We start from the raw sequence: 40,764 nt of genomic DNA, 5'->3' as shown, positions 1-40,764 counted from the left end.
GCTTCGCGTTTCCGCCGGTTGCTCCCACCGCGCCACTTGGCGTATTCAGAACCGCGGGGACTTTAGTCGCAGCTGGATGAAAGTTCAGTGGCAGGTCACTTAAAGCCGCTTGATCGGCAACGCTCGAATGACAATCTCTTGCTGGCCAAACGCGCACTCCAATTCATGGCGATAAACCCGCCACCATAGCTGGTCGAGGTTTTCTGTCATTACTTCCGCCACAACGATCTGATCACGCTCCATTTCAGCTCCGGATACCCAATTTCCTTCCGCGGGAGCATTCCTGTAAAACGTTATGCCGCCGAAGGCCTCCGCAAGTTGTTGCCGAACGGTATCGAACATTTGGGAACCGAACGGTTGCCCATCCCGTCGTTTGAGAGGCAGTAAGATCTGGATAAGATGCATGTTCGGTTCCTTGATTTCGAGCAGTCCCATCCTCTAATTGCCAGGTGGTTTCTTCCAGCGAGATAAAAAGCCACAGTCATCGTCAATGACCTGCCCCTCGTAGGATCAGAAATGCTTGCGGACCACTGCTCTCACTCTTCGCGTAAAGTCATTGCCGTGTTTCGTTGGACGCCGCCAACCCACCCTGCAAAGCACCGCGTTCAACCACCAGGACCGAGAAAGGCGCCTGCGGAAACAGTATCGGCTGCAACTCCCGCGGCTTCAATCGCCTCCTGCTTGGCCGCAGCGATGCTTGTGGTGGTAAGTCTTTTCATACCGCTCGACATGCGTCCGTGCTTGCAGGCTTCCACATTGAACAGGTGAGGGTGAGCCAACAAGGGATTTGCACGATCCCGCCCGTATCGCGACACCTCATGCCTTAGGGTCTTGTTTCTCTCCCGCGCTTTTGCCGTCGGAGCTTCGCGAACGCTCCTCGAAACGTTCCTCCCCTTTTGCCAGGGGGCTTCCTTTTTGGAGTTCAATCCGGCGCTCCTCTCGTTGGGCACTCTCTTGAAGCCCTCGCGCAGACTCGTTGCCCTCGGGTTGTTCATCCCTCGGCCCTTGAGCCGAGAGCGCCTCGGAGGACGACTTTTGTTCGGCGTCAGGCATTGCTGAACTCGCGCTCGCGGCCTCATCGGCCGAGCGAAATCTCTTCAAAGCTGCGCGAACCTCATCTTCTTCCCATCCAGCCTCGACGGCCGCGGCGACCAATTCGGTTTCAAAGTCTCGCCAACTGTCCCGCCCTTCATGAGCTGAAAGAATGGACGAGAAGCACTGGTAACAGTCGGCCGACCTCTCCAACGTGCCCTTCGCAGTCCTTGGGGATGCAATGTATGTCATGATCTCGGACCTCGTATCTGACGGAGCGACCAGGCAGCGAAGTGCAAGGACCTGCATTCGCTATCACTGGCGCGCAAACCTTCGGCCTTTCAAAATGTTCCTGGGAATTTCATACGGAGGGTACGTCGTCGGCCAGGCAAAAAGGCGTGACATGGAGCCGTTGCCGCAGGATCGGAAACTCCTGAAGATCCGTGCAGCCGACGTCGTTGCGCGCGCTTCACCCAGGTTACGTAACAATCCTCTCGCGGGGGGCCCTCTAACCACAGGCTCATCGCCTATGAACTGCCTTGCCCAGGCTTGCAAGCAATTCGCCACCTGAACTCCTCCCGGCGTCTGGCGCGATGAACTCTATCAACCCTTGAACGAGCGCAGGTGTCTTTTCACATTTGGACGGAACCACCGTCTCTCGTGCGGGTTTCACTGATGGCCGGCCGCCAAGTTCGTTCCGATGGAGAAGTTGCAATGGTAAATATCAAAGCAAAGGGGTTTGAAAACCTCGCGCAGTTGCAAGAACATCTGGCTGAGCTCGAGGAAGAAAGCCCTGCAGACGAGCAGGTGCCGGAAGCCTCCCCTTCCCCACAGGAGCAGATCGCAGAATTGCGCCGAGAGCTCGCTCAATTGCAGGCGCGGCTGGTGCCAATTCACGCGAAAACAGAGGGGTTGGACGTTCCATCGCGCCGGGACGTCCATCTGTGGTTGAGGATCGTCATAGCGGCGGCGACAACGCTCGTACTCGCCCGCGTGGTTCAACACTTTCGTCCCGGAGCACCGGGTGCAGCGATCCTACCGTTGCTTACGGCTCGACGTGACGGCAGAATCTGATCCCTACAGGCAAAAGGCCACGGTGAATACATCGGGAGGATCCTATGTCGAACGACAATGGAACGGATGACAGAAATAGCCAGCCAACAGCACCTGGAACCACGTTCGGACGCTCGCTCGAAAGCCAGGCGCAAATGGCGGACGCGCGAGTTGTTGCGACTGGTGAAGCGGTCGAAACCCTCAACGTCTACCGGCTTGTTCCCATTGCGGAGGCAAATGATCCCCGCTGGGCAAACGCTCCATCGCACGGCGTGGTTGTGGTGGCTGCGCGCACTGCCGGGGATGCCCGGGTTGTGGCGGCCGGCGGCGAGCTGGATTTCATGGAGGTCGACGCGGCTCCTGCGGAGGACGTAACGACGCTGCAGGCAAGTGCGTTTCGATCCGAAAAACTTTACAGCGTGGTCGAGATTGAAAGAGGAAGATCGGATCTCAGGAGGGGCGTACTTTCCGGTGCGATCTCGGTCGGCAACATCCGGCCGACTCAGGAGTAGAATCATGTAATCCGTTACCGTCGCCAACATCTTACGACCAACCTTGGGTCGGGGGAGACAATTTCCACCGCCTTGTACTGTCTGCATTCCACCCATTGATGTTGAGAAGGGGGCCGAGACAAGTGGCCCGGCATTGACCGGGATGTCCCCCGCCTCTTCTGCTTTGTGCAACTTGGCTTTTCTTCGTCGAAGGCATCGCGTCCCATTGGACCAGAGCGTTCCAACAAGCCGCGCGGTGCCCATGGCAATTTGTGGGTCGAGCGCTAGATCTATCTTGCCTCAACGGAGAACACCAAGGTGGGAAGACAAAGTGGCGATGTCCGGCGTGACAATATGGGCTCAGTCGATCCTCTGGACCCGGCAATCATGGCGGGCGAAGACGCACGCGCCTTGTTCGAAGCACTGCTCGCGATGAAGCGAGGAGACTTCTCGGTCAGGATGAGGCTTGACCTGGATGGTATCACAGGAAAGATAGCCGATACCTTCAACGACCTGGTCGCCGCCAACCAGAAGATGGCTCAGCAGCTAGCGCACGTTGGTCAAGTGGTGGGGCGCGACGGACGCACAAGCACCCGAGTCCGCTTCGGGCTTTCCGACGGGTCCTGGTCCGATATGGAAGACTCCATCAATACGCTGATCGATGATCTCGTATGGCCCACGGCTGCCGTAACCCGTACGATTGCCGCAGTCGCCAAAGGCGATCTTTTGCAGACCGTTCCGCTCGACGTCGATGGTCGCCTCCTCAAGGGGGAGTTTTTAAGATCCGCGAATATCGTCAATACGATGATCAAACAGCTCAGCGTATTCACCTCGGAAGTCACGCGCGTCGCCCGTGAAGTCGGCACTGATGGCAAGCTCGGCGGCCAGGCGCAGGTCCCTGAAGTCACCGGCGTCTGGAAGGACCTCACCGAAAGCGTCAACTCGATGGCGTCAAACCTGACGGCACAGGTGCGCAATATCGCCGAGGTTACGATCGCGGTTGCCAACGGCGATCTGTCGAAAAAGATCACCGTCGATGTCCGCGGCGAAATCTTGCAGTTGAAAGAGGCCATAAACACGATGGTGGATCAGCTTCGCTCTTTCGCCTCGGAGGTAACGCGTGTTGCACGCGAAGTGGGAACGGAAGGAAAGCTCGGCGGCCAAGCGCTCGTGCCAGGCGTTGCCGGGACCTGGAAGGACTTGACGGACTCCGTCAACGCCATGTGCGGCAATCTAACGGCCCAGGTTCGAAACATTGCACAGGTCACGACCGCGGTTGCCCGAGGAGATCTCTCGCGCAAGATCACTGTCGACGTGTCGGGAGAAATCCTTGAGCTCAAGGAAACCATCAATACGATGGTCGACCAGCTGAATGGCTTTGCAGGGGAGGTAACGCGCGTCGCCCGTGAGGTTGGTACCGAGGGGCGTCTGGGCGGGCAAGCACAAGTCCCAGGCGTTGCCGGCACGTGGAAGGACTTGACCGACAGTGTGAATTCCATGGCTGGTAACCTCACGGCTCAGGTTCGAAACATCGCCGAGGTGTCGACCGCCATCGCCAACGGCGACCTTTCACGCAAGATTACCGTCGACGTGAAAGGCGAGATCCTTCAACTGAAAGAAACGCTCAACACCATGGTGGACCAGTTGAACCGTTTCGCTTCCGAAGTTACTCGCGTCGCCCGCGAAGTCGGTACCGAGGGCAAGCTTGGCGGTCAAGCACAGGTTCCAGGCGTTGCTGGCACCTGGAAGGATCTCACTGAAAATGTGAACTTCATGGCATCGAACCTGACGGGCCAGGTGCGAAACATTGCCGAAGTCACGACGGCCGTGGCAAGGGGCGATCTTTCGCGCAAGATCACCGTCGACGTCAAAGGCGAAATCCTAGAGCTCAAGAATACCATCAATACGATGGTCGATCAGCTCAATGCCTTTGCCGGCGAGGTTACACGCGTGGCGCGCGAGGTCGGGACGGAGGGCAAGCTTGGGGGGCAGGCGCAGGTCTCCGGTGTCGCGGGCACCTGGAAGGACTTGACCGATAGCGTCAACTCGATGGCCGGCAACCTGACGGACCAGGTCCGCAACATCGCCGAGGTCGCGACCGCGATTGCCAACGGCGATTTGTCGCGCAAGATCACCGTCGATGTCCGCGGCGAAATCTTGCTCCTGAAGGACACGCTCAACACGATGGTCGATCAGCTGCGCTCGTTCGCGGGGGAGGTGACCCGTGTGGCGCGCGAGGTCGGTACCGATGGCCGACTGGGTGGCCAGGCTGTTGTTCCCGGTGTCGCCGGCACATGGAAAGATCTGACCGACAACGTCAATCTGCTTGCGGCCAACCTGACGACCCAGGTGCGCAACATCGCCGAAGTCACCACGGCTGTCGCGCGCGGTGATCTCTCCCGAAAGATCACGGTCGACGTCAAAGGGGAAATCCTCGAACTCAAAAACACCATCAACACGATGGTCGATCAGCTCAACGCCTTTGCAGGCGAAGTGACGCGTGTGGCCCGCGAAGTGGGTACCGAGGGAAAGCTCGGCGGACAGGCGCAGGTGCCGGGTGTCGCTGGAACCTGGAAGGACTTGACCGACACGGTAAACGTCATGGCTGCCAATCTGACTGAGCAAGTTCGTGGTATCGTGAAGGTGGTGACTGCTGTTGCAAACGGGGACCTCAAGCAGAACCTGACGGTTGCCTCCAAAGGCGAAGTTGCCGCTCTTGCCGAGACGATCAACAACATGACGGGTACGCTTGCAACCTTCGCCGACCAGGTCACGAGCGTGGCGCGCGAAGTGGGTGTCGAGGGCCGGCTCGGCGGGCAGGCAAACGTTCCTGGCGCCGCCGGGACCTGGAAAGACCTCACAGGCAACGTCAACTTGCTCGCGGCAAACCTGACGACGCAGGTCAGAGCGATCGCTGAGGTGGCGACGGCTGTGACGAAAGGTGACCTGACGCGTTCAATCCAAGTCGAGGCCCGCGGCGAGGTGGCCGAGTTGAAAGACAACATCAACACGATGATCGGCAACCTAAGGCTCACGACGGAGCGCAACACCGAGCAAGACTGGCTTAAGACTAACCTGGCCCGGTTTACCAATATGTTGCAGGGGCAGCGCGACCTGACATTGGTCGGGCGGATGCTGCTGTCCGAGCTCGCAGCGCTGGTCGGCGCACACCAGGGCGTCATCTATAAGGTTGATAGCGACGAGCGCCGGTCGACACTTTCGCTTTTGTCGACTTATGCCCACGGGATCGATGCTACCCACCCGGCGCGTCTGGATTTTGGTCAGGGGTTAATCGGACAATGCGCGAGCGATGCACGCCGTATTCTCATTACCAATCTGCCGGACAACGTCGTTCCGATCAGTTCAGGCGTGTTTTCCGCACTTCCCAAGAGCGCGATTGTGCTGCCCGTTCAATTCGAGGGTCAGGTCAAGGCAGTCATCGAATTAGCCTCGGCTGGCGATTTTACAGACCTGCAGTTGTCGTTCCTGGACCAGCTGACGACATCGATCGGGATTGTGCTCAACTCGATTGAAGCGAACATGCAGACAGAGGGACTGTTGAAGCAATCGCAGCAGCTGGCAACGGAACTTCAAACCCAACAGAGAGAGTTGCAGCAGACCAACGAGCAACTTGAACAAAAAGCACAGCAGCTCGAAGAGCGAAACGTCGAGGTCGAAGGCAAGAACCAGGAAATCGAGCAAGCCCGCCGGGCTCTGGAAGAAAAAGCGACCGAACTTGCACTGACATCGAAATACAAATCCGAGTTCCTTGCCAACATGTCCCACGAGCTGCGGACGCCGCTAAACTCGATCCTCATTCTGGGTCAGCAACTAAGCGACAATCCCGACGGAAATCTGTCGGGTAAGCAGGTGGAGTTCGCCAAGACAATTCACGGAGCCGGCACCGATCTCCTCAACCTCATCAGCGATATCTTGGACCTTTCGAAGATCGAGTCCGGGACGGTTTCGGTCGATGCTGAGGAGATATTCATCAACAACCTGCTGGAGATGATGTCGAGGCCATTCCGCCACGAGGCCGAAAACCGCAACCTCAGCTATTTGGTGGAGATCGGCGACGACGTTCCCAGAAGCGTCATCACAGACTCCAAGCGATTGCAGCAGATCCTCAAGAACCTGCTGTCGAACGCGTTCAAGTTCACCGCAGAGGGCGGCGTGACGCTACGGGTGACCGCGGCAACGGAGGGCTGGTCTTCGGATCACCCCTCGCTCCAACACGCTCCCTCAGTGATCGCGTTCGAAGTGTCTGACACCGGGATCGGCATTTTGCCGGAGAAGCAACGCATTATCTTCGAGGCATTTCAGCAGGCTGATGCTTCGACCAGCCGCAAATACGGCGGCACCGGGCTCGGTCTCGCCATTAGTCGAGAACTAGCAAACCTCCTTGGCGGAGAAATTCAGTTGCGCAGCACCCCCGGGATCGGCAGCACCTTCACGCTCTTTCTACCGCTGACATATGTCGGTGCGTCGACGGCGCTCAAATCTGTTCCCGCTCCAACCAATGTGGTGCAACTGGCGGAGGCTGCAGCCGCATGGCGCGGCGAGAAAGTGGCTGAACAGATGGATGACGATCGCGACGTGATTGAACCCGGCGACGTTGTTCTTCTGATCATCGAAGACGACGCTCACTATGCGCGGGTTCTTGTCGACCTTGCCCGTGACAACGGCTTCAAGGTCCTGGTCGCCAGCCGCGGTAGCGACGCATTGGATCTCGCCCATGAGTTCAAACCCGCCGCGATATCGCTCGACATCTTCTTGCCGGACATGCTCGGATGGACCGTACTGAGCCATTTGAAGCAGAGCGCGGCAACACGACACATCCCGGTCCAGATCATCAGTCTCGATGAAGACCGGCAGCACGGCCTCGCGCGAGGTGCCTTCGCGTTCATGACCAAGCCCACCACCGCACATAGCGTGGGCAAGGCTTTTTCGCGATTAAGAAACTACGCCGAGCCCCGTCGCAAACGCCTCCTTCTCGTCGAAGACAACGAGGCCGAGCGCCTGAGCGTCACCGCACTCCTTGGTGACCATGACATCGACATTGCGAGCGTGGGGTCCGGTGCGGAGGCTCTGGTCGCCCTCCGTAACGATCCCATCGACTGTGTGGTTCTAGACCTGACGCTCCCCGACATGACCGGCTTTGAGGTTCTGGAGAAGATTCGGGACGACGATGACATCGTTGAAGTGCCGGTTGTCGTATTCACGGGGCGAGAACTCTCTCCGGAGGAAGACGCACGACTACACTCCATGGCGCGCAGCGTCGTCGTGAAGGGGGTGGAATCGCCGGAAAGACTCCTCGACGAAACCGCGTTGTTCCTCCATCGGGTGGTAGCTGACATGCCCGCGGCGAAGCAAACCATGCTCGAAGAGCTGCACAGTTCGGATGAGGATCTGCTCGGGGAGGCCGTGTTGCTCGTCGATGACGATGCGCGTAATATTTTTGCGCTAAGCAGCGTGCTGGAACGGCGGGGTATGCGGGTGCTGACAGCGACGACCGGCAGCGAAGCCATCGAGGTCCTTCAAAACGAACCAGGCGTTGCCATCGTTCTCATGGATATCATGATGCCCGGGATGGACGGCTATGAAACCATGCAGGTCATTCGATCGGATTCGAAATTCCGCAGGCTGCCCATCCTTGCGCTCACGGCCAAGGCGATGAAGGGAGATCGCGAGAAATGCCTGGAGGCAGGCGCTTCGGATTACCTTGCAAAGCCGGTCAATACGGAGCAACTGCTGGCAGCTCTTCGTATGTGGCTTCATCGTTGAGGGTTTGGGCATGAATCCTGTCAACATTCTTCTTGTCGATGATCAACCGACGAAATTGCTGAGTTACGAAGTGGTCCTCCAGGATCTGGGTGAAAATCTCCTGAAGGCGCAATCCGGACGGGAAGCTCTGGAGCATCTTCTTCGAAGCGACATCGCGGTAATCCTGGTCGATGTGTGCATGCCGGAACAGGACGGGTTCGAACTCGTCAGCATGATCCGCGAGCATCCGCGATACCAAAACACGGCGATCATCTTCGTGTCGGCCGTCATGATGGCGGAACCCGACCGATTGCGCGGTTACGCCGCTGGCGCCGTCGATTATGTCTCGGTCCCGATCGTACCGGATGTCCTACGTGCCAAGGTTAGGGTCTTTGCGGATCTCTACCGCAAGACCCGCGAGCTCGAACGTCTCAATGCGGAACTCGAGAACCGAGTCCGCGAGCGCACAGCCGAGCTGGAGGCGTCTGCGACCGAACTCCGGCAGCTCAATGAGGAACTCGAACAGCGCATCGAACAGAGGACGCGCGAACGAGAGGCAGCGCTTGCGCAACTGTTCGAAGCGCAAAAGCTCGACACCGTGGGTCAATTGACTGGCGGTGTTGCTCATGACTTCAACAACCTGCTGATGGCGATCCTCGGCAGTTTGAAGCTTTTGAAGAAGCAGCTCCCTCAGGGAGGTAAGAGCGAGCGGCTGGTCGAAAACTCGATCCAGGCGGCCGAGCGTGGTGCCGCATTGACCCAACGCTTGCTGGCGTTCGCCCGTCGTCAGGAACTGAAACCTCAACCGATCGATTTCCTCGATCTTTTTCAAAACATTGAAGACATACTCGTCCGCGCTCTTGGCCCCGGCATCGACGTGCGAAAACACATTCCCGCATCTCTTCCGCCGTTGCTCGTCGATCGCAACCAGCTCGAGCTTGCCTTGCTCAACCTGTTCGTGAACGCTCGCGATGCGATGGTAGGTGGCGGCACGCTTGTCGTGTCGGCTGAGGAGGATTTAACATCGATGCCCGTTAACCTCAAGCCGGGTCGCTACGTGCGAATAACGGTTTCGGACAGCGGTGAAGGCATGGACGAGGCCACTGTGGCGCGCGCGACCGAGCCATTTTTTACCACCAAGGGGCAGGGAAAAGGGACGGGGCTCGGCTTGTCGATGGTCCACGGCCTTGCAGCTCAATCCGGCGGTGCGTTGAGCCTTTCGAGTAGAAAGGACGAAGGCACTACCGTCGCGCTTTGGTTGCCCGTCGCCGAAGATTCCGTGCCGGCGAGCACGCCCTTGGAAACCACCGCGCTCGAGGTTTCCCAAGTCCAAAGTCCTTTGAGGGTACTTGTAGTCGACGACGATGTTCTCGTCAGTATGGGGACAGCCGCTATGCTGGAGGATCTCGGCCATACCGTTGTGGAGGCATCTTCGGCAGCCACCGCACTCGAGATCCTTGGATCGGGACATACGTTCGATCTCGTTATCAGCGACCAGGCGATGCCAGGCATGACGGGTGCGGAGCTGGCACGTTTGATTTTCTCGTCCTATCCGGGTCTCCCAGTGATCCTTGCTTCGGGATATTCTGAGTTGCCCGACGACGAGGGACTTCAGGCGCTCTTGAGAATGACAAAGCCGTTTACGCAGGAAGAACTACAAACAACGATCGGACGCGCGGTGGCCCACCGGGCCACAGCCGCTTGAGAACTTCGTCACGTGCTGAACATCGCAGCAATGATGAAGCGTTCGGAATTCTCGCGGCTGTTGAAGTAGTAGACGGCCAAAAGGGAAGGACACAGCCGATGTCTGGTCCGCCGCGTCGGCTTGGATGACCGTTTCCGAACGCCGCTAGGCGACAGCCTCTATCCATAGCTCGCGCGTGCAAAGCCACTTCAACATTTCCAGCTGACGATAATCAAAGAAGCTGCGGGTGGCGTGGGGGGGAGACGATCGCTGCGAAATCTTTCACGCGGAACCTGCCGGCGGCAGACTGAGCTCAGGCGTCACCTCAGAGAGCGGCTTTCTGCAAGCTCACATCTCGATCACGACGATGTGTACTTTGACAAAGGAACGGGAGTTTGGCTCGATGGTTCGTCCGACATCTACTGGATCAAGAGGAGATTCACGATGCTAAAAGCAATGTTAACGGCAGCTGCGCTGTTTGTTGCAGCGACGCCTCCCGCATTTGCCCTATCGGATATCGTGTGTGACCAATCGAACATGTCAAAGCTCGAGAAGGACGTAAAGAGCATCAAAGACGAGATGAAGAAGGACTACGCCAACAAAGAACTCGCCATGGCAAAGGACGCGCTTGCATCAAACGACAGCGACAAATGCAAAACGCACATGTCGAATGCGATGAAAGGCAATGACCCGATGTGATGGGTGAGCGGATTCGGAGGCTCCCTTTTCAAACCGGCCCTGTTGCATGCCCAGACGGAGTGTTGATGCAATATATCGGAGCATTGGAGTGGTTGCCCTTCCTTTTCGCTCGACTCCAGCGGCGCGAGCGCTGCAGCCACCTCAAAAAAACTTGAGGCCCTCGAGGGAGTCGGAGGGTCTCAAAATGCCCACGTCGCCTTCGTGCCACGCGGTCTTTTAAGCTGCCCCCTCAACCTCTGATCTGGTGCCGGACGCGGAAAGCTTCGCTCCAAATGGTTCCCGCCGCTCCTAAATCAAAATAGTCCGCCCCGCCAAGGCGGGCAGACAACGTCACCAGGTTTGCCGGCCATACCAGTCGTCGATGTTCTTGCCGGACGCGATCCTTCTCGAGGCCGTAAGGCTTCCTGAATCTTCACTTCTAGCTGATCTTGTTTTTCCCCTTACTTGATCAAGATCGTCGTCGGTGAGTTTGCCCTACTTTCCTTGATTTTTCCCTTGAATTGCTTGCAGTTACCTTCATGCGATCCGGCGGCGAAACGCCTGGCGGCTCCTTTGTTCACCGGTTCGTCCAGATTGGGGTTTGAGGAGGGTGATCGACATAACGGCCGCTTCGCTTCGCGGGATGGCTGGCGGGTGTGAGGCTGCAGAAGAGGACTAGATTTCGATTTGGCTTAGGAAGCGAGCAAGTGCCTTCGACAATTCCTCGGGTGCTTCCTCAGCCATATGATGGCCTGAACTGATGGAGTGGCCCTCGAGGTTCGTTGCCCAGGGGGTCCACACCGCCAGAACATCATCGTAGAGATCCGCGAGGTCGTCCAACCTGGACCATAGACACAACATCGGGCACTCGATCAACCGGCCGGCCCGCCGATCGGCGAGGTCGTGTTGCCTATCGACACCCAGCCCAGCCCGGTAGTCTTCAAGCATACCGTGAACAACGGAAGGATTGCGGGTGGCGGCTCGGAAGTCCTCATAGGCAGCCTGACCCATTGGTTCCATTTCGCCGCCGTACCACGCATCCGGATCGGCAAGGATTGCGCGTTCCGGCTTATCAGGGACGGCAAAGAAAAACCAATGCCACCATTTTCTCGCAAACTGCTCACCAGTTCGTTCGAGAGCTTCCAGGATTGGAACAGCGTCGAGTACGACCAGGTGCGTGACGCTGTCGGGATGATCCATTGCGAGCCGAAACGCGGTGTAGGCGCCACGATCATGCCCGACAACGGCAAATTGAGTATGTCCAAGCGCCCCCATCAGCTCGACGCATGCGGCAGCCTTGGCCCGTTTCGACGAGCCGGAGTGGTCAGGCGTATCCTGCGGAACATAGGATTGACCAAATCCCGGCAGATCTGGACAGATAACCCGAAAGGTGTCTGCCAGCCGCTCCGCCACCTTCCACCAGGTGACGTGGGTCCGGGGGTGGCCGTGAAGCAATAGAACAGGCGGACCGCTTCCGCCATGTCGCACCCGCAGCTGGCCAGCTGTTACAGGTATCGTTTCAAGTTTGAAGCCCTCGAACATGGTAGTGCCACGAGTGCCATGGGGCCGTTTTGCATTATATCCGGGCCGCAGATCGGTTAGTAACCGAAGAAACTCTAGCAAAGTCCGATAGTTCCAACCGAGTGTCTGCCTCCCCCAACAAATCGTGGGCCCCACGGGTTAGCATTCGGAACACGTCCGACGCCCTGTCACGCCGCCCATTCTGGCCATCATCACGTCCGCAGGACTTCGTCCATTTGTGTCTCCCGTCGGCGCAACGTGGGAATTTTACTTCGGCGCTTTTGGCGAATTCTCGCCCGTCAATGGTCGAAGAAAGCCACACGGAGGGATAGCGGCGGCATGAGACCCTTCCAGCAGTTACGCTCGACAAGCGCGGAAGCGTCCGCTTGGGGGCGAAAGCGACGAGCGCCCTGCGGAACGTTCAAGCTTCTCGCCGGTTTTGGCCTGAGAGAGGAGCCAATTATGGGAATCAACGAATCAAAAAGCGGCGCGCGAGGACTCCATCACATAGGCTTGGGATACTTGTCCGGGGCCGATTGGAACTTTCCGTCTTTTAGCGCGCTTATCGGATTTGCGGCCAATGCCAGTCGAGCGATGATGCCCGCCTGCCCAGATCAAGGAAAAAGACGATGCGGAATTCAGTTGCCGCGGTCATTGTCAGCGTTTCGCTCGGCGGATGCACCGCCGGCGTCGCGACTTACGGCTTCTCGCCAAACTTAGAACCGATACCCGGTAGCATCACCTATCGCGGCCAGCCTCGCACCAAGCTGACGAAAGCACCTGTGGGCAGCATCGTGCCACACGAGTTTCGAGACCAATTCGGTCGGCGCGTTTCTGAGATCTATGTCATTCAGCCGGATCGCTCTCTTCGTCTTGTCTCCCGACGCAGGCAGACATTTGATTTTTTCGATGACGATTAAGGGGGCTTGGCATCCGTAGATTGACGGATGAAGAAATCGCAGAGGCGATAACTTTTAAGCGGCAAGAGGTCGATGTGACGAAGTCAAGGGAAGCCGTGGAACCGGGCAGGGGGCGAAATGCTTCAACGCCTGAAGAGATACCGCCGAAAGGCATTCGCGATGTCTTTTGGCGTGTTGTTTCAGAAATGTTCGAGGAGCGTGTTTTCCTGATCGCGGCGGGGGTGAGTTTCTATCTTCTGTTGGCACTCTTTCCCGCTCTTGCTGCCCTCGTGTCCTTTTACGGCTTCATCGCCGATCCCATCGACATCGGAACCCATATGAGCGTGCTGGACGATCTGTTGCCACCCGGGTCTTACGCTTTGATTTCGGACCAGTTGAAATCTTTGACATCCCAGAAGACGACAACGCTTAGTTTCGGTTTCGTCAGCGGCCTGTTCATCTCGCTCTGGAGTTCTGCCAATGGCATTTCGGCGCTTTTTGATGCCATGAACGTCGCCTATGGCGAAACTGAGAAGAGGACATTCGTCACCCGGACGCTGCTTTGTCTCGCATTCACGTTCGCCGGGTTGCTTTTTGCGGTGGTCCTGATCGTGGCAATCGGCGTCATTCCCGCCTTGCTGGCGTATCTGTGGCTCGATCGGTGGACTGAAATCCTGACGAGGACGGTGCGGTGGCCGATGATCCTCTTCCTCGTCGCTATCGGCACGGCCTCGATCTACCGGTACGGGCCGAGCCGCGAGCGGGCGAAGCTACGGTGGCTCAATTGGGGTGTCCTATTCAGCACGTTTATGTGGCTCGCCGCCTCATGGCTCTTTTCCTTCTATTTGCAGAATTTCGCGAACTACAACGCGACTTACGGCGCTCTCGGCGCGCTAGTGGGTTTCATGATGTGGGTATGGATTTCGACGGTTATCCTCATCATAGGTGCTCTGATTAACGCGGAGCTCGAACACCAGACAGTCGTCGACTCCACCACCGGTATACCCCTCCCGATGGGTGAACGCGGCGCCTACGTTGCTGACACACTCGGCAAAGCTGCCGACTAGGCGCGTAAAGCCACGTCGGTTCGCGCACCGCTCTCCGAGGCGGGGATCTGCAGACCCGAATGAGCCGATCACTCTGAAGGTCGGGTGTGCGCACCGTCAGCAAGAAACGCTCCAACGACCGACGTTGTGGCGCGTGCTCAGCTCCGTTATAGTGACACCGACACCAGTGCGCTCGGCGTTCGCACTTCGACGAAACCTCAAGCCGCGGCACATCGCGTTCGCTCATCGCTATGAATGCGCGATCTCCCAGGTCATCCGCCCTCCGGGAAGCGCGTGCACAAGTCCAGGGTGAACCGTGGTTAGGGATCCTGCCGTTGCTCCGACACGAAGCCGAATGGCCGGTTCCGCCCAACGTCGGGTTAGCTGTGCCCTTCGATTTCCGCGGCCGGTCTGCGAGCAAGTCCGAGAGTTCGCAAACTCCTGCTTCGTGAGGCCGATGCACTAGCGCATACCCGGCAAACGCAAGCCGCCGCGGCGCGCCTCTCAGTAGATCCTGGCGCATCTGCGAACCTCGCTCTTTTGTGGGCCTTCTCCGTCGTGCCACTTTGATCAAGCTCCTTCCCGGCGCCGATCTCAGGCGCTGAGTGAATGCCCGCAGGGGCGGTCAACTGCCTCATTGCTACGAACGGCAATTGTCGGAGGCCGCGGGCGGGAGGTCCTGGTGGAGCTCACCGCTCGACCCCAAAATACAGGCCATATAGTCCCAGATCGTGAAGGGGGGTCGCACAGCGGCCCTCCAATGTTTCCGATAGAGATGGCAAGCCAGATAGGGCTATAGGCAAAATCTGATCAAAGGGGGTCTACTCGAGCAGCAGCTCCGACAGGCGCTTGGCATTCTTGATCGCATGACCATCACGATCATTGTTGAAGTAAGCCCAGACCGTTTTCGCTCCGCTTCGGCGGATGCGTTCCGCCCATATCCTCAGTTCGGCGTCACTGTAATCGTGCCTATACCATTGATATGGCCCGTGAAACCGCACATAGATGTCATCGCAAGTCTTCACGAGGGCGTCGGGCAGCCGAGGGCCACTGCAGGAGCAGAAAATAGTTCCATTTTTCTCAAAAGCGTCGAAGACGTCGTCATTCCACCAACTCTTGTGGCGGAACTCCACAACGTTTCGACGGGAAGGGTCAAGCTGAGCCAGTATGGTGTGCAACATCTCGGCGGAGTAACGGACGCTTGGAGGCAATTGAAACAGAAAGCAGCCCATCTGGGGGCCGAGAACGTCGGCTATGTAGCCAAAGTCCTTGACCAAGGTGCTGGTGTCGTCGAAGCGCCTGACGTGGGTAATGAGCTCACAGACTTTGACCGTGTAAACAAAATTCGGTCCTGCTTGTCGCAGCCAATTCCTCACCGCGGCGATCGTCGGCCATGAATAAAAGGGCGCATTGAGCTCCACCGTTTGGAACTGCTGGGCATAGATGGAAAACCACTTGTTCGAAGGAATATCTGCCGGATAGAGCTGTCCTTTCCAGTGCCAATAGTACCAACCCGAGCAGCCGATATGGAGGCCGTGTAACAGGCCCCGCGGAATGGTGAGCGCGCCTCCATTCGTCCCGAGCGCCAATCTCAACGCATGCATCTTTTCGGCCCGGCCTATATTCGCAAGCCGCTGCCTCTGTCGGCGCTGCGCGCGACGGGCGCGACGTTCTGCAAGTTCTTCCGAAGAGCGCTCCACCATCTGACGATCCGCCGTTTTCCCTGGTCAGAAAGTCTCGAGACGGGATTTGGTCCCTGCTTTCCAAACACCTATCCACCTTCGCGCCATTACATCCGTGAAGCACGCGAACTCCGGGGCGGAGCATCATGTTTGTTTGCAATTTCTTGAAGAAATGCCTCGATCGTTTTGACCTGATGGAACAACTGATCCGCCAACGGCCTGTAAACATTGCGAAGAGGTGGCGTTGGTTCAGCTGACAAAAGGCCATTGTCGCAAGGGCGACCGTCATCCCAGCCCGCATGATTGGCAATAGGATAAAGACATACTGCCTCTATAGGCACTCCCCACATCATAGCAGCCCTGACTTCTTCGCCGACATATGCCAGCCAATCGGACCGGCGATCGCCTTCAGTACCCGTCTCTGCGATCAGCATTGGCCTGCCATATCGAGCGTAGGTTTCGACAAGAATTTTGCGCAATGGTTTGTAGAGAGGGTGTTCGACGTCGATCGTCGGGCCGCCGTGGATCCACTGGTTGTTGTGGTAGTAGTTGACGCCGATGATATCGAGATACTTTTCCGCGCCTCCCAACTGGGGCCACAAGCGTCCCGAAATCATGTCCCAGGCTTGGTATTGTGCCAATCGATGGCCTTCAGCAGCAAGTCGATCGCCTGGTCGCTCGGGATCGGCCAAAACATTGATGGCCGGCTCGCAGTGGACAAATCGGGCCCGAGGCTCGACCTCAAGAATAGCATCCATCGCCGCGATCGAGGCGCGCGCAAGCTGCACCTTGAGCTCAAAGCCCCTGCGCCCTGCCCAAGGGTTGAGGTAAGCAGCATCTCCACCCGCCCATGAAAAGAAAGAGATTTCGTTGACAGGCACGAAGAACGGCGGGGCGGCGATTTCGCTTCGCAGGAGTTTTGCGGCAGCCCCCGCAAAACGCGCAAACCGTCTCACAAATTCAGGCGACCATATATCGATATCATCGGGCCAGCCGTAGTGCATAAGATCCCAGATGACCTGCGTTCCGGTGGTGCGCGCTGCGCGCATTAACGGTAAAACACTGCTCCAGTCATATGTTCCGGGCAGTTGCTCGACCAGATGCCAGCGAAAACCATCCCGTACGCTGCGGATATGATGGCTCGCCAGCTGACGGTAATCATTTTCCGCATATTGTTCGTGTTTTATCGAGGCTATCATATCCAGGCGCCGACCCCGGCCCACCCCATCCCTTGGTCGGACGCGGTGGGTAGAACATTCAAAGCCTCCTTGGAAGAAAGACTGGAACAGTCCGGTCGGAGCGCACGGCGTCCTTTCCTCAAGGACTTCGTCAAAAAGCGCCTGCCACTGCGGAACCACCGCTTCGACGCTGTAAGTCTTCTCTACATGCAAACGCAACTGTAGACCGAAGCTGGCGCGCAACTCCGGCGATCCGGCAAGCATTGTGACGGCCTCTGCCACTGCTAGTGGATCGTTATGTCCGACAAAATAACCAGAAAGGCCGTGTTTGATCTGTTGTCGTGAACCGTTGTCGGCCGTTGCAATGACCGGAAGGCAGGCGGCCCCAGCCTCAGAAATGACATGGGGCATGCCCTCATCCCGCGAAAGCCAGACGAACACGTCGAACGCTGCAAGCAGGTCCGCGACGTCGACCCGGTCACCCAGGAAGCTCAAGACGGCATCCAATCCAAGCTTGCTACACAGAGCCTTCAGATGCTGCGCATATTCGGGCATGAATGCATCTGGTCCTCCCACGATCACAAAGCGCATGGTGTGATCTTGTGCGTGAATAATCGCGGCCGCCTCGATGAAGGTCTCGACATTCTTTTTTGCATCAAGACGCCCTACCCAGCCGACCAGGATCGTGTCGTCGTAGATGCCGAGTTGCCGGCGCGTTGCAGACCGCCGGCTCGGCTCGAACTCCTTGAGATCGACCATCGATGGGATCTCTCGGGCATCACATTCCCGCCCAGGCATTCGAGACGCGGCGGCGTCGCGAATGGAGCGACAGACACCCACATAGCGACTGGTCAAATGTTTCGGTCCGCTCAAAGCTTCCAGGACCAGGCCACCATGCTCGATCAACGGCGGGCGAATGTGCAGCCGTTCAAGTGCCGGGTAAATGTCTGCAACATTCTGACATGAAACCACCACGTCATAAGAAGGAATTTTGTCGGCGAGATAGGCAACGGTCTCTTCGAGCGACATAGAATAGGGCGCAGTGTCCACTTCGATGCCCAAAGCCCGCAGCTGCTGATGCGTCTGCGCGGGCATGCCGTCCTTGTGCAAACATGCGACCACATCGATTTTGTAGCGCGAACGGTCGATATTGGCCGCAAGAAGACGAACCTCGGTTTCCTCTCCTCCCACCACCAACCAGCCGAAGACGAAGAGGACGGTCTTGGGGCGGCATGATCCCGTCATGGTCCCACCTTGAAGACGATCTGCAAGAACTCAAACCTCCGCTGCAGCAGATCCGAAAGAAACTCCGGAGCATCCTCGAAGGGGATCACATGGGTGATCATGTGCTGTTTGATCAGTTCGCCCTCACGGGCCAACAGGTCGATTGTTTCGCCCGCAAGCCGGCGTTGGCTCCAATGCGATGAAAGACCGCGTGGAACACGATTGATCTGCGCGCAGCGTATGTTAAGGCCATTGTGGTGGAACTCCTCACCCAATCTCAGCCTGTCAGCTCCACCCTGATAAAATGCCAGGTCAATCACGCTCCCCTGGGGTCGTACGGCCTTGAGTGCGACGTTAAGGCTTTCCGAATGGGCCCGGGTCTGAAACACGATATCGGCTCCGCGGCTTGCAGCGCCGTCGTGCCAGTGCGTCTTCGCGTGTTGCCAGGCGTGTTCCTCTGACATTGCCTGAATGCCCATCGCCTCTGCCTTTTCTCGGCGGAACTGTGACGGATCCGCGACGACGACCTGGCAAGCGCCAAGGGTCTTGGCAAAGAGCGCTGTGAGCAAGCCCACGGTCCCAGCTCCGATAACCAATACGCGTCGACCGACGACACCGCACCCCAGGAAGGGCAGTGCCGTTCCGAACGCATCGGCATCGGCATGGAGAATGCCATTGGCAGCTATCGGGCCCATTTGTGCGACGAAGATGCCAAGCAGCGGATCGATCGTGGTGGGAAGTGGGACGAGAAGGTCGCAAAACGGGTCGGCTACATGGCCGGTCTTGTGGGCGTAGGTTGCAGCGACGATATCGTTTGTTGCGTAGCCGGCGGCGTTTGTGTCTGCGACCCGCGCCACCTCCATGTAGCCTAGAAAGGGAACGGGATATGACAGGTCAGGTTCGTTCGCTATGAAAACCCCCCGCTCGCGGTCGAAGCGCGAATGAAAGTAGGGATTAGTGTTTTTGAGGAACGTTAACTCGGTCCCGGCCGAAAACCCGGTAAAGAGTGTGTCGAGCTGTACGTGACCGTCGGCTGGCGCCTCTTCCTCATATTCCAGGAAGTACATTTTGCCAGGGCGCTCGACGCCGAGGGATCTTATGGTGCGGCTGAACATCGGCACAATTCCTAAAAGTTGTGGAGGTCGATCGGCTGACCGGTTTCGGCAGACTTGCTCAGAGCTAAAGCAATGCGGTGGGTCGCGAGCGCCTCATGGTAAGGGCAACGAATGCGATTTTCGCGGCCCCGCACCGCATCGACGAAGTCGCGATCCTCCAGCCGCACCGGGTCTCCGTCGGCCCGGCGCACCGGCCTCCCCGCCCCGACATCCACCATGATGTCATGGTCTGTCAGTTCAATCGCCAAGCCATCGGCAAAGAGGTTCAATCCCATGTGATGCCCCCACTTCAAGGCACACGTGGACGCAATGTTTCCGATCGCACCTGTTGCGAATAAAAAGCTGGCCGTGCTCGAAGTGGCAACATCGAGATCAGGAAAGTCATCCCTTTTTCTATGCGTCGTCTGGCCGAATACCCGGACGATATCGCCGACAAGATAACGGGCGAGATCGACGATATGGGTCGTCTGTTCGACGGTTTGCCCGCCTGATGTCTCCTTTTTCCACCACCACTTCGGGGGTGGAGTCTGATCGAGCCAGTAGCCCGAAACAAGTTGTGCAGGGTTCTCAGCCAGGCATCGGCGCGCTTCCTCGACGGTGTCGAGGTATCGCCAGTGATAGCCCACCGCGGTAATCAGGCCGGCCGCAGCAATGCTCGCGGCGAGCTCTCTGGCAAGATCGAGATGCAGGCTGATTGGCTTCTCGACAAAAAATGGAATCCGAGCCGAAATGAGCTCTCGCTCGACATCGCCATGCGCAAATGGGGGGACACAGATATAGGCGGCATCCAGTTCCAGTTCGCCCAGCATCTGGGCAGAGGAAGTAAAGGCTCTGGCGCCAAATCGGCCTGCCGCATGCTGGGCCCGTTCGATGCCGGGATCGGCAAAGCCTACGAGTTGCACGTCGTCGAATTCCGCCAAAATATCGAGATGGCGGGACGCGATCCCGCCCACTCCAATAAAACCGATGCGCGTGCGTTTCATGGTTCGATGCTCTCTTTCGTTGGCGATCGCTGAATGGAGAACGGATCGGTAGATTTCTGCGGTCTCCTCGACCATCCGGGCTGCGGTGAATTGTTGCTTGAACCTTCGTCGCTGCGCCTCTCCCGTGCGAGCTGCCCCTGCCGGATCGGCTAGGACGGAGATAATCCCCTCAGCAAGCCCTTCCGGATTGCTGGGCTCCACAAGGAAGGGATGCTCGTCTCCAAGAGCGTCAATCGTGCCTCCGATCGCAGTCGCAACGACAGGGACCCCCACCGACATCGCCTCAAGAACCGCCAGCGGCAGCCCTTCGAACAGCGATGAGAGAACGAAAACGTCCGCCGATGCCAGCAGCGAGGCTATGTCGTTGCGCTGCCCTGCAAACAACACAGCGCGTTCAAGTCCGAGCTCTGCGACCAAATCCTTCACATTGCCGACTTCAGGACCCGTACCCACCAGTAGCAGCACAGCATTGGGGAATTGTTGCAGGACGCGAGGCATCGCCCTGACCAAGGTCAGGTGGTCCTTCTGCCGTGTGAAGCGCGCGATCGATATAAGGGTGTTTGATCGTTGGGAACCCCACTCAGACCGCGCCTCGATGCCATCGCGAAGCGGTGGAATTCCGTTTCGGACAACCTTGATCTTGTTTGGATCGACGCTCTCATTGGGGAAAGTCGACCGCGCCGCGGGGGAGACGACAACCAGTCGCTCGACGAAGCCAAGGCCCTCGAAGAACGCCGCCTTCTGTTCTCCTTCGGTGAGGAGAAACGGCAAATGCTCCGTTCTGATAACCGGAACACCTGCGACTTTTCCGGCGTGTGCGAGCCCATGGCCTTCCCAGCCGATGCCTGCGTGAACATGAATAAGATCGGCATCGACCGATTTCAGCCACAAGCCGCACTCGGCGATGTCGTCGAACTCTTTGACCGCCAAGCCGAGTGCGAAGGCTTTCGAAGCAAGGTTGCCCTCGCATCCTCGCGGCAACACCATCGTAACTTCAAAGTGTTCGCTCAACCCCTCGCCGAGAATAAGCATGTGGGCACCCATGCCCGATGCATCGCAGCTATCGGTCGCAATGACGAGCTTTTGTTTTGGCTTCATGAGAGGGCTCATCGAACACCCAAGCTATGGTCCGCCGTGTCCCTGGCCGCAAATCGCTTGAAAGTCGAAAGTGCCTGACCCACAACCTGGTCCATGTTGTAGTAGCGGTAGCTCGCCAGTCGTCCGACGAAGGTCACATCGCTGCGCGAGCGTGCAAGAAGCGCGTACTGGTTGTAGAGCTCCTGATTTTCGGGCCTTGGGATCGGATAGTAAGGGTCTCCGGCTGAACACGCGTACTCGTGACACACACTCGTCTTGGGATGGACTTGCCCGGTGATGTGCTTGAATTCGGTCACTCTCGTGTAAGGAATCTCTTCAGAGGGAAAATTCACGACCCCGACGGGCAAAATTCGCCGCCGGTCGTAGGTCGTGTGTTCGAACCGCAGGCACCGGTAAGGAAGCCGACCATACTGATAGTTGAAGAACTCGTCGATCGGTCCGGTGAAGATGATATGCGTGCCGGGGAACTCATCCCGGACATCTCTAAAGTCGGTGTTGAGCCGAATATCGATGCGATCGCTATCCAGCATATTCTCAAACATCTTCGTGTAGCCCTCCTTTGGCATCGCCTGGAAGGTGTCCTGGAAGTAGCGATCGTCGGTGTTCGTGCGAGTAGGAATGCGGGCGGTAACTGCCTTGTCGAGTTGAGAAGGATCCAGTCCCCATTGCTTGCGCGTATAGCCCTCGAAAAATGTCCGGTACAAATCCAATCCGACCTGCGCGATAACGACGTCCTTCGAAGTGCGCACCCGGTCCATCGGCTCCGCCTTGGAGGCGAGGTACTGGGCAGCCGCGTCGTCGTCCTTCAAATCAAGTCCGTACAGCCCATTGAGGGTTGTGCGATTGATCGGTATCGGCAAGAGCTTGCCCTCTACATCAGCAAGCACGCGATGTTCGTATGGCCTCCACGCGGTAAAGCGCGAAAGATAGTCGAAGATCATTTCGCTGTTGGTGTGGAAGATGTGCGGGCCATATTTGTGAACAAGAACGCCATGTTCGTTGTAGAAATCGTACGCATTGCCTGCGATGTGGGATCGCCGATCGCAGACGAGCACATTGTGCTTGCCTTTGTTTGCCAGCCTCTCGGCAAGAACTGCCCCAGCAAAACCGGCGCCGACAATCAAAAAATCATAAGCACGGCGCCTAGATCTCATTTTTGCCGGTTTTCGCGAAATGGGCGATATCGAGCGCAGGTTTGTTTCAGCCGCTTCCTGCACCAATCCGTCCATTTTCCGGTGAGTCTCATCCCATGAGACCGTCGATAGAAATTCATCGACGCCTTTCAGCCATTTTCCTGACCGGGGCTTTAATTTCATTGCGGCTTCGCATGCCTCAACGAATTCGCTCGCATCGGATGCAAAGAAGACCCCGCTGATGTCTTTGTATTGACGCACGACGTCGACAACCGGCGTAGTGACCACGGCAAGCCCGGCTGCCAGGTATTCCGGGGTCTTTGTCGGGCTGATAAACCGGGTGGCCTCATTCATGGCAAACGGCATTAGAGCCACGTTCCACCCAGAGAAATAGGCAGGCAGGACCTTGTAGTCCTTCTGGCCGAGGTAGTGGATGTTGGGTGCGCGAGGAAGATCCTCCTCCCTGATCTTGGCCACCGGACCAATGAGAACGATTGACCAGGACGGCCGTCGTGCCGCCAAGACGCTTATCAGTTCCAGATCAAGACGCTCATCGATGACTCCGCAAAAACCGAGGACAGGGCCAGCAAGATCCGCTTGGTCCGGTGGGCTGATCGGCACCGTTCGTGCCGACCGAAAGTGCCCCACATCCACGCTGGAGGGAAAGGGATGAATGTTGTCATGCAGGAGGCGCTTGGCGTCGTAGAGGCTATGGCCACCTGTGAAGACCACGTCAGCCCGATGCATCAGCTCACGCTCCAGTTTCACCATATTTGCCGGCGCGAATCTGAAGTTGGCAAGTTCGTCCATGCAATCATAAACAATTGCGGCCGCATCGACATGCCGGGCAAATGGAAACATCATTGGTGTGTAGAACCACAGGACTGGCTTGGGATGACCAACAAGGTCCAGAAGCTCGTCGAGCAATCCGGCCAAACCCGTGTTTCGTTGTGCCTCGGTCCATTCCCTGGGAATTCGGGGCCTAACGGATTTTACGGTCGTGCCCGCGAAAGGATGGATTTCCAGATAGGCCAGATGGTGGTCTGTCGGAATAAACTCTTCAAAGAAGTAGACGTGTCGGTCGCGAGCAAACCGCTTCATGAGGTGTTGTGGCCGCTGCACGACATAATCCCACCGCAGGTGTGAAAAACAAATCACCGGCGCGCGAGCATTAGAAGAACTCTCTTTTTTCTTCGGATCTGCGGTTAGAACATCCATACTCATTCCGCGCTGAGATGTTCGTAGGCCCGAACAACTTCAATTGACGCGCGCCTCCTTGTTTGCTGACTGTTCGGCTCGAATGAGCTGGCGAAGTTTCTTGATGGAGTGTGGCCAAGTCCAAGATCGGAGGACTGCGTCGCGCGGTCTAAAGTCGGTAAGCCGCGACAACATCTGGGCAATAGCAATATGAAACTCGTCCGACGTTGCGGTCGCGCCGGTCTGCGGGGTTATGTATTGCTGGCCGCATCGCAGTTCGGCGTTGGCAAGTACAGGCAAACCTGCGAGCATGTATTCGGTGAGGACCGCCGGGGCCCCGTCATCGACCCCGCACACCACGCCCATGCGAGCGAGATTCATCAACCTGTTGACCTCCGCGAAGGAGACGCCTGGAGGTCCGACAAAGTCGACATCAATCTGCAATTCCGCCGCGTGTTGACGCAACTGATCCGATCGATCGCCGTAGCCGAAAACGCAAAGTGCGCGCACGGACTTCGGCATCTTGGCGAGCGCGTGAAACAGGACATCGTGACGCTTATAGGCTTGCGCGGCGGCTACATAAATTATGTCGTAAGGCTTGGCCCCCTCGATTGGGTAGAACATCGACGGTGCTGCAAATTCCGGACCGATCGGAAGGACCGCGGTGCGTTTGCCCGGGTGACACGCCTCGACCTCGCGGCTCTGCTCTTCTGATCCGGTCAGGATCAGATCGAAGTGGCGGCTGGTGGCGAAAGGGACCCGCAACGCCGGCGCGTCGATCGAGTTATAGATCTTGAAGCTGTGTCGACAAGCCTGCAGGATTTCCTCATCGACCCCTAGGCCCCAGACACAGAGAATATCCGGAGCGCCATAGATCTCGATATGAGCAAGCATGTCGTCCGACGAAAACGGAGGGGTGTTAGCGTCGAGGTGGAACGAGCGCCGTGTCAGGAAGGAACTTTCTCTTACCGTTGGTGGGGGGCCGCTGGCCAGCCAATGGCTCCAGATCTCCGCCCGATCGACTAGGCCATCGGCTACGCAGGCAATTGGCATTCGTTCGAGATAGCTACCCTTTACCTCGACATTGTCTTCTGCGGTTGGCCGAGCAGCCAAATCATCCGCGAAAGTCGATGCCCAGGCCGCCAAGCGCTCTGACTTAGTCGGGACTGTTGAAACCGGTGGCCAGCCGTCCTGGAAATCACTGATGACGACAATCTTTCGCATTACTCACTTCGCACATCTACAGTCGCGAACGTCTTGACGACCACCGCGTTTGGGGAAACGGAGTTGTATTTGTCAGGAATCTAATAGTCTCGGCTTGGAACCGCCGAGCACACTGTTTGTTCCAGTTTTGGCCAACTTAAATTTCCCAACCCGTCTATTCGGGACCACCGGTGTCAATCGAGTTCCAATTGGTGGCGCCGATTCTGCTCACGAAAGCCGAACTTCAAACGTCCCTGAACACGGGATCGTCAGAAGAAAAAGGCATCTTGCAGAAAGAAAGAATGAGTTCACTGCGTCGCCGATCTGTGGCACTGCGAGTTTTCGACGCTCCTTTTCACAGAAACCGGAACATAGCGGGCGCCACAACGTTTGGTGTGGTCTGAGGTCATGCGGATTGATGACTTGGTGACCCTCACCTGTGAACTGTTCAAAGAGTGAACTGATGTAGTTCAACTCGAAATGAGAGAAAGGCCACCAAATGGCTACCAAGACGAAAGTCCTGAGCGATCTCTTCCACGATACCCTCATGGACATCTATTTCGCGGAAAAGCAAATCCTCAAGGCGCTCCCAAAGATGGCACGCGCTGCGCGGTCTGAAGAAGGCAAAGCTGGCTTCCTCAAGCACCGGGACGAGACCGAAGGTCAAATCGAGCGGCTGGGGCAGGTTTTTGAGATTATCGGAAAACCTCTGCGGGGTAAGACATGTGAAGCCATCCAAGGCATCCTCGCCGAAGGCGAAGAAATCATGGAAGAGTACCGTGACAGTCCCGCCCTCGATGCCGGCCTCATCTCGTCGGCCCAGGCGGTCGAACACTATGAAATTGCCCGCTATGGGACGCTCAAATCGTGGGCCGCCCAGCTTGGTCTCGATAAAGCCGTTCCACTGCTCGACGCCAATCTCCAGGAGGAGATCGCCACCGATCAAAAGCTGACGGCACTGGGCGAAGCTGCGGCAAACTTAAAGGCTTCCAAGCAGGCCGCCGAGTAGTCCAACTCGACATGGAGAAGCCGCCGTGAACGGCGGCTTTTTCATTCCGGCACAGGCAAGTGCGCACTCTCCGCGTAGTCCCCCGGCCAATCAATTCGAAACAACGGAGTTCGCCCCATGGCCAAGAAATCTCAAGAAAAGTCGACCTTGAAGCAGCGGGAAACTGTGACGATCCATGATCAAAAGGTGCGCCGCGGGGAAGGAGGCGAGCTTCACCAGATCGCGGAAGACGATACGCCCGTCCTGACCACCGCTCAGGGCGGCCCCGTTGCCGACGACCAAAACTCCCTGCGCGTTGGGCCACGCGGTCCGCTTGTGATTGACGACTTTCATTTCCGTGAAAAGATTTTCCACTTTGACCATGAGCGCATCCCCGAGCGGGTAGTCCACGCTCGAGGCTATGGAGCGCACGGCTATTTCGAAACCTACGAGTCGCTCGCCGCCTATACCCGGGCTGATGTTTTTCAGCGAGCAGGTGAGAAGACACCGGCGTTCGTCCGCTTTTCCACAGTTGCCGGCAGCAAGGGGTCGTTTGATCTTGCCCGCGACGTCCGCGGTTTCGCGGTAAAAATCTACACCAAGGAGGGCAACTGGGACCTGGTAGGCAATAACATTCCTGTCTTCTTCATCCAGGATGCAATCAAGTTTCCCGATATTATTCACGCGGTGAAGCCGGAGCCGGACCGCGCCTTTCCCCAGGCGCAATCTGCCCACGATACATTCTGGGACTTCATCAGCCTCACGCCGGAAAGCATGCACATGATCATGTGGGTGATGTCGGATCGCGCGATCCCCCGCTCGTTCCGGTTCATGGAAGGGTTTGGCGTTCACACCTTCCGCCTCGTCAATGCAAAGGACGAGTCGACCTTCGTTAAGTTTCACTGGAAGCCGAAGCTGGGCCTCCAGTCGGTAGCCTGGAACGAGGCGGTGAAGATCAATGGCGCCGACCCGGATTTTCACCGCCGCGATCTTTGGCAGGCAATACAGTCGGGCAATTTCCCGGAATGGGAATTGCAGGTTCAGCTTTTCGATCAGGAATTTGCAGATAGCTTTGATTTCGACGTGCTTGATCCGACGAAAATCATTCCCGAGGAGGTCCTGGCGCCCCAGCCGATTGGACGGCTCGTCCTTGATCGCATGCCGGACAACTTCTTTGCCGAGACCGAGCAGGTAGCATTCATGACGCAGAACGTTCCGCCTGGCATCGATTTCAGTAACGATCCTCTCCTACAGGGGCGTAACTTCTCCTATCTCGATACGCAGCTGAAACGTCTCGGCAGTCCCAATTTTACCCATCTTCCGATTAATGCGCCGAAGTGTCCCTTCGCGCATTTCCAGCAGGATGGCCACATGGCTATGCGCAATCCGATCGGTAGAGTGAACTACCAGCCGAACTCCTTTGCGGAGGGGCCACGGGAATCGCCGATGAGCGGCTACCGGCATTTCCCCGCCGAAGAGACAGGGACGAAGGCGCGGCTACGGCCGGAGAGCTTTGCCGACCACTACAGCCAGGCTCGCCAATTCTACATCAGCCAGACCGCTCCCGAGCAACGCCACATAGCGGCCGCGCTGACATTCGAGCTGAGCAAGGTCGAAACGCCGGCTATCCGCGAACGGATGGTGTCCCATCTCCTCAATATCGACGAAACGCTAGCAACCGCCGTTGCCCAGAAGCTCGGCTTCCATTCGATGCCAAGCCCGGCTGATGCGGCCATGCCAACCCGGCAGGATCTTGAACCGTCCCCAGCGCTCAGCATCGTGGAACGCGGACCGAAACGCTTCGAGGGCCGCAAGCTCGGCATCCTGATCACCGACGGTCTGGATGCAGCGTTGTTAAACGGCCTGACGGCGGCGGTCGCCAAGGAAAAGGGGGCCTGCGAACTTGTCGCTCCGAAGGTCGGGGGCGCTACGGCCTCGGACGGGACCTGGATAGAAGCACATCACATGATCGATGGCGGTCCCTCCGTGCTGTTTGACGCCGTCGTCCTGCTGACTTCGGCTGACGCCATCGACGACCTCGTAAAGGAAGCCACCGCCCGCGATTTCGTGGCGGACGCCTTCCAGCATTGCAAGTTCATCGGCTACGACCCCTCGGCGATGCCGTTGATCGAAAAAGCCGGGATCGCCGATGGCCTCGATGAGGGTACAATCGAGCTTCCAGGCGAAAAGGGAATATCCGATTTCGTCTCGACGCTCGGCAAGCTGCGCGTCTGGGCCCGAGAACCGTCGGTGAAGCTGGGTAAAGCGTCGTCGCCTCTAGACTAGGCTCGCTGAGATCCCGCGCGCCAAACAAGGGACCCGGGCAAACCATCTGCTCTCCACCCCGAAGCCGGCAGGTTACCCGTTCAGCCTGACGCTTCCTCCGCCGCCGGACAGCGAACCGTCCGACGGCCATATCCTTAATTCGGGAAAAAGCGTCCGTGCTAGACGCCAGCGGGCCTCGCAGCCTCTCGCGGGAAGGTTGGTTTAAGGCGAGAGTCGCCCGCCGCCGGACTTTGCTTTGATCATCCACGGCGCAACCGCGGGAGTTTTCACGAGTATACCCTTCTTCTTCGCGAAGGCGCGCAGTGCGTCTCGCGCCACCTGAAGGGGCTTATGTCCGTCGTGGGCGAGGTAGCACGTCTTCAGGGTTGCGTCGTGAATGATGTCACGGTCTCCTTTGGACCACTCCTCAAGGAAATCGATCGCATCGTCTAGGTTTGTGATTTCGAGGATCAGATCCTTCCTTTCACGCAGGTAAAGTGGCCGGTCAAACATCTTCATTTGCATTTCTACCTCACTTAATAGCTGCGGCACCACCAACCTGTGGACCAGCCGGCGGGGCCGATCGGTGGAGTCGTCAGGCCCGCTCCCGTGAGAACGGGCCTGAACCATCGCTTTAGAAGTCCATGCCAGGGCCGGCCGGTAGTGCTGGCGCGGCGTCCTTCTTCGGCTTTTCTGCAATCATCGCCTCGGTAGTTACCAGGAGGCCAGCGACCGAGGCAGCATCCTGGAGCGCTGTGCGCACGACCTTGGCCGGGTCGATCACGCCCTGGGTGTAAAGATCACCGTATTCTCCGGTCTGGGCGTTCCAGCCGTAGGAGAAGTCCGTCTTCTCGCGCAGCTTGCCGACGATGATTGAGCCTTCTGCGCCAGCATTCTCAGCGATCTGGCGAACCGGGGCCTCGACCGCACGCCGAACGATCTCGATCCCAACCTTTTGGTCTCGATTGGCCGAAGGCAGATCGTCGAGCGCCTTGACGGCCCTCAGCAACGCGACACCGCCGCCCGGAAGAATACCTTCCTCAACGGCCGCTCGGGTGGCATGCAGCGCATCGTCGACGCGGTCTTTCTTTTCCTTCACCTCTACCTCAGTCGACCCGCCCACTCGAATGACAGCAACACCGCCGGCGAGTTTGGCCAGACGCTCCTGGAGCTTCTCGCGATCGTAGTCGGACGTGGTTTCTTCGATCTGGGCGCGGATCTGTGCGACACGGCCGTCGATATCAGCTTTGGCGCCAACGCCGTCGATGATCGTTGTGTTCTCCTTCTCGATCGCAACTTTCTTTGCCCGACCGAGCATGTCGAGGGTGACGTTCTCAAGCTTGATACCGACGTCGTCGGAGACAACCGTGCCGCCGGTGAGAACGGCGATATCTTCAAGCATGGCTTTGCGGCGATCGCCGAAGCCCGGAGCTTTGACCGCTGCAATCTTCAAGCCGCCGCGCAACTTGTTGACGACCAGCGTCGCTAGCGCTTCGCCCTCCACATCTTCAGCGATGATGAGCAGCGGCTTGCTGGATTGCACCACCGCTTCGAGAACGGGCAGCATGGCCTGAAGGTTGGAAAGCTTCTTTTCGTGGATCAGGATGTAGGGATCGTCAAACTCGGTCCGCATCTTGTCCGCATTGGTTACGAAATACGGGCTGAGATAGCCGCGGTCGAACTGCATGCCCTCAACGACTTCGAGTTCAGTCTCTGCAGTCTTGGCCTCCTCGACGGTGATGACACCTTCATTGCCCACCTTCTGCATCGCCTCAGCCAGGTAGCGGCCGATCTCCTCGTCGCCGTTGGCCGAGATGGTGCCGACCTGGGCGATCTCCGAATTATTGGAGATCTTGCGGGCGTTTGTCTTGAGTTCCCTCACTATCGCGTCAACCGCAAGGTCGATGCCCCGCTTCAGATCCATAGGATTCATGCCCGAAGCAACGGCCTTCGCGCCTTCCTTGACGATCGCTTGCGCAAGCACAGTGGCCGTAGTCGTCCCGTCACCGGCGAGATCGTTGGTTTTGGAGGCGACTTCGCGCAGCATCTGCGCGCCCATATTCTCGAACTTGTCTTCCAGCTCGATTTCCTTGGCGACCGAGACACCGTCCTTGGTGATGCGAGGGGCGCCAAAAGACTTGTCGATAACGACATTGCGCCCCTTTGGGCCGAGCGTCACCTTGACGGCATTGGCAAGAACATCGACCCCACGCAGCATGCGTTCACGGGCATCGGTATGAAACTTGACTTCTTTCGCAGCCATTTCCTTAACTCCTCAATAGGCAGCTAGTTGACTGATGGATTTATGGTGTGGGCTTAAGCTGCCTGCTTGCGCTCGACTTGGGCCTCGAGGACACCCAGGACGTCGCTTTCTTTCATGATCAGCAGGTCTTCCCCATTGATCTTGATCTCGGTTCCTGACCACTTGCCGAACAGAATACGGTCGCCTGCTTTGACGTCGAGCGCCTGGACTTGGCCCGCTTCATTGCGTGCGCCAGGTCCGACGGAAACGACTTCTCCCTCCTGGGGTTTCTCCTTTGCCGTATCAGGAATGATGATGCCGCCCCTGGTTTTCTCTTCTGAGTCAACCCGGCGGACGAGAATGCGATCATGCAGCGGTCGGAAAGACATGTTTTCCTCCAATGGACAAACACTATTGACGTTGTTCCCCCATCACCGGACCGGACAGTCCAGACGGGTGCAAAACCTCGAATGAGCGTCTTGCGCAAATCATCTGGTTTCACAATTTTTCGAATTCAAGGGGTGAAATCAAAAAAATCAGCACTCGCATCGTGCGGCTGCTAACATGCTGTAAAGGAACAACAAAGCCTCCTTGCCGTTTAGAATTTCGTTGATGACCGCGAACAATTGCGCCACCTTGGCGCTTGTTGAGGCAACGGAGATGAAACATGCGATATTCATCGGATTTCGAGCGTCAAATAAACGGCTACGGACTGACCACCGCGCATATCCTTTACCGCATTCCCGATTTCGAATCCGTTCTGCAGACCTATATCTGGCAGGATTACGATCTTGCTCCCGAGTTTCCTGAGATGCAGAAATTCCTCGATTTCTGGCAAGCCAATCTTGACGGTCCGCTGCATTCCGTTCGCTATACGCATCACCATCTGATCGGCCCGAATGAATGGCGACGCGTGGATGGCGAGTTCCGACTGAACTGAGCCCTCTGTTGGGGTTTTGAGTCTGCAGATGCAGTCGTTTAAAAACGTCGAAATGCGCACGCGATTTTTTTTGTTATGGGCCCTTGAAACTGCGGCCCATCCTAACCAAATCGCTTGCCGCCAGCCGCTCGTGTAGGGCTGGCCTTGCTGGAAGCGTCGTCTTTCGGCGCTTCCGTACCCATGTTGCTCAAGGAGGATATGGTTATGGCAACAACTTACGACTACGCACCACTGTTCCGTTCGACTGTCGGGTTCGACCGGCTCTTCCATTTGCTCGAAAACGCGCAGCGCGCTCGTTCGATCAGTGATTGGCCTCCCTACGACATTGCCAAGACCGGTGACGATAGCTACCGGATCTCGATTGCGGTGGCCGGCTTTACTCGCGACGATCTCGATATCACGTTTCAAACCAATCTTTTGACGGTCGTCGGCAAGAAGCAGGAGACCTCTTCCGAAGCCTATCTGCATCGCGGGATCGCCGGCCGACCGTTCGAGCATCGGTTCGAGCTTGCCGACCACGTCCGAGTGATGGGCGCGGATCTGAACAACGGCCTTCTAGAGATCGATCTCGTGCGGGAAATCCCGGAGGAGATGAAGCCACGCAAAATCGCGATCGAAACAGCTGCGGCGGTTGAGCGGTCAAAAGCTCAGATGCAAATCGAAGCATCGAATGCCGCGTAGCTGACGTAAATTGGGCGCCGGTTTCAAGGCGCCCATCGGCATTCCGGGTTGGAAAGGAGAGCACGATGAAACCCGATATGTTCGAGCGGCCTGTTAGCATCCTTGTTGGCCTTGGTTTCCCCGGTGAAATCCGCTCCGTGATGGACGCTTATCGTCTCCTCGTCGATTGGCCAGCCCCGTCGGGGGATGCGGTGCATTCGGTGGCGATCAAGGCCTGTCTGGCTGCATTACGGGGAGAGGTTGAAGCAGAGACTGTGCGCGGCCTTTTCGTCGCCTTCGCCGAAAGGCACCATCTTCTAGCGCCAGCGATGGATGCGAGCATCCCATCTGCGCCGCCGGCTTTTGAGATCGGCACCGTGCCTGGCGCGGCCGTTGAAAAGTCTTTGTATGGCATCAAGGCGAAGGGAGATCACCATGCTTAATCCCGAACTACTGCTCATGGCACCCATCTCGGTTCAGATGAAGGACGGCACGCGGCAGGTATTTGCGTCTGTCAACGACGTTCTCGATTTCCTGGAAGGCGAATGGACTATTTATAGAGGCCGCAAGCACAATAGGGCGGTTCAAACATGTCGTCGGGCGCTTAACCGAATGACGCCGGTTGCCATCGCCCGCGAAGCGTTCGTTGAGGCCTGCCGAGACGCTGGAATGTCGACAGATGCCGAGCGGCCGTTCGGCGCCAAACCCGATGCTGGTGGCCACCATTCCCCAATTTAGAATGTGATAATCCGGGCAACCCGAAGCGCCCGACTCCCCACTTCTCGAGGCCGCTCGTGCGCCAGACTGCTTTAGCCGCAGGAGTGGCATGTGAGAGACGAGGGTCATCGACCCGGTCGCCGACGCGACCGGGTAGGAGACGAGAAATCAACCTCCGTAGAAACCAGTCAGAACCCTCGTACGAGCGGAGTGGCTTTTGGGCACCTCTGCACGATTCCTTACCTCGCCCCTACAGCAGCTGGACGGGGCGACTTCGGTTGCAGAGCAGAGCTGTATCCGTCGCCGCTTGTCAAACCGCGTTGGGGAATAACTGGTTCCAGCCCTCAGCAAGCGACAGGTCGTTCGAGCAGAGAGGGCCGGCGAGAGTGGGGGGCTGCACCCGTCTCACATCGATTGACGGCTCTGCTTGATCGATAGGTCAGTCCCAAGCAAGGGACCTCTTGAGTTTGAGCCACCCATCTGTCGTGCACGGTTCGACGAGTACCGCTGGTTCCCGAGCCGCGCCGGTTCGAAATGAAACTGGCTGGATCGTCGAGTGGCTCGGAACGTCGACCGACGTCCACGAGATGCGGGAGTTGTGGGCACATCAGAAGGTCCTCGTCGCTGAACTGCAATACGGTAATCATCCGGACGTGGTGCTTGCGATGGGGAACAAGACGTCACGCCCCAGAGAGGATCTGTATACCTCCCGGGCTCGCTTCCGTGACCAGCTGTGTGGCCGTCCAAAATGTACTCGCTCAATTGATCTGACCGCGTGACATTTGATGAAATGAACCATGCTGAATCTGCCGCGATGGATGGTTCGACGGACCGAGCAACGGAAGCGGCCGGGTGTTAGACAAGCGATTGGTTGTCGAAGCCATCGGCCTTTCAACGAGGGACGACCGATGAAAGCGTCAGCGAAGACTCTTTGAGAGCATTATCTTGTACAAGCCTCAGCACTTCCTATCTCAGATTCCACCCTCGACATGGAGCCTCGAGATGGACCAGATGGCACGAAAACTCCCTACCGATCGCGTGATCGAAATCATCCCGCCTGCGCCCGTAAAGCGGGACGCGCGGAGCACTTTGACGTGTCAGTGTTGTCAAAAGCAGTTCCCAGCCTCACGTATGGACGTCGATGGTTGTGGCATATGCGAGGAATGTCTCGCCCCGTAAGCATCTGCGGGGCGAGTGGCGCGTTCAAGCTGGCCTGACGTTTGCGGCTCGTACCAGACTGCGTCCAAGCGAAGCGCAGGCCCGCGTTCCGCGGCTCGGATAAGACTGCATAAGAGCCAGTTCGGCCGGCAGAACGTTCCGGCGGTGCAGTAAGGGTCTGAGCGGGCGAGCGGCGCTGTCGCCGAAACACACCAGCTGCTCGGCACTTGAGATGGGCACAGGCATGCGATCAGAGCAAGTGGTGTGAGATAATCGACGGCGCCGGCGCTACTCCGGAGATGCTTTATTGAAAGATTGTCAGGCTTGAGGGAGGTGGTGGCAGATCCTCTCCAGATAACACCGCCCGGAGATACAACAGAGCGTTTTGTAGGCCGTTGGCCGAGTAAGGTTTCTCGATAGCGCCGAGTGCACCCGCGAAGTCCGCCGGAATTCGTTTAAGGTTGCCTGAGACAAAAACGAAGGGGATGCCCCTCGAGGCCAAGTATCGACCGATATCAATACCAGTCGGACCATCGCGCAGGTGGATATCGACGAAAGCGAACTCTGGTTGTTCTCGCTCGACGAGCGCAATCGCTTCGCTTTCATCGCTTGCCAGGCCTATAACCCTGTAACCGCTGGACTCGACCTCATGTTCAAGTTGCAGGGCCAGGAGCATTTCGTCTTCGACAATAAGGGTTCGCAAATATCGGCCCTTCCTAATCTCCTACCGGCAGCGTTACACGAACTTCCGTGCGGTGACCGGAAACCTCTCGCTCGCTGGTTGCCCTTAGCTGCCTGATCGAGGCGTCAAGCATGGCGCGGCTGAAGGACTCTTGTTCTTTATCGACCTCGACGGGTGTAACCGTGTCCAGGACTCGTATGAGCAAGTGTCCGTTGAGCCTTCGGATTTCGAGGTGTATTTCGCCCCCGCCATCACTGAGGCCGCGTCTGACTGCATCACCAACGAGTTCGTTAACGATAAGGGCGAGGGCCGAAGCTTTCGACGCCGAGACTGTCACAGAATGAAGGTCCGTAGTTAAGATGATGTCTGGCCTTTTCAGAGAACCCACGATTTCGGTAATCAGGTCTCGACCGAAATCGGCCACATCGAACTGACCAACGCGGTTATCATTGAGAAGCTTCCTTTGCGCGGCACTCAGAGCCTCGACGCGGTCGAGTATTGATTTAAGTGTCTGTGCGACCGTAGCGTTGCTGGTCATCCGCATTTGCAATCTGATGATCGAGGCGATTGTCAGAAGGTTGTTTTTAACCCTGTGATCGACCTCGTGGACAAGGGCAGTTTTCACGCGCAGCGCTTCCATGAGCTCCGCAGTGCGACTTGAGACTTCCTCTTCCGCAAGCTGGCGCGCCTTGGCCAGCTCGGCTTCTTTGCTTTTGGTGCTCGTGAAGTCGAGTTGTGACGCGAAGAAGTAGATCACTGCGCCGGCCTGATCGCGGACGGGGCTGACAAACAGCGCGTTCCAGAAGCTGCCACCGTCCTTACGGTAATTGAGGATGTCGACCGAGACATCGCGCGCTTCTGAAATGGCATCCCTGATCTTAGCGATCGCCGCTTTGTCCGTGTCCGGCCCTTGGAGAATGCGACAGTTCCGGCCGACCAACTCATTCTGACTGTAGCCCGTCAACTCGGTGAAGGCTCGGTTTGCAAAGATGATGGGATTATCGTCCTGCCTTGGATCGGTAATTAGCATCGGCATGCGTGTGGCCTTGAACGCAGCCGCGAATGGATCTTCAGATGGGTGTGAAGCTAAGAGGCGGTCGCCCGCATCACGGGCGTCACGAAGGTGGTTTTCGTCGGCCATTTTGCTCATCCAGGTCGGCTGTTGCGGGCCCCCCAAACAACGGATTGCAGATGATAGGTATCTATCCGCGCGTTTTGTGTTTTCAAGGTTTTCCGAAATGGGGGCGCACACGGCATCTTATGAGGTCACGCAAACAGTCTTAACGAGGTTGCTCCTCAGTCTGTTAGACCGAGCTCGACTTGCGCGATAAAGTGCGTGCCTTCTGTTGACTTGTATTCGAATGAACCGCGCAACTGACTTACGACCCCGCGAATGATACGGCTGCCCATGCCTTTGCGCACAGTCGATGTGTCGAAGCCCACGCCGTTGTCGCAGATGGTAAGCAGGGAGCGGCGCGAAGACACTTTGTTGAACGCTATTTCGAGCTTCCCTGGGCGGCCGTCCGGAAACGCGTATTTAAGACTGTTTGTCACGACCTCGTTCACCAGGAGCGCGACGGCCGTGGCCTGTTCGGGTCTCAGGTCAAACGCACCGATATCGTACCGTACGGATACGTTGTCAGAATAGGCGCTGACGAGTTTGTCCACGATCGACGGGATAAGATCACGGGCGGACAGGGCGTTGAACTGGTCGCGATCATATATTTGCTCATGGACCGCGATCATGGCGTCGATCCGGTCAAAGAGCGACTTCTGTGCCTCGGGCGGCAGTAGCTGCATGCGGATGACGCCCTGCACAGCCTGAAAGTTGTTTTTGACCCGATGATGGATTTCGCGCAGCAGAAGGCGATTGTCCTCAAGTGCGGCCTCAAGTTGGGCGGATTTCTTCACATCGCGCTTAACGAGGTGCCTGACCCATCCTCCTGCGGCAAGCGATGAAGCGGCAGCAAGTGCCATAACGGCGATCGCGATGAAGACGTCATTGCGGAAGGGGACCAGCCCGACACGGTAGTCAGCCGACGCGAGCGCAACGATGTCCGTTCCCTCAACAACCCGATAGGCGACCATACGGTGCTCGCCGTCCGCTGGAGATATTGCCTCGTAAGTCCCGTTGGGCGAGGAGAGAAGATAGTCTGTAAACAATACGTACTTGCTCATGTTCAACGGACCGTCGGGGGCGGGGTAGCGTGCGACGAGTTCTCCGTCCTTGCGGATCATGCTGATAGTCGAATTCGTGCCGAGAGAGACGGCCTCCCAAACATCCCTCAGCAGGTCGCTCCCTTGGAACGACACCATTGCAGCGCCGACGAACACGCCGTTCCGTTCCAGGCGCCGGCTGAACACGAATATCTGCTGATTGTTGAGTCTGCTGACCAGGAGACCGGAAACGAAAGTTTTCGCTCCCTTTTCGACGGCGGCGAAGTATTCGCGGTCCCTTATGTCGATGGGCTTTATATCGGGATCGGTGGACAGAAGTGTCCGGCCATTCCGGTCGACGACGTAGGCCTGAACCTGACCCGGAAGATTAGAAACCGCCTCGTTGATGTTCTTGACTTCATCCGTGGCAATGCCCAGCGTCGGTCCAAGAGCGTCATCAATTCGTTGAAGTGTCTGTGCCGAGAGCGCGTTTATCCATGAGGCGTTCGTGGATACGATTTTCGAGGCGGCAATTGCGCGCTCTTCGGTCCGCCGTATTGCGGCATGATAGCTTTCGTATAACCACAGGCTCAGTAGCACGACAAGCGCCGCGAACATTGCCGCAATGACGAACGTCGCGGCTCTGGACACCGTAACCGTCAGACTTCTCACCATGCCCCAGTCCCTAAAACCTGAGTACATATTAGAAGGCTTCTAATCCAATGCAAGAAACTCCACCCCTCGATCGGACGCCTTTCAGTCCTGGTTACCAAGCACCTGGGCATCATGGAAGCTCCGGCCGATAGATCCTCAAGAGTAGGGTATGCTGGGAAGCGCCAAGCGACCAAGCAGTAGGTGCCTCTCTTTCACTCTCGCCATTCCCTCGTACGGCCGGAGGATGCATATTCGGTAACTCCGTACGGGCTCTGGTTGAGTTGCTACACTCCTCTTTCATAGATAACTGCCATGGCCTTAGCCAGGTCTCGCGCCAAATCATCTCGGGCGATCGTGGCGGCTGCTGGGTCGCCTGCACGCAGGATATAGGAAGGATGCCATGTCACGAGGACGGGGCCGCCGTGAAGACCGGTTTCAATCTCCCCCCGCCGCTCCGCCATTGGACGGTTGTCGCCTGTGAGGGCGAAGGCCGCGGAGGCGCCAAGCGCCACCGTCAACTTCGGTTTGACAAGGGTCAGTTCCAGTCCCAGCCACCAGCGACAATGAGCAATTTCGCCGCGGTCCGGATTGCGGTGCAGGCGCCGCTTGCCACGTGGGCTGAACTTGAAATGCTTGACGGCGTTCGTCAGCCACAGCGTCCTTGCGTCTATACCGGCGTCGGAAAGCAATGCCCGAAGCAACTGCCCGGCCGGCCCCGTAAACGGGCGGCCCTCGATATCTTCCCGGTCGCCAGGCTGTTCGCCGACGATCATGAGCTGCGCGTCAGCGGCACCTTCACCCCAGACGGTCTGCGTCGCGGATTCGCAAAGGTCGCAACGCCGACATTGTGCCGCGGCCTTCGATGCCTCCTCCAGGGTGTCAATTTGCTCGGGCGGCTGCGGCATTGAGGCCCGATAGCGCTCGGACACGGGGGCTGCGCCCGTTCGCGGCGCGGAGATGCCCGCCTCGTGCATCTTTTGCACCCGTGCTTCCGCTGCGGCGAGCATCTCGGGGATCAGGCGCGTTTCCGGCAGGTTGTGCCAGTATTTCTTCGGCATCTCCGACTGCATGGCGTCGAGCTTGATGCGGGCCGGATTGAAGATGTTGACGAAATAGGCTGCCCAAAGTTTCTCGGCCGCATCCTCCGGCAGGTCTGGTTTCGTGCCACCCTGATCAAAGGTCAACGCGCCGTCAACAAAAAGGGCGGTCAAGCGCGGCGTCGCAATCATCCAATCCATGTCGCCGAACCGGCGGGCAAAGAAAGCGCTTCCCGGCTCCAGCGTATTGTGCGTCGGCTCAAACCAGGCAGCAAAGCGTCGACGCGGTCCCTCTGCTGAGATTTCGCGGAAGCGAACGAATGCATGCATCTTGTGAATGTCCCGTGCGACGGATTTCTGCATAAGCGACAGTTTGCGACCGAGCGGATCGGCGGGCGAGAGCGGCTCGCCCTCGCGCCTGTCGAGGCGCCAAAGCGCGCGATAAAGGAGCGCCAAGCCTTCTGGTGCTGAATGCCAGATCACGGACTGCGCCAAAGTCATGAAGGCTTGAGGAACGCGTGCTGCGTGCTCGCCTGGAGTCTCCGGGAGAAAGGCCCTGTCGAATAGGCCGCCCGCGCTATTCCAGTCAATTTGGTCGGGGGCGATCCGGTGGCTGATAGCGCGCCTGGCGGCATTTCGCCAGGCATCAAAAGTTCCCTTGTCCGGAAGTGAGACCCCGTAAGTCATAGAAGCTGAAGTTGCTTTGGCGGGGGCGCCAGGCGCGCGCGCAGATCGCTGCTGTCCGTCAAACCGCCGGGGCTCCAGCCGGGCAGGGCAACGAAGGGGCGGGCCTTGCGTGTCAGCGCTCCCATTCGAGCGAGATCCTCGACACGGAGGCGGCGATTGCGTCGCGCGGTGATGATGCGGTCGACCACGCGCGTCCCAAATCCCGGCACGCGCAGAAGCGTATCGCGGGAGGCGAGGTTGACGTCGACCGGAAAGAATTGCCGGTTCTGCAGCGCCCATGCCGTCTTCGGATCGAGCTCCAGATCCAGAAAGCCTCCTTGCGTGCCGGTCGCGATCTCGTCGGTCGTAAAGCCATAAAATCGCAGAAGCCAGTCGGCCTGATAGAGCCGGTGCTCCCGAACAAGCGGTGGCTGAACCAGGGGAAGCGCAGAGGAAGCGTCCGGGATCGGTGAGAACGCCGAATAGTAAACGCGCCGCAGCTTGTAACCGCTATAAAGCCGGGTTGCGCAGGACAGGATGGCGGTATCGTCGGCGCCGTCAGCGCCGACAATCATCTGCGTGCTCTGGCCGGCAGGGGCAAAGCGTTGCGGCTTGCGGCCGGTGTGGGTCTTGTCTTGCGCGGCTTCACCTTCCAGCCGAACCTGTGCCATGGCGGCACGAATGGTTTCCGGCCGCTTCTCTGGCGCGAACTTCCTTACGCTCGAATCCCTTGGCAGTTCGACATTTATTGACAACCGGTCGGCCCAAAGGCCGGCCTCACGAATGAGCTCAGCCTGTGCGTCGGGGATGGTCTTGAGGTGAATGTAGCCTTTAAAACCGTGGACTTCTCTCAGCGTTCGGGCAATGCGGACCATATCGGCCATGGTCTGGTCAGGCGAGCGGATGATACCTGAGGAGAGAAACAAGCCTTCAATGTAGTTGCGTCGGTAAAACTCGAGCGTCAATGATACCACTTCTTCGACGCTAAACCGCGCGCGCTCGACATTGGAACTGACGCGATTGATGCAATAGGCACAGTCGAAGATGCAGAAGTTCGTCATCAGGATCTTTAAAAGCGATATGCATCGCCCATCTGGCGTGTAGGCATGGCAAATACCGCTCCCACCGGAAGATCCTATTCCTCCTTTGCGTGAATCTCGCTTCTCGCCACCGCTCGAGGCGCATGAGGCGTCGTACTTGGCTGCGTCCGATAGGATCGCCAGCTTCTTTCCAAGTGCCATAGGTGTCATGACGCGACTTTAGATGTTCATGTTATGTTCGTCAAGGTTTCGCGGGGAGCCGCAGGCGAATGTCGAAAGATGAACGGTCGCTGTGTTCCGCTTCCAGTATCGCAGCTTTCAATCAAGAACGCTTTCCCTGGTCGCTTCAGAATTTTCAGTCGCCGCTGATCCATCCCGCATTCCATCCGTATTCAATTGAGTTGATAAATGAAGAAGGATGTGATGCTCAAAAAAACTGCCGGCCACCCCACTATTAAACGCGGCAACATCGGAGTTCTCCTGGTCAATCTCGGCACGCCTGATGGCACCGACTACACCTCGATGCGCCGCTACCTGAAGGAGTTTCTGACCGACCGCCGGGTGATCGAGTGGTCGCG

The 40,764-nt window shown here is 57.6% G+C and carries 27 protein-coding genes and 3 pseudogenes; 14 read left to right on the top strand and 16 right to left on the bottom strand.

All coding sequences use genetic code 11. From position 1 onward, the window contains the following. Positions 1-99: 99 nt before the first annotated feature. Entirely contained in the window at positions 100-435 is a 336-nt protein-coding gene (locus tag ASD63_RS19450; RefSeq protein ID WP_234798844.1) for a hypothetical protein, read from the bottom strand. 1,311 nt (positions 436-1,746) lie between these two features. Between ASD63_RS19450 and ASD63_RS19440 the strand changes: the two genes are divergently transcribed. The 5 genes from ASD63_RS19440 to ASD63_RS19420 all read left to right on the top strand — a co-directional run bounded on the left by ASD63_RS19440 (position 1,747) and on the right by ASD63_RS19420 (position 10,722). Then, entirely contained in the window at positions 1,747-2,106 is a 360-nt protein-coding gene (locus ASD63_RS19440; RefSeq protein ID WP_034800013.1) for a hypothetical protein, read from the top strand. Positions 2,107-2,150: 44 nt separating this feature from the next. Then, positions 2,151-2,597, top strand: a complete 447-nt coding sequence (locus ASD63_RS19435; RefSeq protein WP_034800012.1) for a hypothetical protein — start codon at positions 2,151-2,153, stop codon at positions 2,595-2,597. Between the two features lie 297 nt (positions 2,598-2,894). Continuing rightward, a complete protein-coding gene (locus ASD63_RS19430) occupies positions 2,895-8,360 on the top strand; it encodes a HAMP domain-containing protein (protein ID WP_034800011.1) in 5,466 nt (1,821 codons plus the stop codon). A 10-nt stretch (positions 8,361-8,370) separates the two neighbouring features. After that, positions 8,371-10,044 carry a response regulator gene (locus tag ASD63_RS19425; RefSeq protein ID WP_060520799.1) on the top strand — a complete coding sequence of 558 codons (1,674 nt, stop codon included), beginning with the start codon at positions 8,371-8,373 and terminating at the stop codon, positions 10,042-10,044. Between the two features lie 423 nt (positions 10,045-10,467). After that, on the top strand, positions 10,468-10,722 hold the full coding sequence (locus ASD63_RS19420) for a hypothetical protein (RefSeq protein WP_060529768.1): 255 nt from the start codon (positions 10,468-10,470) through the stop codon (positions 10,720-10,722). Positions 10,723-11,052: 330 nt separating this feature from the next. On the opposite strand, the pseudogene ASD63_RS36810 reads toward ASD63_RS19420, so the two are convergent. Together ASD63_RS36810 and ASD63_RS19415 are read right to left on the bottom strand one after the other, a co-directional pair. Then, positions 11,053-11,282, bottom strand: a pseudogene (locus ASD63_RS36810) (CsbD family protein). A 94-nt stretch (positions 11,283-11,376) separates the two neighbouring features. Then, the gene (locus tag ASD63_RS19415; RefSeq protein ID WP_034800006.1) at positions 11,377-12,243 is read right to left on the bottom strand and encodes an alpha/beta hydrolase; all 867 of its coding nucleotides are present in this window, start codon (positions 12,241-12,243) and stop codon (positions 11,377-11,379) included. A gap of 608 nt (positions 12,244-12,851) precedes the next feature. On the opposite strand from ASD63_RS19415, the gene ASD63_RS19410 reads away from it, so the two are divergent. Together ASD63_RS19410 and ASD63_RS19405 are read left to right on the top strand one after the other, a co-directional pair. Next, complete coding sequence (locus ASD63_RS19410) at positions 12,852-13,142, top strand: hypothetical protein (RefSeq protein ID WP_034800005.1); 291 nt, start codon at positions 12,852-12,854, stop codon at positions 13,140-13,142. 20 nt (positions 13,143-13,162) lie between these two features. Next, positions 13,163-14,188 carry a YihY/virulence factor BrkB family protein gene (locus tag ASD63_RS19405; protein ID WP_210339146.1) on the top strand — a complete coding sequence of 342 codons (1,026 nt, stop codon included), beginning with the start codon at positions 13,163-13,165 and terminating at the stop codon, positions 14,186-14,188. A gap of 800 nt (positions 14,189-14,988) precedes the next feature. Here the strand turns inward: ASD63_RS19405 and ASD63_RS19400 are convergent. The 5 genes and pseudogenes from ASD63_RS19400 to ASD63_RS19380 all read right to left on the bottom strand — a co-directional run bounded on the left by ASD63_RS19400 (position 14,989) and on the right by ASD63_RS19380 (position 25,001). Then, entirely contained in the window at positions 14,989-15,870 is an 882-nt protein-coding gene (locus ASD63_RS19400; RefSeq protein WP_060529767.1) for a DUF72 domain-containing protein, read from the bottom strand. Positions 15,871-15,956: 86 nt separating this feature from the next. Beyond that, positions 15,957-18,272, bottom strand: coding sequence for a glycosyltransferase family 4 protein (locus ASD63_RS19395; RefSeq protein WP_060529766.1), 2,316 nt, complete (start codon positions 18,270-18,272; stop codon positions 15,957-15,959). Next, positions 18,269-21,447 (bottom strand): annotated as a pseudogene (locus ASD63_RS19390) (glycosyltransferase). The gene ASD63_RS19395 and the pseudogene ASD63_RS19390 overlap by 4 nt, the downstream one beginning before the upstream one ends. Positions 21,448-21,455: 8 nt before the next feature. Then, the gene (gene glf / locus ASD63_RS19385) at positions 21,456-23,798 is read right to left on the bottom strand and encodes a UDP-galactopyranose mutase (RefSeq protein ID WP_060529771.1); all 2,343 of its coding nucleotides are present in this window, start codon (positions 23,796-23,798) and stop codon (positions 21,456-21,458) included. Positions 23,799-23,837: 39 nt separating this feature from the next. Next, positions 23,838-25,001, bottom strand: coding sequence for a glycosyltransferase (locus ASD63_RS19380; protein ID WP_177235784.1), 1,164 nt, complete (start codon positions 24,999-25,001; stop codon positions 23,838-23,840). 478 nt (positions 25,002-25,479) lie between these two features. Here ASD63_RS19380 and ASD63_RS19375 point away from each other — a divergent pair, with 478 nt between their 5' ends. Both ASD63_RS19375 and catE read left to right on the top strand, forming a co-directional pair. Then, the gene (locus tag ASD63_RS19375) at positions 25,480-25,989 is read left to right on the top strand and encodes a ferritin-like domain-containing protein (RefSeq protein WP_060529765.1); all 510 of its coding nucleotides are present in this window, start codon (positions 25,480-25,482) and stop codon (positions 25,987-25,989) included. Positions 25,990-26,106: 117 nt separating this feature from the next. After that, the gene (gene catE, locus ASD63_RS19370; protein ID WP_060529764.1) at positions 26,107-28,254 is read left to right on the top strand and encodes a catalase C; all 2,148 of its coding nucleotides are present in this window, start codon (positions 26,107-26,109) and stop codon (positions 28,252-28,254) included. 201 nt (positions 28,255-28,455) lie between these two features. Here the strand turns inward: catE and ASD63_RS19365 are convergent, their stop codons facing one another. The 3 genes from ASD63_RS19365 to ASD63_RS19355 form a co-directional block, all read right to left on the bottom strand. Then, positions 28,456-28,758, bottom strand: a complete 303-nt coding sequence (locus ASD63_RS19365; RefSeq protein ID WP_034800001.1) for a DUF982 domain-containing protein — start codon at positions 28,756-28,758, stop codon at positions 28,456-28,458. A gap of 109 nt (positions 28,759-28,867) precedes the next feature. After that, positions 28,868-30,496 (bottom strand): chaperonin GroEL, encoded by a 1,629-nt coding sequence (groL, locus tag ASD63_RS19360; protein ID WP_034800000.1) that lies wholly within the window; start codon positions 30,494-30,496, stop codon positions 28,868-28,870. Between the two features lie 53 nt (positions 30,497-30,549). Continuing rightward, positions 30,550-30,864, bottom strand: a complete 315-nt coding sequence (locus ASD63_RS19355) for a co-chaperone GroES (RefSeq protein WP_034799999.1) — start codon at positions 30,862-30,864, stop codon at positions 30,550-30,552. A 278-nt stretch (positions 30,865-31,142) separates the two neighbouring features. On the opposite strand from ASD63_RS19355, the gene ASD63_RS19350 reads away from it, so the two are divergent. The 4 genes and pseudogenes from ASD63_RS19350 (at position 31,143) to ASD63_RS19335 (ending at position 32,813) form a co-directional block, all read left to right on the top strand. Continuing rightward, on the top strand, positions 31,143-31,415 hold the full coding sequence (locus ASD63_RS19350; protein ID WP_034799997.1) for an usg protein: 273 nt from the start codon (positions 31,143-31,145) through the stop codon (positions 31,413-31,415). Positions 31,416-31,619: 204 nt separating this feature from the next. Further along, positions 31,620-32,096, top strand: coding sequence for an Hsp20 family protein (locus ASD63_RS19345; RefSeq protein ID WP_060529769.1), 477 nt, complete (start codon positions 31,620-31,622; stop codon positions 32,094-32,096). A gap of 65 nt (positions 32,097-32,161) precedes the next feature. Then, positions 32,162-32,401: pseudogene (locus ASD63_RS19340) on the top strand (DUF982 domain-containing protein); the annotation flags it as partial. A gap of 109 nt (positions 32,402-32,510) precedes the next feature. Further along, on the top strand, positions 32,511-32,813 hold the full coding sequence (locus ASD63_RS19335; RefSeq protein WP_034800027.1) for a DUF982 domain-containing protein: 303 nt from the start codon (positions 32,511-32,513) through the stop codon (positions 32,811-32,813). 1,441 nt (positions 32,814-34,254) lie between these two features. Here ASD63_RS19335 and ASD63_RS19330 read toward each other — a convergent pair. The 5 genes from ASD63_RS19330 to ASD63_RS19310 form a co-directional block, all read right to left on the bottom strand. After that, positions 34,255-34,653 carry a response regulator gene (locus tag ASD63_RS19330; RefSeq protein WP_034799996.1) on the bottom strand — a complete coding sequence of 133 codons (399 nt, stop codon included), beginning with the start codon at positions 34,651-34,653 and terminating at the stop codon, positions 34,255-34,257. A 13-nt stretch (positions 34,654-34,666) separates the two neighbouring features. Then, positions 34,667-35,773: a PAS domain-containing protein gene (locus ASD63_RS19325; protein ID WP_034799995.1), complete on the bottom strand. Its 1,107-nt coding sequence runs from the start codon at positions 35,771-35,773 to the stop codon at positions 34,667-34,669. 155 nt (positions 35,774-35,928) lie between these two features. Then, positions 35,929-37,464, bottom strand: a complete 1,536-nt coding sequence (locus tag ASD63_RS19320; protein WP_162253356.1) for a cache domain-containing protein — start codon at positions 37,462-37,464, stop codon at positions 35,929-35,931. A gap of 263 nt (positions 37,465-37,727) precedes the next feature. Then, entirely contained in the window at positions 37,728-39,167 is a 1,440-nt protein-coding gene (locus tag ASD63_RS19315) for a UdgX family uracil-DNA binding protein (RefSeq protein WP_034799994.1), read from the bottom strand. Continuing rightward, positions 39,164-40,387: a putative DNA modification/repair radical SAM protein gene (locus ASD63_RS19310; protein ID WP_034799993.1), complete on the bottom strand. Its 1,224-nt coding sequence runs from the start codon at positions 40,385-40,387 to the stop codon at positions 39,164-39,166. The genes ASD63_RS19315 and ASD63_RS19310 overlap by 4 nt, the downstream gene beginning before the upstream one ends. 207 nt (positions 40,388-40,594) lie before the next feature. On the opposite strand from ASD63_RS19310, the gene ASD63_RS35175 reads away from it, so the two are divergent. Then, positions 40,595-40,764 (top strand): ferrochelatase (locus ASD63_RS35175; protein WP_200949948.1); only part of this gene is annotated, 170 nt, incomplete at its 3' end.

Source organism: Ensifer sp. Root558 (assembly GCF_001427045.1).
Classification (GTDB): domain Bacteria; phylum Pseudomonadota; class Alphaproteobacteria; order Rhizobiales; family Rhizobiaceae; genus Ensifer; species Ensifer adhaerens.
This window is presented reverse-complemented; position numbering and strand designations above follow the sequence as displayed.

Coding starts and splice junctions, on each gene's coding strand:
- ASD63_RS19350 (WP_034799997.1), top strand. CDS start 31,143: ATGCGATATTCATCGGATTTCGAGCGTCAAATAAACGGCTACGGACTG.
- ASD63_RS19355 (WP_034799999.1), bottom strand. CDS start 30,864: ATGTCTTTCCGACCGCTGCATGATCGCATTCTCGTCCGCCGGGTTGAC.
- ASD63_RS19450 (WP_234798844.1), bottom strand. CDS start 435: ATGGGACTGCTCGAAATCAAGGAACCGAACATGCATCTTATCCAGATC.
- glf (WP_060529771.1), bottom strand. CDS start 23,798: ATGGATGTTCTAACCGCAGATCCGAAGAAAAAAGAGAGTTCTTCTAAT.
- ASD63_RS19345 (WP_060529769.1), top strand. CDS start 31,620: ATGGCAACAACTTACGACTACGCACCACTGTTCCGTTCGACTGTCGGG.
- ASD63_RS19395 (WP_060529766.1), bottom strand. CDS start 18,272: ATGACGGGATCATGCCGCCCCAAGACCGTCCTCTTCGTCTTCGGCTGG.
- ASD63_RS19335 (WP_034800027.1), top strand. CDS start 32,511: ATGCTTAATCCCGAACTACTGCTCATGGCACCCATCTCGGTTCAGATG.
- ASD63_RS19435 (WP_034800012.1), top strand. CDS start 2,151: ATGTCGAACGACAATGGAACGGATGACAGAAATAGCCAGCCAACAGCA.
- ASD63_RS19415 (WP_034800006.1), bottom strand. CDS start 12,243: ATGTTCGAGGGCTTCAAACTTGAAACGATACCTGTAACAGCTGGCCAG.
- ASD63_RS19440 (WP_034800013.1), top strand. CDS start 1,747: ATGGTAAATATCAAAGCAAAGGGGTTTGAAAACCTCGCGCAGTTGCAA.
- ASD63_RS19315 (WP_034799994.1), bottom strand. CDS start 39,167: ATGACTTACGGGGTCTCACTTCCGGACAAGGGAACTTTTGATGCCTGG.
- ASD63_RS19365 (WP_034800001.1), bottom strand. CDS start 28,758: ATGCAAATGAAGATGTTTGACCGGCCACTTTACCTGCGTGAAAGGAAG.
- ASD63_RS19400 (WP_060529767.1), bottom strand. CDS start 15,870: ATGGTGGAGCGCTCTTCGGAAGAACTTGCAGAACGTCGCGCCCGTCGC.
- groL (WP_034800000.1), bottom strand. CDS start 30,496: ATGGCTGCGAAAGAAGTCAAGTTTCATACCGATGCCCGTGAACGCATG.
- ASD63_RS19410 (WP_034800005.1), top strand. CDS start 12,852: ATGCGGAATTCAGTTGCCGCGGTCATTGTCAGCGTTTCGCTCGGCGGA.
- catE (WP_060529764.1), top strand. CDS start 26,107: ATGGCCAAGAAATCTCAAGAAAAGTCGACCTTGAAGCAGCGGGAAACT.
- ASD63_RS19375 (WP_060529765.1), top strand. CDS start 25,480: ATGGCTACCAAGACGAAAGTCCTGAGCGATCTCTTCCACGATACCCTC.
- ASD63_RS19425 (WP_060520799.1), top strand. CDS start 8,371: ATGAATCCTGTCAACATTCTTCTTGTCGATGATCAACCGACGAAATTG.
- ASD63_RS19420 (WP_060529768.1), top strand. CDS start 10,468: ATGCTAAAAGCAATGTTAACGGCAGCTGCGCTGTTTGTTGCAGCGACG.
- ASD63_RS19325 (WP_034799995.1), bottom strand. CDS start 35,773: ATGGCCGACGAAAACCACCTTCGTGACGCCCGTGATGCGGGCGACCGC.
- ASD63_RS19320 (WP_162253356.1), bottom strand. CDS start 37,464: ATGGTGAGAAGTCTGACGGTTACGGTGTCCAGAGCCGCGACGTTCGTC.
- ASD63_RS19380 (WP_177235784.1), bottom strand. CDS start 25,001: ATGCGAAAGATTGTCGTCATCAGTGATTTCCAGGACGGCTGGCCACCG.
- ASD63_RS19310 (WP_034799993.1), bottom strand. CDS start 40,387: ATGGCACTTGGAAAGAAGCTGGCGATCCTATCGGACGCAGCCAAGTAC.